The organism is Komagataeibacter melomenusus (assembly GCF_013155395.1).
Classification (GTDB): Bacteria; Pseudomonadota; Alphaproteobacteria; order Acetobacterales; family Acetobacteraceae; genus Komagataeibacter; species Komagataeibacter melomenusus.
Genome location: NZ_JABJWC010000004.1, coordinates 57,672 through 115,342, shown reverse-complemented (window position 1 = coordinate 115,342; position 57,671 = coordinate 57,672). Strand labels below are relative to the sequence as shown.

Here is a 57,671-nt window from a genome sequence, read left to right as displayed (position 1 = left end):
GCAGGTGGAACTGCCGCCCCGGCTGCCCGCCTTCCCCACCGGGTATGAAGGGCCGCGCCGCACGGTGCTGGTGGTCGATGACAATGCCGAGCACCGCCTGATCATGCGCGAGATCCTCGAGCGCTGCGGCTTTGCCTTTGAAGGCGCGGAAAGCGGGGCGGAATGCCTCGACCGCCTGCCGCTGGTGCAGCCCGACCTGCTGCTGCTCGACCTGTCCATGCCCGGCATGGACGGGCGCGACCTTGCCCTGCGCATCCGTCGCTCGCCCCACGCCCATGTGCCGATCATGTTCCTGACCGGCAACCTGGTGGAAAGCGCAAACCGCCATGTTCCCTCCCTTGAGGACTGCCCCGTGCTGGGCAAGCCGGTGAACCTGTCGGTTCTAATCACCAAGATGGGCCAGATGCTCGACCTTGAATGGATCTTCCCCATCCCCGAGCCGGACACCGCGCCCCTCGCGCCCCCGGGCGCACCCGCCACCCTGCCCGAGGCGGAGCGCGTGGCCCTGCTTGCCGTGCTTGATGGCGGCAACCTGCGCCACCTGCGCGCCCACCTGGCCACCCTGCGCGACCGGCATCCGGCCCTGGGCGATGCGATCGAACCGCTGCTGGCCCTTGCCGCCTCCTACCAGCTTGAAGCCCTGCGCCACCACCTGGAGCGACCCACGCCATGACCGTGCCCGATCCATCCCGCAAATCCGTCCTTGTCATTGATGATGACCCGGCCGTCCTGGGCCTGATGGACGAGAAACTGACCGATGGCGGCTATACGGTGCTGCTGGCGCAGTCCGGCATGGCAGCACTTGCAGTCGTCGCGCGCACCGTGCCCGACCTGATCATGGTCGATGCCCTCATGCCCGGCATGAACGGGTGGGAAGTCTGCGCGGCCCTGCATGATGACCCGCGCCTGAGCCTTGTGCCCATCATATTCATGACCGGCCTGACCGAGACCGAGCACGTAATCCGTGCCTTTGAGGCGGGTGCCGCCGATTACGTGACCAAGCCCCTGCGGCTGGAGGAAGTCATGGCCCGCATTGGCGTGCGCATGGAATCCGCCGCACGCATCCGTGCAGCCCACGGGGCGCTTGACCATGCAGGCCGCTTCCTGCTGGCCACCAGCCATGCGGGCGATGTACTGTGGGCCACGCCGCAGGCCGGGCTTGTGCTACGCGAACTGTCAGGCGCGGGCGATGCGGGCGCGGCCATCGCGTTGCCCACGCCCCTGCCAGCACCCGGCGGCGTGCTCCTGCGCCATAACGTGGGTGAAAACGAACTGGTGCTGAGCCTTGTGGGCGTGAGCGGGCCGGATGAACTGCTGCTGCGCATCAGTCGGCAGCCGCTTGTCCCCCAGCGCATATTGCAAGACAGGCTGGGCCTGAGCGCGCGTGAGGCGGAGGTGCTGCTGTGGATATCACGCGGCAAGACCAGCCGCGACATTGCCGATATCTTGCAGGTCAGCCCGCGCACGATCGACAAGCATATCGAGCAGATCTACAACAAGACCGGGCTGAGCACGCGGGCCGCCGCCGCTGCTACCGCATCGCGCCTGCTACAGGAGCGCTAGGCGCCAGGTGCCCGGAAAGCAATCCTGAGTTCCCGGACGCTACATTTTCCAAAAAGGTCAGGTTTTCTGAAGCTTTTATGCTTCAGGGCACAGCCCTTACCGCATCATCCGAAAGGCGGTCCTGCTGCATATCGGGCGCGCCGATTTCCGGGCACATCCTGCGCTGCTCATGGCCGCGTATGACAGCCAGTTTCTGGCGCACCTGATCCAGATTGCGCTCGGTCGCATCCTCCCGGATCGGGTGGCCCGCAGGCGCAAGCGTTGCCCCTTTCATGATGCCGAAGCCCGGCACGGGGTCGAATTTGACAAAGAAGCCTTTCTCCGCCGGGGCCTTGTCCTGCGCTTCGGCCTGGGCCTCGCTGTGGCTGAGGGCGGCAAGCCGGTCCGACAGGCGCACATCCTCGGCCAGCAGGTGGCGGCAATCCAGTTTTTCGGGCGCGGGCGCGGCATGAGCAAGGCCCATACCCATGATCCCGGCCAGCAGGACGAAGCCATACGTGGCGTTTTGCTTGAGGGTCAGCATTCCGATCTCTCCCGGCGGCGGGTCAGTCCTGCCGCCTGATAAAATGACATGAACAGGCCAGCCGTTTTCAGTACTGGAACTGCATGCCCAGCAAAAAAGCCCCCACCGCGCGCGTGCCCATGGGCTTGTAGCGCACATAGTCAAACGTAAAGCGCAGGTTGTGGCCATCCATGACGTAATTGCCGCCCAGATCGAGCTGGGTGGTCTTGGGGTGGCCGGGGCCGTACATGTCCTTCCTGAAGCAGAACTGCTGGTAGCGCACCAGCGGCTGGAGGCGCCCCCAGCCCAGCCGGTAGGGAATGAGGTAGGCCGTGCTGGCCAGGAAGGCCGTGCCGTCATTCACCCCGCCCACATTGCCGTAATCACCCGAGCGCTGCCCGTAACCGGCTGCGATGTCCTTCACGCCGCCGGTATAATACTGGTAATATGCGCCCTCGAGCGTATAGACGCCGTATTTCGCGCCCTCGCCGATGCGCTTTTCAAACAGGCCATCAACATTCCACGCCTTGTAGTCACCCTTGTCCTGCGCCGTGCCCACGCCATCGGTTTCGTACTGGCCCGCAAGGCCAATGGCCAGGATGTCGGCCTTGCCGTAATAGGTACTGGCCGTGTAATAGGCGGGCGACGGTTCGGGGTCGAGGAAGTTGTATTCCATGCGTGCTGCAAAGAGCGGGTGCTCGCCATAATTCGAGCCGCCGCGCACCCAGTTATGCCCGCGATAGACCCCCGCCACGTAGCGGAAGCGATCCTTGAGCAGTTTGCCCCATACCGAGATGCCATCATCACGCCCCGACCAGGCACCCGGATACTGCGACACTATGGGAAAGGCATAGGTGCTGAGAAAGTAAGGACCATCAAGGTTCGAGCGGTCGCTTGGCGTGAGCATGCGCCCGCCCCAGATATTGAACGCCTTCCACCGCTCGACCTGCAGCACGCCATCGAGCACGTTCCAGTTGCCATCGCGCAGGCGCTCGAGGTTGAGCGTGGACTTGACGTATTTGTGGAACTGCGCGCCCATGTAGATACGCAGGTCACTGGCACTGGCCGCATCCTTGTTGCCGGGCATGGTGGTATCATGGCTCAGATACTGCGCGCGCACGCCAAGGCCGAGTGTAAAGAACTGGTCCTTGCCAAAATTGACCGTGGTGGCCGCGCGGGCATGGGGCATGCTGGCGCCAAGCGCCACGCAGGCCGACAGGATACTGCCGCAACGCAGCAGCTTCTTCTTCCGGCTCATCCTGAACCGGGACACAAGCGCAATCATGAACATCCCCTTGTGGCTGCGGTCACCGACCGGCGACAGGGAAACATTACGCAATTGCACCATCGGGGCGGCATGCGTGAAATTACTTATAATGGTCGTTTATGAGCTTATTCATGCCATCATAGAAGCATCGGGCACACGCACCCGATGGGCGCTACAGCCACATGGATATAAAAAATGCCGCCTTTTTAAAAAAGGCGGCACCCAGGAAGTTTTATTATTTCAAAGCAATAGTTGTTACAGGCCGCCCTGCTCGATGATGAAGCGGGCGATGTCTTCCACCCCCTCGCCTGCGCGGATATTGGCGAACACAAAGGGCCGCTGCCCGCGCATGCGCCTGCTGTCGCGGTCCATGACCCCAAGGTCGGCACCCACATGCGGCGCAAGGTCGATCTTGTTGATGACCAGCAGGTCACTGCGCGTAATGCCGGGGCCACCCTTGCGGGGGATCTTGTCGCCTGCCGAGACATCAATGACATAGATGGTCAGGTCAGCCAGTTCGGGGCTGAAGGTGGCGGCCAGGTTGTCGCCCCCGCTTTCCACCAGCACCAGGTCCAGCCCGGCAAAGCGCTCCGTCATCTCCGCAATGCCGGCAAGATTGATGCTGGCATCCTCGCGTATGGCCGTGTGCGGGCAGCCGCCGGTCTCGATGCCCATGATGCGCTCGGGCGGGAGCGAGCCCGCGCGGGTCAGGAACTCCGCATCCTCACGCGTGTAGATGTCGTTGGTGATGGCGGCGATATTGTATTCATTACGAAAGCGGCGGCACAGCGCATCCATCAGTGCCGTCTTGCCCGTGCCCACCGGGCCGCCAATGCCCACGCGCAGCGGGCCGTGCTTTGCCTTTGTCATGTCCTGAACAACCTCGTTTCCTGGGTTTCGTGATGCATGGCGGCGAGGTCGGCGGCAAAACACGCCCCGCCCACATCGTCCAGCGTCTGGCGCGCAGCCTGCGTTGCCGCCTGCGCCAGCACGGATTCAAGCCGGGCCAGCGCGTGCAGCCCGTCGGTCTGGCCCAGCGGCACCAGCCGCACGGCAGCCGATACAAGGGCCGCCACCGCCGCATACCCGCCCGAGAGCACGGCCTGCGGGGCAGCAACGCCCCCACGGCGGAACACCAGCCCCTGCACCACCGGCAGCGGCCAGCGCGTGCCTGCCAGCGCTGCCCTGGGCGGCACGACATCCCACACTGCTGCCGCGCGCAAAAAGGCCTCGCCCTGATACACCGTCTCCTCATACCGCTCGCGTGAGGAGGCGGATGCGCAGGCGAAGCTTGCAATCTCGCGCAGGCGGGCCTCATCATGCCCCGCCTGCCATGCCGCATGCGCAATGATCAGGTCATTGCCAATACTGCCATGGCGCAGCAACGCGCCAACCCATGCGCACAGGCTGGCCACATCCTGCACGTCACCGCGCTCGACCGCCCATTCCAGCCCGTGGCTGTAGGCATAGCCGCCCGTGGGGAAAGCGGGCGACACCCATGAGAGCAGCCGCAGGAAGTCGTGCCCGGCCAGGCCCGCAGGTTCAGTCATGCGCGTGGGCGTGGCCGCCATGCGCATGCGGATGGGCATGGTCGTGATGGTGCTCATGGCCGTGCGCCGCGCCGCGTCCGGCATAGGCCCCGCTTTCGGGGTCGAAGGCCGCTCTGACACGACGCACATGCCCGCCCAGCCCCGTAATCATGTCGGCAATGACATGGTCATGGCGCACAAGGATGCGCCCGGCCCCAATGGCGGCAGGCAGGTGTCGGTTGCCCAGATGCCATGCCAGCCGCAGCAGGTGCAGCGCGTCATGGGCGGTGACTTCCATCAGGTCTTCAGGCAGGGCTTCCACGCGGATGATGCGGCCATCATCAAGCACCAGCCCATCGCCATCGGCCAGCAGGCGCGCGTGTTCAAGTTCAAGCCGCACGCGCGCGCCCGAGCGCAGGGTGAGCATCATGCGCCTGCGGTGGCGGCCTTCGTAATCGGCGGCGAACACATCGGCGGCCCTGGCCACGGGCCAGCTTCCCGCTGGCAGGATTTGGGTTACATGCGTCATCAGAACAGGAAATACCTCTGGGCCATGGGCAGGATATCGGCGGGTTCGCACGTCAGCAGCACGCCATCGGCCCGCACCTCATAGGTTTCGGGGTCTACCTCGATATGCGGCATGGCATCGTTATGGATCATGCTGCGCTTGCCAATGCCGCCGCGCGTGTCCGATACGGCGGAAAGGTTCTTGCACAAGCCCAGCCTGCGGCCGATGTCATCTTCCAACGCTGCCTTTGACACGAAGGTGAGGCTGGTATGGGTCCGCGCCCCGCCATAGCCGCCAAACATCATGCGGCCATGCACCGGCTGCGGCGTGGGGATGGAGGCGTTGGGGTCGCCCATCATGGCATAGGCAATGGCCCCGCCCTTGATGACCAGATCGGGCTTGACGCCAAAGAACGCAGGCTCCCACAACACCAGATCGGCCAGCTTGCCCACCGCGATCGACCCCACCTCATGCGACAGGCCATGGGCGATGGCGGGGTTGATGGTGTATTTGGCGATGTAGCGCCTGACGCGATTGTTGTCGGCTGCGCCATCACCGGGCAGGGGGCCGCGCTGCGCTTTCATTTTATGGGCCGTCTGCCATGTGCGCAGCGCCACCTCGCCCACCCGACCCATGGCCTGGCTGTCGGATGACATCATGGACAGCACGCCCATGTCGTGAAAAATGTCCTCCGCCGCAATGGTCTCGCGCCGGATGCGGCTTTCGGCAAAAGCAATGTCCTCGGGCACCCTGGGGTCGAGGTGATGGCAGACCATGAGCATGTCCAGATGCTCATCGAGCGTGTTGCGCGTATAGGGTCGCGTGGGGTTGGTGGAGGACGGCAGCACGTTGGGCAGCCCCGCCACCCGGATGATGTCGGGCGCATGCCCGCCGCCCGCGCCCTCGGTATGAAAGGCATGGATGGTGCGGCCTTCAAAGGCTGCGATCGTGTCCTCCACGAAGCCGCTTTCGTTAAGCGTGTCGGTATGGATCATGACCTGCACGTCCATCCGGTCGGCAACACCGAGGCAGCAATCGATGGCGGCCGGGGTCGAGCCCCAGTCCTCATGCAGTTTCAGGCAGCTTGCGCCTGCGCGCACCATTTCCTCCAGCGCCTCGGGGCACGCGGCATTGCCCTTGCCCGCGAAGGCGAGGTTGACTGGAAAGGCATCAGCCGCCTGCAGCATGCGCGCAAGGTGCCACGGCCCCGGCGTGCAGGTGGTGGCCGCCGTGCCCGTGGCAGGCCCGGTGCCGCCGCCAAGCATGGTGGTGATGCCCGAGGCCAGCGCCTCCTCGATCTGCTGGGGGCAGATGAAATGGATGTGGCTGTCAATGCCGCCCGCGGTCAGGATCTTGCCCTCGCCCGCGATGATTTCCGTGCCCGGCCCGATGACAATGTCCACGCCGGGCTGGATATCGGGGTTGCCTGCCTTGCCAATGGCGGCAATCCGCCCGTCACGCAGCGCCACATCCGCCTTGACGATGCCCCAGTGGTCGATGATCAGCGCATTGGTGATGACGGTATCCGCCGCTCCCTGCGCGCGCGTGGCCTGTGACTGGCCCATGCCATCACGGATGGTCTTGCCGCCGCCAAAGCGCACTTCCTCGCCGTAGATGGTGAAGTCCTTTTCCACCACCACAAGCAGGTTGGTATCGGCCAGCCGCACGCGGTCGCCGGTGGTGGGGCCGAACTGGCCTGCGTAATCATGCCGGGTCAGGCGCGTCATTGGTCCACACTCCCCATTACATCGCCCCGGAAGCCGATCACGCGACGCAGGCCGCGCAGCGGCACCAGCGTCACGTCACGCTCCTGCCCCGGCTCGAAGCGCACCGCCCCGCCCGATGGCACATCAAGCCGCCAGCCCAGCGCCTGCGCGCGGTCAAAATGCAAGGCCGGATTGACCTCGGCAAAATGATAATGGCTGCCCACCTGCACGGGGCGGTCGCCGGTATTGGTCACGCGCAGGGTGCGCCGGGGCTGGCCTGCGTTGAGGGTGATTTCGCCCTCATCGGTCAGGATTTCGCCCGGCACCGCGCCTTCGGGCAGGGGGTCAGCGTATCGGGTCATGGACTGTCACCAGTTTCGTGCCATCGGGAAAGGTCGCCTCGACCTGAACATCATGGATCATCTCGGCCACGCCGGGCATGACCTGCGCGCGGGTCAGCACATGGCCGCCACTGGCCATAAGCTCGGCCACACTCAGCCCGTCGCGCGCGCCTTCGACCACATGGTCGGTAATCAGGGCCACGGCCTCGGGGTAGTTCAGCCGCACGCCACGCTCCAGCCTGCGGCGGGCCACGATAGCGGCCATGGCAATGAGCAGCTTGTCCTTTTCCCTTGGTGTCAGCTTCATGTCGTGCTCCGCCTCCTTGCCTGCCTGTGCTGTATCATGACCGCCATGTAGAGGGCATGGGCCGCCCCGCCCGCAATGCCGGCAGGATATGCCGCAGCGCCCCCTCAAGCGCCCAGCCACCGGCACCCACGCCGCGCACCACCAGCATGCCGTTCCATGCCGAGGCGGCAAAGCCCGCGCATTGCGGTGCCGCCAGCAGGGTGCGCACCGGGGCCAGCAGGTCCATCGCCTGCGGGCTGGCCAGCACCAGTGTCGCCACTGCGCCCTGCCCTGCGGCCACGGCAGGCCGGGCCAACAGGGCGGTGACATCGGTGCTTTCCAGCCGCAGCATGTCTTCGAGCAGCAGGTCGCCCGCGCGCCTTATGGTCAGGCGGTCGCGCACATGCAGGCTGGCAAGTTGCTCGCCTGCGCCAATGCGGCCAAATATCCGGCTCTCGAGAAACAGGAAGGTGGAAGACTGCGCCATCTCCACCACCATGTGGCGGCGCAGGCGGCTGCCATCAAAAAAGATCGTGCCATGCGGCAGCCATTCCAGCCGCGCTCCGGCGCTAATATGGCAGGCAACCGTCATCTCCGCCGGACCATCTTCAGGGCGGGCGCGGTAGATCCGCTCGGCCGCCTGCGATGTGACCAGCAGGTCCGTGCCGGGGCCACAGGCCAGGCGCCCGGTTATGCGATCCCCCGCCGCAATGCCGCCGGATATATTGACCGTGGCGGCTTCCAGCCCATTGCCCTGCACGCGGGGAAACAGCAGACGGCAGCAGCCTGCCTGCACCAGGTCGGCCATGCGGGTGCGGGAGCCATCGGCTCTGACTTCCAGCCCGAACTGCCCCCTTGCGCGCTGGAGAAGGGTTGTTCCCGCGTTCATTTCCGTCCTGACAGCATCGGGGCCATCGTAGCAGCCGGGTGGGGCATGTCCATTGCGTAGAATTACGTAATCACCCCCATGCTACCATGAGCATGCATCAGGCGACCTGAACGGATCAGTGTCGCTGGTTGGCGCCTTAAGATTCCGGCCCCTACTGGCCAGCAGGCTGCGTGGCCTGCACCAGTTGGCCAAAGCGCGTCATGTCCACGTTCCCGCCTGATACCAGCACGCCAATGCGCCTGCCCTGCCACCGGGGCGCTGCGGCAAGGGCGGCTGCCACGCCAAGGCAGCCGGTCGGCTCGACAACAATTTTCATCCGCTCGGCGACAAGCCGCATCGTGGCGACAAGGGCCGCGTCATCGACCGTGACAATATCGCGCAGATATTTTTGCATGAGGGCAAAGGTCAGGGGTGAGAGGGCGGTTGTCTGCGCGCCATCGGCCAAGGTACGGGGCACCGGAATCTGCACGATATGCCCTGCCGCCAATGACTGGCGCGCATCATCGCCCGCTGCCGGTTCCACGCCAATCACCGCGCAGTCCGGTGCCACCGTACTGGCAACAAGCGCGCAGCCCGAGGCCAGCCCGCCGCCTCCAACGGGCACGAACAGCGCATCAAGCGGGCCGGTTTCCTCAAACAGTTCCAGTGCGGCGGTGCCCTGGCCGGCGATGATGTCGGGATGGTCGAAGGGTGGCAGCACCGTGGCGCCACGCTCATTGGCAATGGCGGTGGCGATGGCCTGCCGGTCCTGCGTGTAACGGTCATAGAGCACCACTTCAGCGCCATAGCCCCGTGTGGCGGCCAATTTCATGGCCGGGGCATCCTCGGGCATGACGATGGTGGCGGGTATGCCCGCATCCTGCGCGGCACTGGCCACGGCCTGGGCATGATTGCCCGATGAAAACGCCACCACCCCACGCTGCCTGACGGCCTGCGGCAGGGCTGCGATGGCATTTGTGGCCCCCCGGAACTTGAAAGCACCCACGCGCTGGAAATTCTCGGCCTTGAAGAACAGCGTCGTGCCGCTGGCACTATTGAAATACCGCGATGTCAGGACCGGCGTGCGGTGCGCCCGCCCCTTGATCCGCGCTGCCGCCGCGACCACATCTGCAAATACCGGTAATGCGTGCATCGCCCCTTTTCCCCCAACGTGGCAAGGCCATCAGCATGGCCCGGTTTTGTCGCGGCGGCTAGGGGCGATGTCAGAACGACCGCCCCCATCACATGACGGGAGCGATCTGTGCCTGAGGGCTCAGGGCGTGTGAACGAGTTTACGGTTGAGGAATTCCTCAATGCCGAATTCCGACAGTTCACGGCCATAGCCGGAGTTCTTGATGCCGCCAAACGGCAGGTCGGGCGCCGTGCCGGTCACGCTGTTGATGAAGACCATGCCCGTATCGATCCGGGCGGCCACGCGGCGGCCGCGTTCCACATCGCTGGTCTGGATGGAGCCACCAAGGCCGTAAGGCGAATCATTGGCCAGCGCCACGGCTTCATCCTCGCTGCCCACCGCGTAGATGATGGCGACAGGGCCAAAGATTTCCTGATAGAAGATGGGGTTGTCCCTGGTCACGTTGGTCAGGATCGCGGCCTTCATGAAGAAGCCCTCGCGCTCGATGCGCTTGCCGCCCACAACAAGGCTCGCCCCGTGCGCCACGGCCTTTTCCACCTGGGCTACGGCATGTTCCATCGCCACCTGGCTGCTCATCGGGCCGTGGGTCACGCCCTGCTCGAGCGGGTCGCCGTATTTGAAGTCATTGATCGCGACCTTCAGGCGCGCGGTGAATTCCTCAACGAGCGACTTGTGCACGATCATGCGCTTGGCTGCCGTGCAGACCTGGCCGTTATTGGACATGCGCGCCTGCACCGCAAGCGGGATGACCGTGTCGAGATCGGCATCATCAAGCACGATGAAGGCATCCGACCCGCCGAGTTCCATCGTGCTTTTCTTGAGCGCGCGGCCTGCCTGGCCCGCCACGGCGCTGCCGGCGCGTTCGCTGCCGGTCAGGGCGACGCCGCGGATTTCGGGGCGTTCGATCAGCTTTTCCGACTGGTCATTGGTGATGAACAGGTTGGTGTAGGCCCCTGCGGGCGCGCCTGCCTCACGGAACAGCGCCTCGAACGCCTCGGCGCATTGCGGCACGCCCGGCGCATGCTTGACCATGACGACATTGCCCGCCATCAGGTTGGGGGCGGCCACGCGGGCAAGCTGGTAGTAGGGGAAGTTCCACGGCTCCACGCAGTAGATGATGCCCAGCGGCTCGCTGGTGACACTGGCATGACCCTGCGACACCGGCAGTTCGCGCGGGGCAAGGAAAGTCTCGGCCTTCTCGGCATAATAGGCCAGGATGTCGGCCGAGAGCGAGACCTCGGCAATGGCCTCGGGCAGGATCTTGCCCATTTCGATGGAAATCAGGCGCGCATGCTTTTCCTTGTCGCGGCGCAGGATCTCGGCAGCCTTGAGCATGATGTCACGGCGCTGGGCAATGGTGCGGCGGCGCCAGTCGCTCTCCCAGAACTTATGGGCGGTTTCGAGCCGGGCCAGCATTTCCCTGTCATCATGCAGGTCAAAGACCTTTTCCGTCTGGCCGGTGGCAGGATTAATGGTGCGATAGGGACTCATCTCGTCATATCCTTAACAAGGGGCGGGCCGGATGGCGTTATGGGCAGGCAAGGTTGGTGTTGTGTAAACGTGCCAACGGATTGCCGCTCTCTGGTTGAAGATTGCGCCATGGCCTGCGTGTCGATGCAATACTCCCCGTATCGTGACTATATTCCGCCGTAGCGTGTCAATGTCCGCACCCGACAGGGCAGCCCTGCGCTCACGCTGCGGTGGGCCGGTCGGAATGGCTGGTTTCAGGGGGCCGGGCGGGCGCTTGCAGGCTGTGCGGCATGGGGCATGCATCACAAGAGTTTGAAGGTGGGGCCGGGAGCAGCGCCTCCCCCCCAACCCACATGATACGTGATTGCCGCGAAAGGATATTATGTACCGTCGTGCCTGATGGGTGCAGCCATGCAGGATGACACCGGCACGCAAACCCTGCCCTGCTGATGGATCAGACGAAGCATGGCCTCTGGTTGTCCTGCATCTGGCCCTGATGCGTGAGGATGCGGGACACAACGGCCTCACGTATTGACGATATCCCCGCCGGGCGCCGAGAGATCGGCATCCGGGGGCCAGATACGGCTTTGGCGTCTGCACGCTGCGTCCGCTACCTGGGCACATGCCAGAACATCTGCGCCCTATCGCCTGCTGGCGAACCGTATGACAGAAGCCGTATGCCTGAGGGGGTGCTCCCCCCGAACCGCATCGGTCAGACGTCTGTATTCGGCCTTGGGGCGGCGGCGATGGCGGCAGAGAGATTGATGCCAGCCTTGCGGCCCGCTTCCAATATCTCTGCATCCGGCAGGGTGCCGACCTGGGCCATCGCCCATAACTGCGCGGCCCGTGTGCCAGAACGGCAATATCCAAGCACAGGCCCGGGCATACGTCTGAGCGCCATGCGCATGCTGGCCACGGCATCGCCATCGGGCAGATGCCCCGCCTGCACTGGAATGGCTGTAAAATCGAGACCCAGGCAAAAGGCGGCCTGTTCAATCTCCTTGCCTGGCACATGATCCCCCTGCTCACCATCCGGGCGGGCACACAGGATACTTTTAAACCCGTCAGCAGCAGCCTTGTTGATATCGGATACAGTCAACTGCGGTGCAATAGAGAACATGGGCGTAAGGGCACGGGCCAAATCATTCACGGAACAGATCCTTATTTTTGCATGAAGAAATAGATACGCAGGCATTCACGCCATTTTTAATACATTTGCCTGTCGTTTATTTTCATTTCGGCTTTCGGATACCAGTTGCGTAGCCTGTAGCCAGGCCCCGTGGTCCGGACAGAAGGTTCATGGTGCACCTGCATGGCATTATCGGATATCACCTTTCAGTCTCGTTTTTTGTTACATAAATATATTAATCGTTTAAATGTTAGTTCCTGCATCACCCATCGTCAAGGATGCTATTGCGCGTTGATATCAGCGACACGCCCTGGATTTCAGCACCCTCCACCGGGCCAGGCATGCGCACATCCGATGGACCACGCAGCTCGCTGAAAGATACCCCCGCATCCCGCCTGCCTTACGCATATCTATATAATTAATAGACTGTTTTTATGATATAATTTTCGTTTCATGCATCATATCCAACGCGGATTATTCCACGACCAGAAGGCGTTCTCTGGCGCCCCCATCAGACAACGCCTCCCACCCGCCACCAAGATTGATCGGCCTGCCCGATGTCTTTTTTAAAGAAGACCGATCTTATCCTTCTTGACATCTAACAGTTACATAATTAACTTAATAATATATTCATAAATTATGTAAGTGTCTGCCGGGATACAGGCAGGCGCATGGTGTGAAAGTGGTTATGGTCTCTCCCGGCAACAGAACGCTCATGGGGTTTACGCGGCGTATCGGCCTCTGGCTTGGTGCGGCTGTCGTGCTTGGTGGGGCGGCAGCGGTCATGCTGGTGCTGCAACTGGCAGTTCTGGCGCGTATCGTGTCGGACCTTGCGTTCCATGGCCACGTCATTGCCGATGCATATGCCGGACTGGCAATGCTGCTTGCCCTGCTGGCCTTGCGCGCGCTGCTGCAATGGGCTGCCGACATGGTGGCGAATGAAGGCAGCCTGCGGCTGAGCGCGGCCATACGTGGCGAACTGCTGCGCCACCTGTTCCGTGTCGGCCCGGTTGGCCTGGCCGGGCAGGCGACGGGCCAGATGGTGACCGTGCTGGGCGACGGGATTGCAGCGCTGGAACCCTATTTTGCGCAGTACGTGCCGCGCGCCGCCATGATGGTGGTCCTGCCGCTGCTGGTGCTGGGCATGGTCTTGCACCTGGATGGGTGGAGCTTTGTCATCCTTGCCTGCACGGGGCCGCTTGTTCCCGTCTTCATGGCGCTGGTGGGGTATCGTGCGCAGGCGATCATGGACCAGCAGTGGATGCAGCTCCTGCTGCTGGGCGCGGCCTTTCTCGATACAGTGCAGGGGCTGACCACGCTGCGGCTGTTCGGTCGCGCGCGTGATGCGGTGACCGCCGTGGCGGGCATGGCCGATGAATACCGCACCACCACCATGTCGGTCATGAAAGTGGCGTTCCTGACATCCGCCGTGCTGGAATTCTTTGCCAGCCTGTCCATCGCGCTGGTGGCGGTCGTGTTTGGCGCGCGCCTGCTGGACGGGAAGGCCGATTTCCAGTCGGCCTTTCTGGTTTTGCTGCTGGCGCCAGAATATTTCATGCCGCTGCGTGCCTTCTCGGCCAGCTATCATGCCCGCCAGAATGCAACAGCGGCCATGGCGGGCATCAGCCAGCTTTTCTCCCTGCCCGAAACGGCTGAGCTGCCCGGTGCACAAGCGCGCACTGCCGGTGCACCGCTGGTGTCCATAAGCTGTGCGGATGTCACGGCTGGCTATCAGGCGGGTGCGCCCGTGCTGTCGCACGTGGGCTGCACGTTCACACGCAGTGCGCTGACGGTTGTAACGGGTGAAAGCGGCGTGGGCAAAACCACCCTGATCCGGCTGCTTCTGGGGCTGCTGCGCCCCATGCAGGGGCATGTCACGGCCACGGATGAGTGTGGCGTGTTGCATGGCCACTGGCAGGACAGGATTGGCTGGGTGCCCCAGCAGCCACGGCTGATCCATGGCACCATTGCCGAAAACCTGCGCCTGGCCAACCCGATGGCGGATCTGGACAGCCTGCGCGCCGCAGCGGCACAGGCTGATGCCCTGTCCTTTATCGAGGCGCTGCCGCAGGGGTTCGATACAATGGTGGGTGAGCGCGGTGCGGGCCTGTCGGGCGGGCAGGTGCAGCGCCTGGCATTGGCGCGCGTGCTGCTGCGCAACCCGCAGGTGCTGATTCTGGATGAACCCACCGCCAACCTCGACCCGCAGGGTGAACAGCGTGTCGTCGCGGCCATTGCGCGCGCGGCGGTGGGGCGGATCTGTATTGTGGTGGCCCACCGGCCAGCCATGATCGCACAGGCAGCACAGGTTGTATGCCTGCGCGACGGGCAGGTTTTTTGCAGCCCGCACACCGCGGAGCGCGCGGCATGAGCATGCTGGCCCGCATCATCGGCCTCATGCGGCCTGTGCGGTGGCAGATGGCGCTGGGGCTTGCCCTGTCGGTCGCGGCGTCGCTGGCCAATTTCGGGCTGCTGTTCCTGTCGGGCTGGCTGCTGGCGGCGGCTGCCGTGGCCGGGCTGGGCGGGATTGCCGCACGCAACGCCTTCAACCTGTTCCTGCCTGCTGTTGGCGTGCGGTTTTTTGCCACCATGCGTATTCTGGCCCGTTATCTGGAGCGGCTGGTCACGCATGATGCGACACTGCGCCTGATCGGGCGGGTGCGGGCGTGGAGTTTCGAACGCCTTGCCCCACAGGCCCCTGCCATACTGGCGCGGCAGCGCAGTGGCGACATGATGTTCCGCTTTGTGGCGGATACGGACCAGATGGGGCAGTTCTATCTGGAAGTGCTGCTGCCCATCGCCAGCGCCGCCATCTGCTGCGTGGTGATCGTGGCGGTCATGGGGGCGTTCTCCCTTCCCGCAGCCCTTGTGCTGGCCGGGGGGCTGGCAGTGTGCGGTGGCGTGCTGCCGGGCGTGGCCGGTGTATTATCCGCACGTGCCATGCGCCGCATCAGCCACCAGCAGGATGCCCTGCATGCGGACCTGACCGAGGTGCTTCAGGGCATGGGCGAGTTCATGTTCCTCGGTGCCGCACGGACCGTGCAGGCACGGATTGCCGGGCGCGAAGCCGATATCCGTCATGCACGCCGGCGCGTGGCCCTGATTGAAGGGGGCGCGCGGAGTGCGATGACCATCATCACCATGATGAGCGCGGCAGGCGTCCTGGCCATGGCGGACAGGGCCTATCGCACCGGCGCGCTGCCTGCCGCCTGCCTGCCCATGCTGGCGCTCGGTGGCCTGGCCGCGTTTGATGTGCTCACCCCCCTGCCCGCTGCATGGCAGTTGCTGGGCCAGGTGCGTGTGGCGGCAGGCCGGATCTTTGCCCTGTGCGATACACTGCCCTGCGTGCCTGCGCCCGCAAGGCCGCGCACTCCCGCAGCGCCATTTGACCTGTCGCTGCGCAATATTGGCCTGCGCTATACGGGGGCACGGCGCTGGGTGCTGCGTCATGCCGATCTGTCGGTAAGACAGGGGGAACGTGTGGCGATTGTCGGGCCGTCTGGCACGGGCAAGAGCACGCTGGTGAACCTGCTGTTCCGTTTTTATGATTATCAGGAAGGCACGGCCTGCTTTGGCGGCGTGGACCTGAAGGATGTCGATGCGGACATCATGGCCCGGCACATCGGCGTGGTGGCGCAGGACTTTCACCTGTTCGTGGGCAGTATCCGCCGCAACCTGGCCATTGCCTGCCCCTCCGCCACGGAGCAGGCGATGTGGCACGCCCTGCAGGTCGCGCAGCTCACGGCTTTCGTGCGCGCGGAACCCGCCGGTCTGGATACCCTGATCGGCGAAGGTGGCGTGCGCCTTTCCGGCGGCCAGGCGCGACGGCTGGCCATGGCCCAGGCCATCCTGCGCGCTCCGCAATGGCTTATCCTTGATGAGCCGACCGAGGGGCTGGATGCGGATACCGAGCGCAGCCTGATGGCCGCGCTGCTGCAGGTCCTGCCAGCACGGACAACCATCCTGTGCATTACCCATAATCCTGCCGTGGCGGCACGGATGGACCGGGTGGTGCGTGTCGAGGGGGGCCGGTTTCATGAGGCCGGGAGGGTGCAATGACCCGACGATGACCTGACACCCGGAAAATCCCCTCACGACCATACCGAAATCAGGAGACCTGACGGTGGAATTCATTAACCCCGATGTCGTCGATCTGTCGCGCTTCCAGTTTGCGCTGACGGCATTGTACCATTTCATGTTCGTGCCGCTTACGCTGGGCCTGACATTCATGCTGGCGGCCATGGAGACGGTGTACGTCGTCACCGGCCGGCAGATCTACAGGGACATGGCCCAGTTCTGGGGCAAGCTGTTCGGCATCAACTTCGCCATTGGTGTGGCCACCGGCATCACCATGGAGTTCGAATTCGGCACCAACTGGTCCATGTATTCCCACTTTTTTGGGGATATGTTCGGCACGCCGCTGGCGATTGAAGGGCTGATGGCCTTCTTCATGGAGTCCACCTTCGTCGGGCTCATGTTCTTTGGCTGGGACCGGCTGAGCAAACAGGCGCATCTGGCCATTACCTATCTGGTGGCCCTTGGCTCCAACCTGTCGGCGCTGTGGATCCTGATCGCCAATGCCGGGATGAACATGCCCGAGGGCGCGCATTTTGATCCCGAAACCATGCGCATGCAGTTCGAAAGCTTTGTCGATCTGGTCTTCAACCCCGATGCGCAGGCCAAGTTCGTGCATACTTCGGTTGCGGGCTATGTATCGGCTGCCATGTTTGTCATGGGCATCAGCGCCTTTTACCTGCTGCGCGGGCAGCACCGGCAGTTTGCCGCGCGTTCGTTCCGCATGGCCGCGCTGTTCGGCATTATTTCCACCGTGGCGGTCATCACGCTGGGCGATGTGCTGGGGCGGCTGGATTATGAGAAGCAGCCGACCAAGATCGCCGCGATCGAAGGCCTGTGGCACACCAGCAACCCGCCGTTCGAGCCGTGGATCGTCGCCGCCCTGCCCGATGACGCAAGGCAGGAAAATCACTACGAGATTGGCGTGCCGCTGGTCCTGACCCCGCTGATCACCCACACATTCAACCAGCCCATTACCGGCATGCATGAACTGGAGGACGAGGCAGGCCCGCGCATCCGTTCAGGGATCGATGCGGTGGCGGCACTGCGCCGCTATGGCGTGACCCACAGCAGCATGGACCTTGCGCAGTTCACCGCGCATGAGCAGGACATGGGCTACGGGCTGCTGGCCACCCGCCATGCCCCGGGTCAGGATGTAACGGCCATTCCGGCAGACCAGATCGATGATGTGGTCAGGGCGACACAGCCCGATATCCTGCCCAACGTGTTCGTCACGTTCTGGTCTTTCCGGCTGATGGTGTTCCTGTCGCTGTGGTTCTTCGCGCTGTTTGCCATTTCGGCCTATCTCAGCCTCAAGCGCAGGCTTGAGCGCAGCCGCCTGCTGCTGAAACTGTGCATGTGGTCGATCCCGCTACCGATCCTGGCGACCGAGTTCGGCTGGATCACCGCGGAAGCAGGCCGCCAGCCCTGGACCGTGTTTGGCTGGCTGCCCACCTTCCTTTCGGCCTCCAGCCATGGCGTGTCCTACATGGTGTTCTCGCTGATCGGCTTCGTGCTGCTCTACAGCGTGTTCATCGCGGCTGAACTGTACCTCATGTTCAAGTTTGCCCGCCTTGGCCCCGAGCATGACAGCATGGAACCGCACGCACCGGCTGCGCCCGGGGCATCCGCCTTTGACATGCGCCCCATGGCATCCTGACAGAGGAAACGGTGAAATGGAACTTTACGCGATACTGAAAGTCGTCTGGGCCGCAGTGCTGGGTGTGCTGTTCATCGGCCTGGGCACCATGGTTGGCATGGATATGGGCGTGGGCACGCTGCTGCGCTTTGTCGGCCGCAACGATGGGGAGCGGCGCACGGCGCTGAATATCATCGGCCCCCACTGGGATGGCAACCAGGTGTGGTTCATTCTGGGGGGCGGCGCGATTTTCGCGGCCTTCCCCACGCTGTACGGCACATCCTTCTCGGCCTTTTACGTGGTCATGATCACCCTGCTGTTCAGCATGATCCTGCGGCCGGTGGCGTTTGAATACCGCTCCAAGGCGGACAGCACGCTGTGGCGGGCAAGCTGGGACTGGGTCTTCCTGGTGTCAGGTTTCGTGCCGATGTTCATCTACGGCGCGGCGTTCGGCAACGTGCTGGAAGGAGTGGGCTACCATTTTGGCTGGACGGGGCAGTATTATCAGGATGAATCCTTCCTGTCCTACCTGCTCAACCCGTTTGCCATCCTGTGTGGCCTGATGTCCGTGGGGCTGAGCCTCTATCAGGGCGGGGCGATGCTCATGCTGCGGGCGGATGACCCGATCTGGTCGCGCGCCCGGCGTTATGCCATGGGCGGCGGCCTGGTTGCGGCCAGCCTGTTCGTAATGGGTGGCATATGGGTGCAGTTCCTGCCCGGTTTTGTCATGACCGCGCCCGTCAACCCCGCCATGCCCGCCAACCCGCTGCACGGGCAGTCGGTCGCAATGGTTGCAGGCGGCTGGATGCATAACTTCCACGCCCATCCCGCCCTGTGGCTGCTGCCGCTTGGGGGGCTGGGCTGCATGCTGGCGGGCGTGGGCATGCTGGCGACTGGCCGCGCGGTTGCGGGCTGGTGGCTGGGGCTGGGGGCATGGGCTGGCACCATCACCACGGTTGGCTGCGCCATGTTCCCCTTCCTGATGCCGTCCTCGACCGCGCCGGACCAGAGCCTGACGGTATGGAACAGCACCGCCAGTGAATATGGCCTGGGCTGCATGCTGGTGGTGGCGGGCCTCTTCGTGCCGATCATCCTGTCCTATACATCGTGGTGTTATTACGTCATGCGCGGGAAGGTCCATACCGCCGATGTCGTGAACGATACCCATAGCTACTGATTGCGAGGTCGTGATGACAAAACTTCTGCGCCTGGCCGGTCTAGCCGTCGTTCTGGTCGTGTCCCTGCTGTTTGCCGTGTTCGTGGGGGATCAGGGGCCGTGGTATTTCGCATGGGTGATCGGCACGGTCATGATCATCCTGATTTCCGGGGCTGGCGCGATCATGCTTGATGCCCAGTCCGGTGTTTCAGCCGATGGGGAGATCTGACCATGATGGGGGATCTTGAACGCATCATCTTCTTTATTCCGATGGTTTACATGGGGCTTTACCTGATTGCCTACCGCTGCGGACGGCGCTGGTTCCCATGACAGGAATGGCGGTGGGTCTTTCTTCATCTCACGCCCGCCGCCATATCACGGCATCACCCTGCCGATGATACGAAGCACGCCACCCGGATAGCCACGGGTGGCGTGTCTTGTTTTAGGGGCTGCGCAGGCAAGCATTGTTATAAAAACCTGCCAGGGCCGGACATGAGCGCACAGGGTACGGATCTGCGCGGGCTTGATATCGCCCAGCCGGTCCTTGATGATATGCGGAGGCCTGTCTGCCGTTTTGGCTTGATCTTGCATACCAGCGCGCATGCTCGACTGGCATTGCTTTGGCAACGTAATCACCATGAGGCAGGATTAAAGTCCGGCGGCCCAACGGACGGCCTGTTTCATGACCGAAACATGCGGGCAGACAATTCTGAAATACTTTTCAGCGTTTCTGATGCCTTACTGAATACCAGAAAAAACTGGCCGGAAACCAGCAATTATATGTTCCAAAATCGGAATCAACTTATCAGTGATAACTGATTTTGAAATTATTCCGATTTTTCCATATGGCTGCTTTTCAATTGGCATTATGGCTTGTATGCAAGATCGATACCAGAACGATCAAATCCTGATAGACCATTTTGTGTTCAAGAAAAGCCGCCAGCCCCGCAGGGACTGGCAGGCTGTAGAGTAGTAACGTGATGCTTTTCTGCCGATCGCTGTTTTTCCAGATTGTCGTGGCGAGCGTGCTGGGTGTCGCGCTGGGCGTTGCGGCACCCGACATGGCGGCATCGCTCAAACCCCTGAGCGACCTGTTCCTGAAGCTGATCACCATGCTGATGGCCCCGCTTGTCTTCTGCGTGGTGGTGCAGGGCATTGCCGGGGCGGGCAATCTGCGCACGGTCGGGCGGATTGGCCTGAAGGCCTTGGTCTATTTTGAAGCCATGACAGGCATTGCCCTGCTCCTTGGCGTGCTGGCGGCAGCGTTATGCCAGCCCGGCGCGGGCATGCATGTCAGCGCGGATGCGCAGATGCAGGGCCCGGCCAGCACGTTTGGCGAGAGTGCCGCGGCCCTGCGCCATGACGGGCTGGTGGGCTTCATGCTGCACCTCGTGCCTGCCAATCCGCTCGGCGCGTTCGTCCATAACGACGTGCTGCAGGTCCTGGTCTTTGCCATACTGTTTGGCTGCGGGCTGTCCATGGCCGGGCCGCAGGGAAAACCGGCAGCGGCGCTGATCAACTCTGTTGCCGCCGTTCTGTTCCGCATCATGGGTCTTGTCATCCGGGTCGCACCGATCGGGGTACTGGGGGCGATTGCCTATACGGTGGGGCATTTCGGCATACGCTCGCTGGGGCAACTCGGGGTGTTTGTCGGGCTGTATTTCGTGCTGGTCGCCCTGTTTGTCCTTGTCGTGCTGGGCGTCCTGCTGCGCCTGTGCGGGTTGGGCATCTTTTCCTTCATATGGTACCTGCGTGCGGAACTGGCAGTCGTGCTGGCCACCACGTCGTCAGATGCGGTGCTGCCGCAGATCATGGAAAAGCTCACTGCCATCGGCGTCCAGCGCGAGGTCGTGGGACTGGTCATCCCGGCAGGATATTCTTTCAATCTTGATGCGCTCTCCATCTATCTCGGCCTTGCGGTGCTGTTTGTGGCACAGGCATCTGGCGTTCACCTGACATGGGCGCAGATGGCGCTGGTTATAGGAACGGCCCTTGTCACGTCAAAGGGCGCGCATGGCGTGCCCGGGATCGCCATTGTCATCCTGGCCGCGACACTGGCTGTCGTGCCGGAAATTCCGCCCACAGGGCTGGTGCTGCTGGTTGCAGTGGACTGGTTCATCGGGATAGCCCGCGCGCTGGGCAATGTCATGGGCAACTGTGTCGCGACCATTGTTGTCGCGAAATGGGAAGGCCAGCTTGATGCCACTGCTGCACGACGCGCCATGCAGCGAGCCAGCATGCGCACATCTTAATAAATCAACAATACCAGACAGATATCCTTCTTTATGCTGTTCGTAAAATCACGACCGGGACTTGCAGCATCGGTTTCCTGTATTGCGATCATGCCGGTCTCGTCCCTGTCTGCCGCAATGCCGCTGGCGGTGCACAAAGCCGCCCGACCCCATGGTCGCCCCCATCCGGACCGGGTGCGCAGAAGGTCCATGCGGGGGGACGGAAGATATCGCAAGCTACGGGCGCAACCGCGTGGAAGGTTTCATATCCGGCCCGATATCACGTTCGGTAATAACGGAGATGGGGATCATCGGGCCGAGGACGGCGGCAGGGTCTTTGCGACGAGGCAGATGACGGGCATCCGGCAGGGCTGGCAGCAGGATGTGGGCACCTGATGATCGCCCGTCTGGCCCTCCGTCAGTAGCATGGCAATGGCGCGCCGTGTTTTTTCAAAAAGAAGGCTGGGCCAGATGCGCGCAGGCCAGTTCAGCCAGTTGCGCCTGCGGGGCATTGACATCCAGCACCATGACCACTTCTTCATGCATGTCCGGTTCTTCCAGCGTGGCGAACTGACTGTCGAGCATGGCGACCGGCATAAAGTGGCCGGTTCGCTGGGACAGGCGGGGCATGATGTCCTCCCTGCTGCCTTTAAGGTAGACAAAGCAGACATCCGCGCTGTCGCCGCCAATCTGCCTGCGGTAACTGCGCTTGAGCGACGAGCACGTCACGATGCCACACTGGCCTGCATCGCGCCATGACTGTATCCGCCCGGCAATAAGATCAAGCCATGGCGCGCGATCCGTATCGGTCAACGGAATGCCATTGCTCATGCGGGCAATATTGGCAGGGGGGTGCAGGTCGTCCCCTTCGATAAGGGACCAGCCCAGCCGTTCGGCCATGAGTTGGGCAAGTGTACTCTTGCCACAACCCGACACGCCCATAACAATCAGCACGCATGGTCGCCCCGCCTCACCAAATCTGTGCGAGAGTGAAACCATATCCTGTCCCATGTCATACATTGCATATCCTACCGAATATCATCATGAGAAAACGATCGGCCCGGGTCTGTCATGACCGGCAACGACACGACACATAGCCGCATCTGGCCCGACCGGTCTTCAAGGCACCCTATCCTGACAAAAATGGGGCGCATAAATCCAGTAAAATGGATAACATAATTTCATTGCCGCCTGATGAATTTCATTAACAAAACAATATTAAAATTTATATTCCTTATAGATGAATTTTATCCAGAACAGAGACGATCCTCTACCTGGCTATAGAATCTGTATCTGCGACTTGAACCCCACGAACTCCACGTTCCTCAGGTTTTTCTGTGCGTTAGGATGGAAATAGATCTGGAAGTCTGGCGCAAACACCACGCCGCGCATGACATGAATCTGGTAGTTCGTCTCAAATACGGTTTCGTGCCCCTGTACACCCGTAGCATGATTGGGCGCCGTTTTAACGGGGACCATGCTGAGGTCCAGCATATCCGTATCTGAAACGCCGGGGGCAATCTTTACATAGGTCATGACAACACCCAACGAATCATAGGGCCGACTTCTGATAAAACCACGGTCCACAAATGCCACATATGTTTCGTAATTGCGCAGCGATGTGCGCGGATCATTATAGATAACCCCGGTCATTGCCGTCAGCCCGCCTTCGGCATTGGAGTAGGAATGGCGAAGAAGCTTCTGGTCAATTTCAAACCATGTGCTCCATGTCTGCTGATGATTGCGGGCCGTTCTGCCAGAAAGGGCATAAGGTCGGCCTTGAACATCATAGTAATTGTCAGGATTGGGGGCGGAGATCACCTGGCCGCCAATCTTGTAATGTCCCGGCAGTTTATGCTGGCGGCCCAACAGGGGCTCCCAACCCAGTTCAATCGGCGCGAGTTGCCCTACAATATTGGATGAATTGAAATGAAACCCGGTCCTGTGCTGGCTGTTCGCATAAATTCCACGTTCGGCAAAATAGACACCGGCCTGTATGTAAATGTAGCGCGATGGACGGCCACGCACACGAAAGCCCCACTCTCCAGCCGGGTAGGACGTAATATACTGATTGTCGATCGCCGCCTTGGGCCGTCCGCAAAAACCGTTGTTCTGAAAATTGCAGAAAAGCGAACTGGCGCTGAATTCACTCATTTCGGTCAACCTTCCCCCGGCAATACTGACGCGGCCACCAAGCAGGTTTTCTTCCCCATAGGCCGTAACCAGATGAACGACAACATTGCCCCCTCCCCCATATATTTCCGATGAGTGTGCAAGCCAGTCTCCCATCATGCGGTTGGCAGTCGTACCATAGCGACTGGTAAAAAGCGTATGGGTGGCAAACCCTTTAAGGCCGATCATTTTTTCCCAATTGATATGAAGGGCGGTATTCATCTGCCCCGCGTTACTTGACCCCTGCCTGTAATTCGGATGGCCGGGCGTTGGGGCTGAAATGGCGGCCGTGTATTCATTTGTGTTATCCATAGTCAATGCAATGCCACGCGTGCGCAGCCATGACGTCATGCCGAATGGGTCCGTAAACAGGGCTTCCGGCCGGGAAAATGGCGGGACCACAGGCCCGTTTGACGGATGGGCCATGAGTGGGGTCGCCACACGGAGCCTGGCGTCACTGTTGGAGTTATCCTGAAAAGTCTGCGCTGCTGCCTGACCGCACAGAAGCATACCCGCGATGATAACGATGATCCGGGCTTTTGTTCCGGAAACCTGTTTTGGACGACAGAATGTTATAATAACTGTCAAGAACGCACGCATCCATCCTGTTCCCGCTGGATTTATTTTTCCCTGAACAAATATTCATTTCCTGAATAGTTGTTCAGGATATTTCGGAAATGAGAGATGCCTGAATCCGCCCTGCTAGCAGGGATGTCTTCAGTATGTGGTGGATACGCCCGGTTGCGGGCGTATCTCACACCAGCAGTACGTCGGTTCAGATCACGGCGGTCAGCAATGACTCATCCGCAAAATGGGCCGCAAGATTTTTGACAACCAGTTCTCCCATGGCCAGCCGCGTTTCCACGGTTGCGCTGGCACGATGGGGCTGCAGCACCGCACGCTCACAATGGCGCAGCGCCGCGGGCACGTCGGGTTCATGCTCGAACACATCCAGCGCCGCGCCCCCCAGTTTTCCCGCATCGAGCACCTGTACCAGCGCCTGTTCATCCACCACCGATCCGCGCGCGACATTGACCAGAAAACCATCAGGCCCCAGTGCTTCCATCACCTCCCGGTTGACCAGATGCCGTGATCCCGCACCACCCGATGCCGCGATGACCAGAATGTCGCTCTTCCGCGCCAACGCCGGCAGATCTGGCACGAAAGCATAATCCTCCAGTTCGAAATCCCGCAGGTCGGTATAGGATACAGGCATGGCAAAAGCCTGGGCGCGATGCGCAATCGCCCGCCCCACCCGGCCCATACCTATGATCCCGAGCTTTTTGCCGGTAACCTTGCGCCCGAGCGGCAGGGCGGGTTTATGCCCCCATGCTCCGTCGCGAACATACCGGTCCCCTGCGGGCAGCCCGCGCAGAAGCGACAGGACAAGCCCCATGGCCATATCCGCCACATCATCGGTCAGGACACCCGGCGTGGTGGTGACATGGATATTGCGCTGCCGGGCTTTCTTCAGGTCCACGGCATCCGTACCGATGCCGTTTATGGCAATGATCTCAAGGGCGGGCAGGCTGTCCATGACGGCTTCAGGCACGCCGGTCGCGCCCCCTGTTGCAATGGCGCGTATCCTGCCCGCGCTCTCCTTCAACTGTGCAACCGAGGTGAAACGATGCACGGTATAAGCAGCATCGAGCTGTTTCTCGATTTCGGGCATCATGGGTTCAATCAGCAGGATTTCGGGTTTCATGATTTCATGTTTCCAGTTCAGGCAAAATGGGCACTTACGCTGCCGATAGCGGGAATTCGGGCGGGTGGACCGGCTTTTCCATCCCGCACGGACCGCAGCAGGTGCGTGACCTCAGGCCGGGCCAGGGTTTTCATACCTGCACCGTCCATAATGAAATAAAACACAACTATAGAATGTCGTTCTGCTCAACGAGGTCACGGTTGCGGCATTCCGGTATGAAACAGGTTGTGCCAATGGTGATGCCCGCAAGAAAAATGACATAGCCCGCAATGGGCAGCCACGACATCTGGCCGGGATGCGCCGCGGATGGTGAAAAGGTTGCAACCCACCTGATGATGCACGATCCGATAAGGGGCGTGATGCCCCCTGCAATCACGGCCGAGACTTCACGCGCCAGCGATACGGCCATGTACCGGTGCCGGGCGCCAAACATTTCCGGCAGCATGGCCGCCTGTGTGCCGAACATGCCCCAGGTGGTTACCCCAAGTGCGATGGACAGCGCGATCATGGCAGGCAGCGGGCGACCGGTACTGAAGGCATACCAGACTGGCAGCGCCGTGACGGCCTGCAGGATGGCAAAGGTGCGATAGACCCTGATCCGCCCGAAACGGTCACTCAGCCGGCCGGCAATCGGCACGGTAAAGCCGCCGATCACCGCAGCCGTTATCAGGGATGTCGTGCCCAGCAATCCGCCCAGACCCATGGTGTTGACAAGATAGCTGATCGCCAGGACCTGATAGATGGAGGAACCGCCATTTTCGGCCATTCTCACGCCAATCCCGGCCAAGATCGTGCGCCATGACCCCTGGATGAGGGAAAAAAGCGTTTCACGCTCCTCCGCCACCTTGCGCTGGATCATCTCGAAAGTAGGCGATTCCCGAAGTTTGAGGCGCATATAAAGCGCAACCACAAGAATTATGGCACTGACCAGAAACGGCAGCCGCCATATCCATGAATGCGTGATGTCGCTCACCCCGAACAGGAGGCTGCAATACACCACGGCTGCGATAATGGTGCCGATCTGGATGCCAAGGAAGGGCAGCGAGGCATAAAACCCGCGCTGGCCCACGGGGGCGTATTCCGTCATCATCACGGCGGCACCGGCCTGCTCCGCCCCAGCACCCAGCCCCTGCAGCATCCGGGCCGTAATGAGCAGGATGGGGGCCCATATCCCTATTGTCTGGTAGGTCGGGATCAGGCCGATACCCGTGCTGGCCAGGCCCATAAGGGTTATGGTCATCAGCAGGACCTTCTTGCGCCCGATATGGTCGCCCAGCCGACCAAAAACGATTCCGCCAATGGGGCGCACGGCAAAGCCTACAAAATAGGTTGCAAAACTGGCGATCAGGCTCGTGACCGGCGTGGCGGAAGGAAAGAAAAGCGGCCCGAAAACCAGTGCCGATGCCAGGCTATAGAGTGCGAAATCGTAATATTCCAGCGCACTGCCCAAGGAACATGTCCATGCCGCGCGACGCAGTTCGCTTACCGTCAGGGCAAGGCGAACCGGGGGAGACACGATCCGGCCATCTGCGCCGACGGCCCCGAATGCTGCTTGTGTCATGGGATTTCCACTTCGACCTGACGGCCCGTAAGGGCCGATTCACGAATGGCCAGCGCTATGGCCAGTGCAGCAAGGCCATCTTCGCCGGTCGCGGCGGGTTGCCCCGTGCCACGCACCGCATTGCTGAATGCGGCAAGGGCGTAGTGATAGAGATTGTGGTGGTGAACCGGTATTTCCCTTTCACCCCCGGCATTGCGCATGAACAACCGCCCCGCGGCCCGCTGGCTCATGCAGTCGCGTCCGATCAGGACACCATCACTACCGTAGAACGCGACCCCGCCTTCAGAGTAGGGAACGGTATAGGAACCATGGATCTGGACCAGGACATCGCCCGGAAAGCGCATGACCACCATGATACCGTCCTCCACGCCATCATGGGCCAGGCGCCCGCTCTGGGTCATGGCCATGACATGCGTTGGATTACGGCCGATCAGGAAACGCAGCGTGTCGATGTCATGAATCGTGCTGTCGAGTATCAGTCCGCCCCCGTTGGGGTCGTTGATACGCCATCCCTGCAGGGCCTGGGGCAGGAAATTGGCATGGAAGACCCGCACGGCATTGAGCCGGCCTATTTCTCCCGCTTCCAGCATCTGCCGCAGTTTCTGGTGCATGGCATTGCAGCGCAGATGGTGGTTGACCCCCAGCACCACGCCTGCGTCACGGCAGGCAGCGATCATTTTGCGGGCATCATCCACGCTGAGCGCAACCGGTTTTTCGCACAGGACATGTTTCCCGGCGCGGGCTGCGGCAAGTGCCTGGCTACAATGAAACTGGTTGGCGGTGCTGATATAGACGGCATCCACGTTCGCGTCCGTCAGGATCGTGTCGATATCCGTCGTATGGGCGGGAATGCCGTTTTCAGTGGCAAATCGCGCACCGCGCTCTTCGCTCGAACTCAGCACGTTCCGGATCTGACTGTCTGGCTGCGCATGAATGGCATCGACAATCCACTGCCGGGCAACATTACTTGCGCCAATCAGACCCCAACCGATAGGGCTGTTCATGGGATAATCAGGGACAATTGCAGGCCCTCTCCATAACGGGCACGCTTCCCCAACAGGGGGCGTGTCTTGTGGCATTGGCATGGGGAAACAACAAAAGTTTTGAATTTTTATTTATTTTTTATTTCAAGACATCAGTAACAGGCGATGCCAGACTGAAAACGCAGCCCTACCGCACCAGTTTTGTCAGGTAGAAAACAAAATCGTGAACGTGCAGCACCCCGGTCAGGTATTCTGGGGCTGAAGGCCATCACCGGGGGCCGTAATGGTGCTGCCTTTTGCCAGCACGCTGATCACAAGCGCGGTCTGCCCCGCATTCCATGCCATGTTAAGGAGGCTGTAAGGAATTTCTTCATTGCCCCGTGGCGCCAGCATCTCCATTGCGTAGCGGGCCAGGCGATTGTACTGCCCCACCGTATATGTCATGCCGCGTTGCCGCCCCGACCGGTGCGATGGATAAAGAAGAAACAGCGGATCATCCGCAAACATGACCGCAGGTGGAAAATCAGGCTCGTACCAGTCCACAACGGCATCATAAAGATGGTCGCGGCCCGGTTTCATCAGCACATCCGCCCCGGCGGGGGCTGCGACCAGAACCGTCTGCACCCGGCAACGCGAACCGGCAATGGCCAGCGCACTGTCCAGCCTGGACTTTGACGGGGCAGATTCCTGGCCGCCGGTTCCATGGCCTGTCAGAACCACAACGGCGCCACATTGCACCAGATGTTCGGCAAGGGCGGGAACATCAGACACGCCAGCCAGCACGACATGCACCGCACCGATACGGATACAGGCCAGGACTGCGACAATACTTTCCATCATCAGCGGCATATGGATCGCAACCCTGTCGCCACGCTGCACACCCTGGTCCAGCAGGGCGTTTGCAAGACGGCAGACATGCTCATGCAACGCCTGATAGGAAACCCGTTCCTCCGGCCGCGCGCCTGTTCCGGGCCAGATGATCGCGGCCCTGTCCGCATGATCGCCCAGGTGCCGGTCAATGCACAGGGCAGAGACATTCAGCATGGGCAAGGCATATTGCGGCAGCGGATCGACAGGCGGCGAGAGCGCATCATCGGCCGGTTGAGTAGCGTGCTGCCGCGCATGGATGGCAGGCAGAACGAACACGTTATCATAAGTCCTGCTGATCATGGACCGGTTCCCCATTGTTCAACTGCTCCGTCACGGCTCACGCGCGATGCAGTCATGAATTAAAAGAGAGGTGACGTGTGCCCTACACGAAAAAACGCGAGGATGGACGAACGCCTGCCAGGCGGACACGCGCCCCCTGCCACAACCGGGAGCCGAAGCGGATGGCCTTCACCCGCGCGGTCCGGTGCCACAAAAAGCTGTTGTCGGTATGGGGGTGTGCCCCGTCATGGCATTGCATAATGCTGTGCTCTTGTTTGCTTTTGTTACCACGGACTGTGACAAATCCCGGTTGCGGACGGAAGATGTTTTGCCGTTTAAAGGGGCGAACGCCGCGCCGCGAATTGCAAAGGTTGCGAAGATGAGAAAAGCCGCCACCAAAATCTTCACCGGGTCACGCATCCGTCATCAGCGCGACCGCGCGGGCATGACACAGAGCGCGCTGGCGCTGCGGCTTGGCATATCCGCCAGTTACCTCAACCAGATCGAACATGACATACGCCCCCTGCCCCTGCCCTTGCTCGGCACCCTGTGCGACATCTTTGCAGTAGGGGCGGATTATTTCAGTGATACTGAAGAAACACGGGGCATACAGGCATTACGTGAAATACTGGCCGACCCCGTATTCGACACGGATGCCATCAGGCTCGACAGCATCCAGGCCGCCATGCGCGCGGCACCTGATCTGTGCGCCCAGTTTGTCCGGCTCTATCGCGCCTATCTGCTACGGCAGGAACACACGGCGGCCCCGCTGGTCGGCGCAGCCGCGTCATCACACGCCAGACATGATGATGCCCCGGACCGGGTCGAGCCGTATGAGGCCGTCAATGACTGGGTGCAGCTCCAGCGCAACTATTTTGATGAAGTCGACCGCACGGCGGAACGTCAGTTCGAGATGATGCGACTGGATGAAGGAAGTCCCCGGGAGCAGTTGACCCGCTACCTTCTGGACCATCATGGCATACGCACGCAAACCGATCTCGGCCTGGGACAGCGGGGAATAATGTGGCGGATGGACCGGCGCGCACGCACCATCTTCCTTTCCCGCATCCTCCCGGCGGAGAGCAGTACGTTCTGGATGGCGCAGGCGCTGGGGCAGATCGAGCATCAGGCCGTGTTTGCCCGCACCATCCGCCGTTCCCGCCTGCGCGAAAGCGAGGCACGGGGACTGGCGCGCGTCTATCTGACCAATTACTTTGCCGGGGCACTGCTGCTGCCTTATGAACGTTTTCGGGTCACCGCACGCGAGGTCCGCCATGACCTGGAACGGTTGCAACGCCATTTCGGGGTCAGTTTTGAACAGGCATGCCATCGGCTCAGCACCATGCAACGCCCGGGAAGCGAGGGCATACCCTTTTACTTTCTCAAGACGGATATCGCAGGCAACATCCTCAAAAGTTTCAGTGCGAACCGCTTTACCCAGTCCCGCTTCGGCGGTCCGTGCCCATTATGGAATATTTTTCGCGCATTCAGCACGCCCCAGCAGGTACAGGTCCAACTGTCACAGACGACTGATGGTGCCCTCTATCTCAACATAGCCCGCACTGTGGGGCGCAGCAGCATATCCTACCTTGACCGCCCGCGCCTGACCGCCGTGGTTCTGGGCTGCTCCATTGCTGATGCCGAACACCTTGTCTATTCCGCCGGACTGGACCTGAATGACCCGCGGATGATCATTCCCATCGGGCCGGGGTGCCGTGCATGCACCCGTGAAGACTGTCACCACCGTGCCCTGCCCATGGTCGGCCACCGGGTTGATATCAACAATGAGGGGCGCGGTATCGCGCCCTATCGCACGGCATTATGAAAACCGGCTTTTCATGGCGGAAACCAGACTGTCTGCTGTCTCGTTAGAGCGAAGGACCATTCCCTTTTGCCATGCCCTGTCAAGGCTGCCATGCTGGCGCGACCTGTTCCGGCAAAGCGGCGGCCCTGTTACAGGCGGGGAGCATTCTGAACGTGTGTACTGAAGCAAGCCATCCAGACATCGGTTCTTCCCTCACCGAGGCACTGGTGATCCACGCACCGCATGACCTGCGGCTTGATCCCGCGCCCCTCCTCCCGCCCGGCCCTGATGAAGTGCGGGTGAATATGGCCTGGGGCGGCCTGTGCGGCTCGGACCTGCATTATTTTGCGCATGGGGGCGTTGGCGCATCCATTCTGCATGCCCCCATGGTGCTGGGGCATGAAGTCTCGGGCCGCGTTGATGCACTGGGCCGCGATGTGACAGGTTTTGCCGTCGGTGAAGCGGTCGCCATTCATCCCGCCCAGCCATGTGATCACTGCCCCGAATGTGCGCGCCAACAGCGCAACCTGTGTCGCAACATGCGTTTTCTGGGCAGTGCCGCCCGTGATCCCCATACCGACGGTGGCTTTCGGCGGGCGATGACTGTCAAGGCGACACAACTCCATCACCTTCCCCCCGGCCTGACGCTCCGTGCCGCCTGCCTGGCCGAACCATTATCCGTCGCCCTGCATGCCATTGCGCGCGCGGACGATGTGCGCGGCCGCAGCGTGATGGTGCAGGGAGCAGGGCCGATCGGGCTGTTAATCGTGGCGGGGCTGGTCCATCACGGCGCAAGACGGATTGTGGTAACCGACCTGGAGGATTTTCCACTCCAGTGCGCAACCCGGCTGGGGGCCAGCAGGTGCTACAACACCCGCCATGCCGCAATGGAGGAAGAATTCGATATCCTGTTCGAAGCCACGGGCGTGCCATCTGCCCTGCCCGCGGCCATAGCCCGCACCCGGCGGGGCGGCATACTGGTGCAGGTTGGCATGTTCCCGCCAGGCGACATACCGGTGCCGATTACCCAGATCATCAACCGTGAACTCGATTTCAGGGGCTCTTTCCGTTTTGATATGGAATTCGATGCCGCACTGGCGCTGCTGGCTGAACGGCCCGAAATTGCCGATATTCTGGTAACCCGGCAGTTTCCCCTGAGCGACTTTGCCGCAGCCTTCGCCCTGGCGCCAGACCGCAGGCAGGCTGCCAAGATCCTGCTATCCCTGGGCACGTGACACGACGCGACCCGTTCGTGCCCGGACATGGCGGCGGAAACGGGCGGGAAGTCCGCTTTTTGCCTATACGGAAGCGGTTATGCCACCATCAACCATGAGCACGTGCCCGTTGACGAAACTGGAGGCATCGGAAGACAGAAAAACCGCCGCCCCGACAAGTTCCTCAACATTCCCCCACCTTCCGGCAGGCGTGCGCTGGCACAGCCATTGGGTAAATGCCGGGTCGGCCACCAGCTTTTCATTCATTTCCGTTTTAAAATAACCCGGTGCAAGCCCGTTGACCTGCAGGCCATGACGCGCCCAGTCCGTTGCCATGCCCTTGGTCAGGTTTTTGACCGCCCCCTTGGTTGCGGTATAGGGTGCTATGCCCGGGCGGGCCAGTTCGCTCTGTACTGAGCAGATATTGACGATTTTCCCCCGCCCACGCGGCAGCATATGCCTTGCTACGGCCTGCCCCACAAAGAAAACCGCGTTAAGGTTCGTGGCGATCAGGGCATCCCAGTCCGCCCGGCTGAACTGGTCCAGCGGGGCACGGCGCTGGATACCCGCATTGTTGATCAGGATATCAACTGGCCCGTATTCGGCCTCTATCTTTTCAACCCCGGCAATGACAGCGTCCTGATCCGTCACGTCAAAGGGGGCAATCGCGGCCTCCACCCCTTCGCGCTCCAGCATGGAGCGGGCCGCCTCCAGTGGCTCGGGATGGCGGCCATTCAGCACGATTTTCGCCCCATGGCGGCCAAGACCCCGGGCCAGGGTCAGGCCGATGCCGCGGGAGGCTCCGGTCACAAGCGCCCGTCTTCCGGCAAGTGAAAAAAGGGTATCGTCCTGCATGGCAATGTCCACCCGTGTTATCAGGACCCTGATCATAGCAGGACCATACGCCACTGCCCGCACACGTCTGCGCGTGCGAGAGGGCAATCGTGCCGCAGCCGCGCGCTATTGGCCAGCATGCTCCGCAAGGCCGATATGCCCGGATCAGTCAAGACAGGGTTACCGGGCCATAAGGTGCTTCAGGCCATCCCTGCCTGCTACGATCACTTCGGACGTGCGGCCAATGAACAACCCGCTTTCGATCACGCCCACAATGGCGCGGATTTTGCGTGCCAGGGCCACGGAATCCCCTATTTCCCCAAAATTGCAGTCCAGTATCAGATTGCCGCCATCGGTATTGAAAGGTACGCCATGCGGGTCCAGCCGCAGGGTGGGGCTTGCGCCCAGATCGTGCAGCCGGGCGGCCGTGAGTTCCCAGCCGAACGTCGTGACTTCCACCGGCACGGGCATGTGGTGGCCCAGCCGTGGCACCAGCTTGCTTTCATCCACCACCACCACGAAGCGGCGTGAAGCGGCAGCCACGATCTTTTCACGAAACAGCGCCCCGCCCCGTCCTTTTATCAGGTTGAGCGTGCCCATTTCCACTTCATCCGCTCCGTCAATATCAAGATCGATCTGCGGGTGGGTGGCAAACGTGACCAGTTTGATCCCGTGCGCGCGCGCCTGCTCGGCCGAATGCTCGGATGTGGGAATGGCGGCAAACCGCAGCCCCTCCGCCCAGCGGCGACCGAGTTCGTCAATCATGTAGGCCGAGGTGGTGCCCGAGCCGAGGCCTACCACCATCCCTTCCCTGACCATGGAGGCGGCTTCAATCGCGGCAAGGCGCTTGTGTTCCTCACGCGGGTCGCTTGTCTGGGCTGTCATGTCCGGGCTCCTGCTATCCTTCTGGCTGGCTGTCTCCACCGCGCTCATTGCCCTGCCGCCGCCTTGTCCATAAGCCAGATGAGTTCACCCTCGGTGGTGATATGGCTGGCAGGTTCCGCCGGGTCGCCCGCGCGCACCCTGGCAAAGGCTTCGTGCTTGCCAGCGCCTGCCAGCATGAACACCACGTGGCGGCTGGAATGGATGGCGGGATAGGTGAGCGTGAGCCGGGTATGGGGCGCATCATCAGGCACGCAGGTCGAGACCCACAGCTTTTTCTCCTCCAGCACGGGCTGGCGTGGAAAAAGCGAGGCGGTATGCCCGTTATCGCCCAGCCCCAGCATCACCACATCAAACAGCGGGCGACCAGGCTCGAGCGTCTTGCCGCCATAAACCGCCGCGAGTTCCGCCTGGTACTGCGCCGCCGCCTGCACCGGGTCGCCCGAGGTGGGCATGGGGTGCACATTGCCGGGCGGCACCTTTACGTGCGCCAGCATCTCGGTCTCGACCATGTTGTAGTTGCTGGCTGCATCGCTCTCGGGCACGAAGCGCTCATCGCCAAAGAAGAACTGCGTCTTCGCCCACGGGAAGCGGTCGCGATATTCAGCGGAGGCCAGGATCTGGTACAGCCGCCTGGGCGTTGACCCGCCAGACAGGGCGAGCACGAACGGGCCGTCCTTTTTGGCCAGCGCCTGTGCGGTCAGCCATTTCGCCATATGTTGGGCAACGGCCTCGGCATCGGGCAGCACCACCATGGCCCCGGTTTTCACGTCGTGTCCTGCGGTCATGTCAGGCTTCTCCCAGCACGAATTTCTCGATTCCATTGGCGAATCCTTCCGCCTCGCACGAGGTGGAAACATAAGTCGCCTGCTTCTGCACCTCGGGGCTGGCCTGCCCCATGGCGATCGACATGCCGCTCTTGCGGAACATCAGCACATCATTGGGCTGGTCGCCCAGGGTCACCATCTGGCTGGCGGGAATGCCCAGCAGGCGTTCGAGCGCCATCACCACGCCGCCCTTGTTGGCGTCCTTGTTGGTCACATCAACATAATAGGGCTGCGACAGGGCAGCGGACGCCGTATCGCCCAGCGCCTGCTGCAGGTCGTGCTCGAGGCGCTTCATCAGATCAAGGTCGTCGCTCACACCCGTGATCTTGACCACCTGGTCCAGCTTCGCCTCGACATCACCCACCACGGGCGGGAATTTGACCGTCCACTGCTCGCGCGCCACGTGCGGGGCATCAAGTCTGGAGACGATCCAGTCATTGCCGTCATACACCCACGGATCAGCCCTGTGGTCGCGGATGATGCCGATGACCTTGCGCGCGGTCTCTGCTGGCAGGGTGCGGGCCTCGATCACGGTAAAATCGGGCCGGACCATCATGCCGCCATTGAAGCCTGCGATCGGCTCCGAAATTTTCAGCGGGTCGATCACCATCTTCATGCCCTTGGGCGGGCGGCCGCTGGTAATGGTAAAAAGGATGCCCCGCGCGCGCAGGCGCTCGACCGCGCGGATGGCCCGTGGGGTCAGGATCTTGTCCTTCGTGACCAGTGTGCCATCCACATCGGCCAGTACAAGGCGTATCTTGGATTCAGGCAAAGGCGTGTTCTCCTGTCAATATCATGTCAGTCAGGTTGAAGTGCGCGTCAGGTGCCGTCAGGACCCGATTTTCAGCCAGTGCCGGTGGTCGCGGGCCAGCAGGTCATCGGCAGCCTTTGGCCCCTCGCTGCCAGCGGCATAGAAATCCAGTCCCGCGGGGGCGTGCATCCAGTCCAGCACGGGCTGGACCACGCGCCATCCGGCCTCGATATTGTCCGCGCGCTGGAACAGGGTCGCATCGCCTATCATGCAGTCATACAGCAGCGTCTCGTAGCCGGTGCTTGGCCCCTCATGGAACCATTCGGAATAGTCGAACTTCATGCGCACCCCACCCAGATGCACCGTAGGGCCGGGAATCTTGGCGGAAAACTGCAGTGTCACCCCTTCGGTCGGCTGGATATGCAAAAGCATGATATTGGGGGTCAGCCTGTCCACCGGCGTATCACGGAACAGCGCGTAGGGTGCTGACTTGAAATGCACTGCGATTTCCGTCTTGCGCGCGGCCAGTCGCTTGCCGGTGCGCACATAGAACGGCACCCCCGCCCAGCGCCAGTTATCGATCATGAGCTTCATCGCAACATAGGTTTCGGTATGGGAATGCGGGTCCACGCCCGGTTCGTCACGATAGCCTGCAACGGGCTGCCCCTTGATGGTGCCTGCCGCGTACTGGCCGCGCACCACGTCATGATGCTGCACGGCATGGATGGCCTTGAGCACCTTGGTCTTTTCATCCCGCACCGCATCGGCATCGAACGAAATGGGCGCTTCCATCGCCGTCATGGCCAGGAGCTGCATGACATGGTTGGGCACCATGTCGCGCACGGCTCCCGTGCTTTCATAAAACCGGGCGCGCTGTTCCACGCCTACCGTCTCGGCAGCCGTGATCTGTATATGGTCGATATTGTCGCGGTTCCACAAAGGCTCGAAAAACCCGTTGGAGAAGCGCAGGGCCAGGATGTTCTGCACCGTCTCCTTGCCCAGATAATGGTCGATGCGGTAAATCTGGCTTTCATCCAGCGTGCGCAGCAGCCGCCCGTTCAGCGCAATGGCGGAAGCAAGGTCGCTGCCGAAGGGCTTTTCGATGATGACCCGGCGGAAGTTCTTCCCGCTTTCCTGCGCAAGGCCCGATACGCCAAGCTGGTCCACGATCGTGCCAAAGAAACGGGCGGCCACCGCAAGGTAGAAAATGCAGTTCTGGTTACCGATTTTCCGGGCAAGGGTATCGTATGTGGCCGTCTCCTCAAACGAGCCGCGCACATAGTCGATGCTGGAGGCCAGGCGCTTCCACACATCATCATGCAGGCTGACGGCCTCGGTCCCGCGACTGGTTACGAAATTTTCCAGCGATGCATGAAAGCTCTGGCGCAGTTCGGCTGCCGGGACATCGGCCCGGTCCACCACAATGATGGAGAAATGGCTGTCCAGCAGCCCCGCGCTGGCCAGGTTGTAGAGTGCCGGGACCAAAAGGCGATGCGTCAGGTCCCCGCCCCCGCCAAATATGACAAATACCCCCGGTGGCCCGCGACGCGGCACGTTTTCATGCTGCGTGTCATCAATCTGCGAGGATGCGGATGCGACAATGCTCTCCATCTTGCTTCTCCCTGGACTTCTTGGCGTTAAAACCCGACAAGGCCGCCCGTGGTCGTTATGCTGCCACCGTGGTCTGGCCTGCCGGGTGGGTTATCAGGCGCGCGCCATCAGGTGTTCGTGCCCTCGATATGGCCACCAAAGCCGAAACGCATGGCAGACAGCATCTTCTCGGCAAAGTTGTTGCCGGTGCGCGAGCGGAAACGCGTGAACAGGGCTTCCGTCATCACCGGAACGGGTACGGCTTCCTCGATCGCGGCCTCGATGGTCCAGCGGCCTTCGCCGGAATCCGCCACGTCGCCCTTGTAATTGGACAGGTCCGGGTTGGCCGCCAGCGCGCGCGCCGAGAGGTCGAGCAGCCACGACGAGACCACGCTGCCGCGTCGCCAGACCTCGGCAATATCGGCCATGTTCAGGTCGAAGCGCTGGTTTTCCGGCAGGTCGGGCGCGTTCTTGGACTTCATGACATGGAAGCCCTCGGCAAAGGCCTGCATGATGCCGTATTCGATGCCGTTATGGACCATTTTGACAAAATGGCCGGACCCCGCAGGCCCGCAATGCAGGTAGCCCTGTTCGGCGCGCGGGTCGAAACCGGGTCTGTCACGGTTCGGCGTGCGGGGGATATCGCCAATTCCGGGTGCAAGGGCGGACAGGATGGGGTCGATATGGTCGGTGGCATCCTTCGTGCCGCCGTACATCATGCAATAGCCGCGCTCCAGCCCCCACACGCCGCCCGAGGTACCGACATCAATGTAGTGAATGCCCTTTTTCGCCAGTTCGGCGGCACGGCGGATATCGTCCTTGTAGAAGGAATTGCCGCCATCGATCAGGATATCCCCCTTGCCCAACAGGCCGCCGAGTTCCGTGACGGCTGCTTCGGTAACCTCGCCTGCGGGCAGCATGAGCCAGATGATCCGCCGCGCGGCGGTCAGCTTCGCCACCATGTCCTTCAACCCGGATGACGCGATGGTCTTTCCGGCCTCGGCCCGTTCCGCGACCCTGGAGATCACGGCGGGCGTGCGATCATAAAGCACCACATCGTGCCCGTGACGTGTCAGGCGGATGGCAATGTTGCCCCCCATCTTGCCCAGGCCCACTATACCGATCTGCATGATTCTACTGCTCCCATGGCAGGGACATGCCCTGCGCTTCAGCCCCTGTTCGGACGGATGAAAAAAAGAGACCCCGCCATTTCTACTGTTCATGGCGGGGCTGTTTCGCCGCGCGATCAGACGGCGGCCCTGATGGCCTGTGCCAGTTTTTCAAGCCCGGATTTCAGGTCACCGTGGATATGCACGCGCAGGGCGCGACGGCCGCGTTCGCCCAGTACTTCAAGGTCCCCACGGGCCTGTGCTTCCTTCACGATGCTGAAGGTATATTTCTCCCCCGGCACCGGCAGGTTTACGGCGTCATCACACGTGATCTGCACGAACACGCCCGTGTTGGGGCCACCCTTGTAGGCCTGCCCGGTGGAATGCTGGAAACGCGGCCCGAATTCGGCAGCCGTGGCCAGTTTCAGCCCATCACGCACCGACAGCCGTACCTGCTGCAGCCATTCACGCGTGGCGGTGTCACGGTCGATATAGGCCAGCAGGGCGACATAATCGCCTGCCCTGCCCCGGGCGAAATGGGCCTTCAGGATCGCTTCCGCCGTGTCGCCCTTGAGGGCGGCTGCATTTTTGGGGTCGGCGTAGAAGGCAAACGTGCCATCCTTGGCAAACGGCTCGTAGGGCGGCAGCCTGCCGGTTTCGTTATAGGCGGTCGTGATCTTTTTGGTCTCGATCTTCGAGGCCTCGACATCAGGCTGGTTGAAGGCGTTGATGCCGATGATCGAACCGGCGACGGCGGTGGCGAATTCCCAGCGGAAGAATTCCTCGGCAATCTGGTAGCGGTCATGCAGTTCGATGGTGACGACCGGCTCACCCGCAGCAGACAGTGCCTTGAACGCGGCATCCTGCTTCTCGCACGGTTTTTCGCTCAGGCGCAGGTAGATGAACACGCGGTCCTTGCCATAAACGGATGCGGGGCCAGCGGTTTCGCCATCAATGGGGATCAGGCCACGGCCATCCTTGCCCGTTGATTCCGCCAAAAGCTGTTCCAGCCAGGCACCCATGTCGTATATGCCGGGCGAGGCGATGATGGTGACCTTGTCGCGGCCAAAGTCGCGCGCCGCCACGCCAAGCACGGCACCCAGCACCACGCCGGGATTCTGCGCGGGCGGCACGGAGGCGGCGCAGGATTTTTCACCCCGCAGGGCAGAGTCCAGCAGCCGCTTCAGCGGCAGGCCCGCGATGGCCGCAGGCACCATGCCGAAATCGGACAGCACGGAATAGCGGCCACCGATCTGTTTGTTACCATAGAAGATTTTCCAGAACTGATCCTTCTTCGCCACGTCCTCCATGTGCGAACCCGGGTCGGTCACGGTGATGAAGTGCGCGCCCGCCCTGTCACCCAGCACCTTTTTCGCCTGATCGAAGAAATAGGCCTTGAGGATGTTGGGCTCCAGCGTGCCCCCGGACTTGGACGAGACGATGAACAGCGTCCTGCTGATGTCGATCCTGTCCTGAAAATCCCTGATCTGCTGCGGGTCAGTGCTGTCGAGCACATACAGGCGCGGGAAGCCTTCATGTTTGCCGAACGTTACCGACAGGACTTCCGGCCCGAGGCTCGATCCACCCATGCCCAGCAGCAACGCGTCACGGAAGCCGCGCGCCTTCACTTCGGCCTGGAATTCCTCGAACTTTGCCAGATCCAGCAACTGGTCATCGACAATGCTGAGCCATTTCAGCCAGCCTGCCTCGTCACGGCCTGTCCACAGCGTGGCGTCCCGGCTCCACAGGCGGCGGACGTTACCCTGCATGCGCCATGTTTCCAATTCGGTCCTGACCGCCGTATCAAGCCCGGCAGGCAGGTTGAGCGTGGTGGTGGTGAGCTTGTGGCCCAGGAACGCCGCCTGCTTGGCGGCAATCGCGCCTAGCAGGGCATCGAAGGCCTCCTCAAAGCCGCGCACCCCTTCCTCCACAAGGCTCCGGGTCACCCCATCCAGATCAAGGCCAAGGCGCCGGGCTTCGCTGATCACCGCGTGGGCGCCCGCGAGGTTCTGTGTCAGTGTCGGTGCAACCTTGCCGTGATCGCGGAAGTCATCAAAGGTGGCAGGCGGGATGGTGTTGACGGTTTCCGGGCCGATCAGGCCGTCCACATACAGCACATCACTGAAAGACTTGTCCTTCGTGCTGGTGCTGGCCCATAGCAGGCGCTGGGGCATGGCACCGGCCTGCGCCAGTTTCTGCCAGCGCGGGCTTTTTACCACGCCCTGCCAGTATTCATAGGCCAGCTTGGCGTTGGCGATGGCGACCTTGCCGCGCAGGGCCTTCAGGGCCGTGGCATCCGTGTCGCCTGCCGCGATACGGTCATCGATTTCCTTATCGATCTTCACGTCGATGCGGCTGACGAAGAAGGAGGCGACACTTGCGATCCCCGCAACACTTTCGCCACGGCTCAGGCGCGCCTCCAGCCCGGCGATATGGGCTTCCACCACTTTCCTGTATGCATTGAGCGAGAACAGCAATGTGACGTTGACATTGATCCCTGCGGCAATGGCGGCCTGTACGGCGGGCGCGCCTTCATCCGTGCCGGGTATCTTGATCATGAGGTTGGGCGCCCCTACCGCAAGCCACAGCCGCCGTGCTTCGGCGATGGTGGCATCGGTATCACGCGCCAGATAGGGCGAGACCTCGAGGCTGACATAGCCATCCACCTTCGCGGTCTGTTCATAGACCGGGTGCAGCACCTTTGCCGCCGCACGGATGTCATGGATCGCCAGGGTTTCATACAGCGTTCCGGCATCCACGATCTGGTGCGCAAGGATCTGGCGGATCTGCGGATCATAATCGGTGCCATGGCCCATGGCTTTCTGGAAGATCGAGGGGTTGGAGGTAACGCCCTTCAGCCCGTCTTCCTCCACCAGCTTCTTCAGCCTGCCGCTTTCGGTATAGGCGCGCTGGATGAAGTCCAGCCAGGGAGACTGACCCAGCCGGGCCATCTGTTTCAGCGGATTGGCGGCATCGCTGCTGCCAGCGTCATACGCGGTCATGGTATGTTTCCTTCATGTGTTGCTGGCAGCCACCCGGCGCGTGGTGGCTGTGCTGTCGCAATTATGGTTGGGCGGGCGGTCAGCGCCGGGCGGCAAGCTGCTGGCGGGCTTCGGTCAGGACGGCGTCCACCGTGAACCCGAATTTGACCTCCAGTTCACCCGCCGGGGCGGACGCGCCAAAGCCATGCATGACGATGGTCGCCCCCTGCAGGCCGACATAGCGTTCCCACCCTAGGCGGGCGGCCTGTTCCACTGCCACGCGGGCGGTGACATCGGGCGGCAGCACGCTGTCGCGGTAGGACTGGGGCTGGGCCTCGAACAGATCCCATGACGGCATGGAGACGATACGGACCCGGACCCCTTCGGCCTTGAGTTGCCCGAAAGCTTTCACGATCAGCCCGACTTCGCTGCCCGTTGCCATGAGGATGACATCAGGCGTGCCGGGGCTGCTGTCGGCCAGCACGTAGGCGCCCTTTGCCAGGCCGGTGGCCGGGGCATAGGTCTTGCGGCAGATGGTGGGCAGGTTCTGGCGGGTCAGCACCAGGACGGTGGGGCGATCAACCAGCGGAACAAGGGTGCGCCAGGCTTCGGCCACCTCATTGGCGTCTGCCGGGCGGATCAGGGTTACGCCCGGCGTGGCGCGAATCTGGGCCAGTTGTTCGACCGGCTGGTGGGTCGGCCCGTCCTCCCCCACCCCGATGGAATCATGGGTGAAGATATACAGCACCGGCAGTTTCATGAGTGCTGCAAGGCGGATGGGTGGCTTCATGTAATCGGAAAAGATGAAGAAGCCGGAGCAGTAGGGCCGCAGGCAGGACAGCGCCAGTCCGTTGCAGATCGACCCCATGGCATGTTCGCGCACGCCGAAATGCAGGTTACGCCCGCCATAGGTGCCGCCCCATTGCGGCGGCTGGAAATCACCGGCGCCATCAAATGTCAGGTGGGTCTTGGTAGAAGGCGAAAGGTCGGCTGATCCGCCGATCATCCACGGGTAGCAGGCAGCCACCTGATTGAGCACGGTCGCGGAACTGGCGCGGGAGGCAAGCCCCTTCTCATCGGTCGGAAAATCGCTGATCTGGCGGTCCCAGCCTTCAGGCAGCTTTCCGGCCAGGATCAGGTCAAGTTCGGCCGCAAGGTCGGGGTGGGCCGTGCGGTAACGGGCCAGCAGGTCGTACCAGGCCTTGCTCGCCGCGGCCCCGCGCGTGGCGATGCCTTGCCGGAAGTGCTCCGGCACGCCTTCGGGCACATAGAAGCTTCTGTCTTCCGGCCAGCCGTAGAATTTCTTGGTTTCGCGTATTTCTTCCACACCCAGGGGCGCGCCATGCGCTGCTGCCGTGCCCGCCTTGTGCGGCGAACCCCAGCCGATGATGGAATGCACGATGATCAGCGTCGGGCGGGATGTTTCCGCCTTCGCCTGGGCGAGCAGGCGGCGGAAATCACCCGTATCGTTCGCATCCTTGAGTTCCAGCACATGCCAGCCATAGGCCTCGAAGCGTTTATGCACGCTTTCGGTAAAGGCGATGCGGGTATTGCCCTCGATGGAAATATGATTGCTGTCATAGATCCATGTCAGGTTACCCAGCTTGAGGTGGCCCGCGATGGATGCGGCCTCGCTCGACACACCTTCCATGTTGTCGCCATCACCGCAGAATGTGTAGGTGTGATAGGTGAACAGGTCGAAACCGGGCTTGTTGAAATGCGCGGCCAGCCATTTCTGGGCAATGGCCATGCCGACGGAATTGCCACACCCCTGCCCCAGCGGGCCGGTCGTGGTCTCGACACCTGCGGTGTGGCCGTATTCCGGGTGGCCCGGCGTGCGGGAATTGAGCTGGCGGAACTGCTCGATATCCGCAAGGCGCAGCGATGGCTGGTCCGCCAGAACGCGCCCGTCTTTCACATCACGGATACCGGCAAGGTAGATCAGCGCATACAGCAACATGGAGGCATGACCGATCGACAGCACGAAGCGGTCGCGGTTGGGCCACAGGGGGTTGGCGGGATCATAGTCCAGGACCTCGCGCCACAATGCATAGGCTGGCGGGGCCAGCGCCATGGGCGTGCCCGGGTGGCCGGAATTGGCTTTCTGCACCGCATCCATAGCCAGTGTGCGGATTGTATTGATGCACAGGGTATCAATATCCACCGGTGCAGTGCCAGCACCATCAGGTGCCCATACGGGACAGGGAAATAATGAACGCATGAAAACCGTCCTCCATTGTCACGGCCAGCCCTGTGAGTTCCGGGCGTTACATGAAACTGCATGAAGGGACGGCTTTCATCCTGTCATGCCCGCATGTCACGTACGTCACATATCTGTGCCGAGATCCATTACCCTGCTGCCATCCGTGACAGTCCAGGGACTGATGCGCTGACATCTTTCCAATATAACCCGGGGGCTGGATGTAATTGATTCAGTCCTGCGGTTCATTCACATGGAACAGGCCGTCATGTCCGGCGCGGCAGTTCCTGCATTGAAGTCCCAATCCTGCCCTAATGCCAGCCTTGCTCATTCACGAGTTCTTGATACGCATTTATTCTTTCCGCGCATGGTCATACATTTTTTATATGCTGTTATGGGAATGTGACAATATGCGTCAATCCGTAAAAATTAGCTGTTTCCGGCCATTTCCAGCAAGAAGCCGAAGGGGAAAACACAGGCGCGTACAGGCTGGGCCGGACACCATGGAACAGGCCCGGATATCGCTCCTGTACACAAAAATATGTGCAAGATCGCATAATTTAAGAAATAACCGGGAGCCAGATTCGAATGTTTTTTAGAATTTACGGATATAACATATGTAAACATAAAATATGCTCATGGAGTCGATTCAATCAGGCGCGCCGTTCTTATGACATGACGAATCTGGTTACTTATATCTGCAATACGGATTGCACATATAATGTTCGACACACCCTTAAATAAGGAATTTTCCCATCCAGAGCACTGAAAGTGACGGATATTGGGCCGATAAATAGCCCTTTGTCGCCATTATCAGGTTTTTCTTCGATTTATATAAAAATTCTAGATATCCGGGTCACAGAAAAATGTTGGCGACCGGGTTCATATCTGTTGTTCAGCAGGGGGCAAACCATGCATTGATGCATGGATATCAGCGTCTGTACTGACCCGACCGTTTACGCTGGCCGGGCCGGACCTTTCCCATCATGTAGCGGAACCGCCGCATTCCAATAAATAAAAAGAAAAGGTGTCACGCATGCCCGAAGAAGACCTGCTCTCCCGCGCCACGATCCATGCCAGCCCACCGGGGCAGGCACCCGCCCCTGCCACGCCCGCTACGGGACATGCCATTGTGGTAGGGGTGCTGGCGGCCCTTGCCGGCCTCATGTTCGGGCTCGATACCGGGGTGATCGCGGGCGCGCTGCGCTTTATCGGCACGGATTTCAATGCATCGCCCCGCACGCAGGAATGGATCGTCTCCTCCATGATGGCGGCGGCGGCCGTGGGGTCACTGATTGCCGGGACAATCTCGTTCCGTTTTGGGCGCAGGCGCGCTTTGCTGGGGTCATCCATTCTTTTTCTGGTCGGCTCCCTGATCAGCGCGTTGGCGCCATCCGTCACCGTTCTCATCATCGGCCGGATTTTCCTGGGCTTCGCGGTGGGGATCGCAGCCTTTACGGCGCCGCTCTACATATCCGAAGTCTCGGCCGTGGCGCAGCGCGGGTCGATGATCGCGTGTTACCAGTTGATGATGACGGGCGGCATCTTCCTGTCCTACGTGACCGATGGGGTGCTGGCCAATGGCGCGCACTGGCGGTGGATGCTCGGGCTCATGACGGTGCCCGCGACCGTCTTCCTCATTGGCTGCCTGTTCCTGCCGGACAGCCCGCGCTGGCTCATGATGCGGGGGGAAAAGCTGCGTGCACGCACGGTGATGCGGTACCTGCGGCCCAGCCCGCAGCAGGCTGACCGGGAAATTTCCGATATCGCCACGGAACTGACCCGGGGCAAGTCGGAAGGGTTTTCGTTTTTCCGCAACAACGCCAACTTCCGCCGCTCGGTCGGGTTGGGCATCGTGCTGCAGATCATGCAGCAGCTTACCGGCATCAACGTGCTGATGTATTATGCGCCCAAAGTCTTTCAGGCCGCCGATTTCGGCGCATCCGCCGCAGGCTGGGCCACGGCGCTGATCGGCCTGATCAACCTTGTCGCCACCTGTGTCGCGATCGTGACGGTTGACCGCTGGGGCCGTCGGCCGCTGCTGCTGCTCAGCTGCGCCATCATGACAGGCAGCATGCTGCTGGCAGGCGGGCTGGTTGAATATGGCGGGCATGACACCACGGCCCAGATCGCCATGGTCGGGTCGTTGCTGGTGTTTGTGCTGGGGTTCGCCATTGGCGCCGGGCCACTGGTCTGGACGTTATGTGCTGAAATCCAGCCCCTGCGCGGTCGCGACTTTGGCATTGTGTGCTCCACCTTTACCAACTGGGCAACCAACTGGGCGGTCAGCAACACATTTCTCAGCGTGCTCGACACATTGGGCGAGGCCCATACCTTCTGGCTGTTTGCTGGCATGAATGCCCTGTTTATCGCCATCACGCTGTTTTACGTGCCGGAAACCAAAGGGGTTTCGCTGGAAAATATTGAATCGCACCTGCTTGCGGGCTGGCCCCTGCGTGACCTGGGCGCGCGTTCCATGCCGCAGGATGGAAAGGTCTCCCCACGTCCATCTGCCTGAAAGAGAGCGGCGGGCAGATAAAAAAACGGCTTCCGTTTCGTTCCGGAAGCCGTTTTTTGTTTGAGATGAAGAACTCAGGCCTTCTGCGTCGAAGCCTTGAAGATCTGGTCGATGGATTTTGCAAGAGCCGCATCGAACTGCGCATCTGTCATGCCGTAGCGCAGGTCTTCAAGCAGCGCACGCGAGAAGCTGGCGATCATGCCATGGTTCTTTGCCAGAAGCTGGCAGGCTTCATCACGCGGGTACCCACCGGACAGCGCCACGACACGCTGCACGCGGGGGTGCTTGATCAGGTCAAGGTAAAGATCAGCCTTTTCAGGGATCGAGACCTTGATCATCACCTGATAGTCACCCGGCAGCGCATCCAGCCCACGGTGGAGTTCATCATGCAGCAGCGTTTCCGCGCCTGCCTTGTTCGGGCTTTTGATCAGGACTTCGGGTTCCATGATGGGCACAAGGCCGCGCGCTGCAATCTGTTCGGCCAGGGTGAACTGCTGCTTCACGATGGCGGCAATGCCCTCGCGTTCGGCCAGGCGGATGACCGAGCGCGCCTTCGTGCCATAAATGCCCTTGCCGAGCGCCTGGTCCAGCATGGCCTCAAGGGTGGGAATGGGCTTCATCACCTGCACGCCGCCCGCTTCGGGCTCCAGCCCCTTGTCCACCTTCAGGAACGGGACAACCCCCTTTTCCTTCCACAGATAGGTGGGAACGGGCGTGTCATTGACCACTCCGTTCATGGTCTGCTCGAACAGGATGGCGGCGAGGATCTTCCTGCCCGTAAAGGCCGGGGCAGTCATGACCCGGACCCGCATTGCATGCATGAGGGCAAACATCTGGGCATCGGTGCTGTAGGCGCTGTCAGCTATGCCGTAATGCCGCAGCGCGCCCGGCGTGGACCCTCCGCTCTGATCCAGGGCCGCGATAAAGCCCGCATTTTCCGACATGTTCTTGCGCATCTGCTCAACAGGCATTTTTATTTGTCCCATGCTTTGTATTCATATGTGACCGTGGCGATAAGTGCTTAGCATATATGATTCCAGGCACCCTAATTGATTAATAATATAAAATATAGGTGAATAAAAATAAATACAAAAAACGCATACAAGCATATTGCTCCATGAAACAATACGCCCGCATGAGCCCCTCCCGGACCCATAAGCCTGAATTCCCTGAATAACACTTTCTGTTCAATCAGTTGGACGTGATGATGCTTCTGCCCCGATGCCTTCTATCGTGAGGATAACGATAACGCGGAGAAACTGTCATGCCTCACAATCCCGTCGCTCCGGAATTTCGCGCGGCCCTGAAAGTCCTGCCCTCCTTTGACGGTCTTTCAGATGAGACCCTGGGCGCGACACGCAAGGCATTCATTTCCGCAATCCGCAGCGTCAAGGTGCCGGAATATCCTGACGTCAGGGTTGAGCAGTGCCACGTGCCCGGGCCTGCAGGCGCACCTGCTGTTCCGGTTGTAACCTACAGGCCCGTGGCCCATCACCCGAATGCCCCTGCGCTGGTCTATATCCATAGCGGCGGTATTGTAAGTGGCACACCGGAGGTCGATGATGCACGCTGCCGGCAGATGGCCAGCGAACTGGGTCTGGTCATTTTCTCGGTTGATTACCGCCTGGCGCCGGAAGCCCCCTACCCTGCGGCAATCGAGGATTGTTACGCCGTCCTGAAATGGGCACATGACCATGCAAGTGACCTGGGAATTGACCAGAACCGCCTGGTTATCGGGGGAGATAGCGCAGGTGGCGGCCTGACGGCCTGCCTTGCCCTGCTTGCACGCGACCGGGCGGAAATCAGGGTTCTTTTCCAGCTACTGATCTATCCCATGCTGGATGACCGGACCGGAACAACGCTCATGCCATCGCCCGCCCTGGGCGAATATATCTGGACGCGTTCCGCCAATCATTACGCATGGAACGCCTATCTTGGTAAAACGCCCGGAAGCCCAGGCATTGCCGGATATGCGGCGGCCTTTCGTGCAACGGACCTGACGGGACTGCCGCCTGCCTATATTGGCGTAGGGTCCCTGGACCTGTTTTTGGACGAGGACCTGGAATATGCCCGGCGCCTGATGGCCGCTGGCGTGCCGACGGAGGTCTGTGTCATTCCCGGTGCCTATCACGTCTTTGACGTATTCATTCCCGACGCCCCCATGAGCAGGCAATTCAGAAACTCTTATTTCACCGCCCTGAAACGCGCCATTTCCCCAGACTCTTTTTGAAAATCCGGCCTCACGCGCTTGTATGCCGCCGGAGAAGCAGGATGCGGCTGCCTTCTCCGTCAGCCCGCCATTCCTTGCGCCCTGCCTACAGGTTTCCGGGCAGATTCCGGTGCCTGTACACCCCTCCGGGACAGGCGACTGCTCTTTGCGCCGTGGTGGCATGAGGGGGCGAAATCCCCGCTTCCAGTCACGCAATTTATGCGTGGCATCCCCGCGATCACGGACGATATGGATCGATGGGTATGGCAGGCCATCAAGCAGGACGTCGGCACACGGCCATTCGTGTGCCTGTCCGGACAAAAAGTGTCCTGCCATGACCATCCGCGGCGACGCAGACCCTGGTGCCTCAGCCACCTCCGTAGGCGGCCAGGCGTTTCACGAGCCTTGCCGCGTTCCCCGTGCCCCCTTTTTGAGCCGCCTTGGCCGCTGGGGGAAGGCCATGCGGCATCAGGCCATGCCCATCACAAGCAGAACCGGTCAGGGGGCCGGGTTGCAATGCACCTGATGGATCGCGTTGATCCTGGCCTCGAGTTCCGGCGTAATCACCAGATCAACCGAACCCAGAATGGTCTTGAGCTGGTCAATGCTGGTCGCGCCAATGATGTTTGAGGTCACGAACGGGCGGGACGTGACAAAGGCGATGGCCATCTGCACCGGGTCGATCCCCTCCGCTTTTGCCAGCGCGATATAGGCGCTGACCGCCTCCTCCACGCCCGGCTTCTCGTAGCGCTGGCCGCGATTGAACAGCGTGGTGCGTGCGCCGGCAGGCCGCGCGCCGCCCAGGTATTTGCCCGTAAGGTAGCCCTGCGCCAGGGGCGAATAGGCCAGCAGGCCCACCTTCTCGCGCAGGGCGATCTCGGCCAGGCCGATCTCGAAGGTGCGGTTGATCAGGTTGTAGGCATTCTGGATCGACACCACGCGCGGCGCGCCGTGGCGGGATTCGGCCAGATATTGCGAAACGCCCCACGCCGTCTCGTTAGAGAGGCCGACATGGCGGATCTTGCCCTCGCGCACCAGGTCACCCAACACGCCCAGCGTCTCGGCAATGGGTACCTCATCCGTCTCGGGCAGGGAAGTGAATGTGTTGCCGCCGCCGCCAAACAGCCCGATCTCACGGTCCGGCCAGTGCAGCTGGTACAGATCGATGTAATCCGTGCCGAGGCGACGCAGCGAGCCATCCAGCGCGTAACGGATCTGCCTTGGCGTCAGCCGGGTTTCTTCCCCGCCGGGGCGGAACCATGGCGATGTGCCGCGCCCCACCACCTTGCTGGCGATGACCAGCCTGTCACGCCCGCCACGCGCCTTGAGCCAGGTGCCGATGATGGTTTCCGTCGCACCCTGGGTCTCGGCACGGGGCGGGATGGAATAGAGTTCGGCGGTATCAATGAAGTTGATGCCGTGATCCAGCGCCAGATCAAGCTGGGCATGGCCTTCGGCTTCCGTATTCTGCTGGCCGAAGGTCATGGTGCCGAGACAGATCTCACTGACCATGATGCCAGTGCGACCGAGTTCACGTTGCTGCATGTAAAAACCTGCCTGGTTGATGGGAGCGCGGCACGGGCCGCCCGTCAGGAGCAAGTGTTGCAAAAGACGGACGGCAACGCAATCGCGCCCGGCCAGGCAGGGGTCAGGCGGCGGCTTCAGTCAAACGTGCCGCCACGGGGGCGGATGATGGGCAGGATGTTGCCGGTGACGGAGTAATAGACGCGCTCGGAAATATTGGTGGCGTGGTCGCCAATGCGTTCAAGGTTCTTGGCAATGAACAGCAGATGGGTGCATGGACCGATATTGCGCGGGTCTTCCATCATGTAGGTTACAAGTTCGCGGAACAGCGAGACATAAAGCTCATCCACCGCCGTATCGGACTGCCAGACAATGCGCGCGAGTTCGGGGTCGCGCTGGTCCATCGCATCGATGGTGCGGCGCAGGTTTTCCTGCACCAGCCGGCCCATGCTGTGCAGGCCCGTGAGCGATATGGGGCACGAGAGCAGTTCGTTGCGCATGGCCCGGCGCGCGATCGAGGCCGCGCAGTCGCCGATCCGCTCCAGGTCGCCCGACATCTTCAGCGCCGCCACCACCTCGCGCAGGTCGCCTGCCATGGGCGCGCGCAGGGCGAGCAGGCGGATGACCAGCGCCTCGGTCTGGCGCTCGAGTTCATCGACCTGGGGGTCCATTTCAGGCGCATCGAGGGCTGCGACCTCATCATGCTCGACCACCGCCGTAATGGCCTGCGCCACCTGGCGCTCGACCATGCCGCCCATCTTGTTGATGAGCGAACGGAGCTGTTCAAGTTCCTGTTCGTAACTCTGGACAGTGTGCATCGATTCCTGGGGCATCATCACGTCTTTCGTCATCAACCGAAGCGGCCGGTAATGTAATCCTGGGTGCGTTTTTCATGCGGGGCGGTGAACATCTTGTCTGCCGTGTCCACCTCAACGAGTTCGCCCATGTAGAAAAAGGCCACGCGATCCGCGCAGCGGGCCGCCTGCTGGAGGTTGTGGGTGACGATGGCGATCGAGAATTCCTGCTTGAGTTCATCCAGCAGTTCCTCGATCCGCGCGGTCGAGATCGGGTCGAGCGCGCTGGTCGGTTCATCAAGCAGGATGATTTCAGGCCGGGTGGCAATCGTGCGCGCAATGCACAGGCGCTGCTGCTGCCCGCCAGAAAGGGCGGCGGCGGAGGCATTGAGCCGGTCCTTGACCTCGCCCCACAGGGCCACGCGGCGCAGCACGTTTTCCACGCGCTGGTCCATCTCGGTGCGTGAGAGGCGCTCATGCAGGCGCACGCCAAAGGCAATGTTGTCATAGATCGACATGGGGAACGGCGTAGGCTTCTGGAACACCATGCCGATGCGCGAGCGCAGCACGTTCACGTCGATGCCGGGCGAGAGGATGTTGCGGCCATCAAACAGCACCTCGCCCATGGCGCGCTGGCCGGGGTAGAGGTCATACATCCGGTTGAGGATGCGCAGCAGCGTTGACTTGCCACAGCCCGAAGGCCCGATCATGCCGGTCACCTGCCGGGTAGGGAAATCAAGCGAGATGCCGCGCAGCGCGTGGTTCTCCCCATACCAGAAATCGAGGTTGCGAATGGCGATGGCCGGAGCCAGCCGGGCCTGGGCGGGCCTGTTATCCATGGTGAGGGTATTCATGATGATGCAGTTCCATTACGCGAGAGCCACCAGCGGGCGAAGATGTTGGTTGCCAGCACCGCAACCGTAATCAGCAGCGCGCCGGTCCAGGCCATCTGCACCCAGTCATCATAGGCCGAACCGGCATACTGGTAGATGGTGACAGGCAGGCTGGCCATCGGCGCGTTGAGGTTGGTGGACCAGTTCAGGTTGCCAAGCGAGGTAAAGAGCAGCGGCGCCGTCTCGCCCGAGATGCGGGCCAGCGCCAGCAGGATGCCGGTCATGATGCCGCCACGCGCCGCGCGCAGGCAGATGCTCACGATCACCCGCCACCCCGGCGCGCCCAGCGCGTAGGCGGCCTCGCGCATGGCGCGGGGCACGAGGTGCAGCATGTCTTCGGTCGTGCGCACCACGATGGGAATGAACAGGATGGCCAGCGCCAGCGTGCCCGCAATGCCCGAGAAATGCCCCGCAGGCTCCACCACCACCAGATAGACGAACAGGCCGACAAGGATGGAGGGCACGGACAGCATCATGTCCGAAACAAAGCGCACGAACGAGACGATCTTCCCGTCATGGCTGAATTCGGAAAGGTAGATGCCGGTCAGCATGCCAACGGGCGTGCCAAGCAGCGCGGCCAGCAGGGTCTGCTCGCAACTGCCCACGATGGCGTTGGCAAGCCCGCCCCCGCTGCCGGGTGCGGCCGTGCTGTGCAGGAAGGTTGCAAGCGACAGCCCTGCCGCCCCGCGCGTGACCAGTGTCCATAAAATGGAGAACAGCAGGAACAGGACAACCACGGTGGCGATAGCGCACAGCACGTTGACCAGCCGCTCGACAATCCTGCGGCGCACGGCCTGCGCGCCACCACGCTGCCACCCGTCAGGGGCCCCGGCCTGTACTTTCTGGGCTGACATGTAAGGCTACTTTCCTAGTTCTTGAGGCCGCGCTGGAGGAACATGCGCGAGCAGGCCAAGGTAATGAATGAAATGACCATCAGGATCGCACCCAGCGCCAGCAGCGCCGAGAGCTTGAGGCTGCCGGCCGAACTTTCGGGGAACTCAAGCGCGATCAGCGAGGCGATGGTGTTGCCCGGCGCAAACAGCGACCAGCCCAGCCGGTTGCTGTTGCCAATAACGAAGGTCACGGCCATCGTCTCGCCCAGGGCACGGCCTGTGCCCAGCATGATGCCGCCCATCACCGCCTGGCGCGACCACGGCAGCACCACCTTGCGCATCACCTCCCACCGGGTTGCGCCCAGGCCAAAGGCACTTTCCTTCAGCACGGCGGGGATGGAGACAAATACATCAGCCATGACCGAACAGATGAAGGGCGTGACCATGATGGCCAGGATGAGGCCGCCCGTCAGCAGCCCCGTGCCATAGGGCGCGCCACGGAACAAAAGGCCGATGCCCGGCACATGGCCCAGGTAGCGCGTGGCCACGGGCTCGACATAATGCGCCATGAACGGCACCACGATGAAGAACCCCCACATGCCGAAGATGATGGAGGGCACGGCGGCCAGAAGCTGCACGGCCGTCTCGATCACGCGCGCCAGGGCTGGCGGCGCCATTTCAACCAGCCAGAAGGCCACGCCAAAGGCGAAGGGCACGGCAAACACAAGGGCCACGACCGTGGTGACCAGCGTGCCGAAAATCGATGTCGCCGCGCCAAAATTGTGTGAAATGGGGTTCCATGCCGTGCTGGTGATAAACCCCGGCCCGAAGGCGGCAAAAGCCTGCCACCCGCCACTGACCAGCACGATGATGATGCCCGCCATGACCAGCAGGATGGACCACCCGGCCAGCCGGGCCAGCACGCCAAAGGCGATATCGCCCGCATTGCCCCCTGTGCTGCGCCCGGACACGGCCGCCCCCTGGCCTGCGGTGGTGGATGGCATTTCCATCATGGAGTTCCTGATATGCATGACATGAATGCAGCACTAAGCGAATTGACTGACTCGTGACAATAATAACGTGCGACATTTTTCATGAAGTTTTTATGACACCTGCCATTACATGCATGTATGCCTGATATCTACTTGCGGCACGTCATATAAAGTTCACATATTTCGGGTTGAAGCCACGCGGAAAAATGCGGCATAGCACCCGCAACGGGCAGGCTGGCAAGACGGTCCGCCCAGCAAAAGACAGGCAGGAACGAGCCTCATGTTTGAATCCAGCGTTATTGAAATCGATGGCGTGTTCATTGGCATCGTGTTTCAGGATGGCCCCGATGAACCCTATACCTTCCGCGCCATGCATGAACGCGTGACGCAGATGGATGGCGATATCCTCCCCACCTATGAAGATGCGGTGGCCCGCGCGCGCACCCGCTTCCGCCTCGGGCGCGGCAGGCCCGCTCGCGGCATGGACACCACCCGGCGCTATGCCTGAAACAGTATTCCATATTCAGGAATATGAACATTATATTAAATAAGAATGAGTATTATTTATTTTAAGGAAATTTTTATTTAAATAGGCATGAAAATAACTTTTGGTGTTGTTTCATGCTTCATTTCGCACCCTATTCAACCGGTTCCATCCTGGCGCTGGTCCTGTGCTTCGCGCTGGTCTGCATATTTGAATTCGTCAACGGTTTTCATGATACGGCCAACGCGGTTGCCACCGTCATCTATACCAGATCGCTCAAGCCACGCACCGCCGTAATCTGGTCGGGGCTAATGAACTTCATGGGCGTGGTGCTTGGCGGCATCAGCGTGGCCTACGGTCTTGTTGAACTGCTGCCTGCCGATGTGCTCTCGCCCCCCAATGGCGACCCGGCGGTGCCCATGCTCATTGCCCTGTTTGGCACGGCGCTGGCGTGGAACCTGTTTACCTGGTGGTTCGGCATCCCCAATTCCAGTTCGCACTGCGTCATTGGTGCGCTGATCGGCATTGCCATTGGCGATGCGCTGCTGCACACGCGCGCCATCGGCAACAGCGTTGACTGGTCACAGATCTGGAAGATTTTACGCGCGCTGGCCATCTCCCCCCTGCTGGGGCTGATTGGCGCGGGCGGGCTGTATTTCATCATCAGGCACCTGGTGCATGACCCCGAACTCTACCAGCCGCCGCAGGGCGACAAGCCGACCCGCGGCTGGGTGCGCGGCCTGCTGATCCTGACCTGCACCGGCGTGAGCTTCTCGCACGGCAGCAATGACGGGCAGAAAAGCATCGGCCTGATCATGCTGACCATCATCGGCATCCTGCCCGCAACCTTTGCCCTTGCCCCTGACAGCACGCCCCAGATCAGCCATATCGCCCAATACGCCACCGATGCGGCCCCCCTGATCACGCAATACGACCATGACGGCCTGCGCGAGGAAGCCATTGCCTCGGTCAACCGCCTGACCCAGACCACACCCGATGCGCTCGTGCCCTCGCAACTGCGCGCCGACCTGTATGAGGTAGTGGCCGGGCTGAAGGCCGTCTCGCTCAACGCCGAAGCCTCGGCCCATGACCGCGCCACCGCCAAGACCCTGAGCAACCAGTTGCGCCCGGTGGTGGAATATGCGCCGTGGTGGGTGCGCCTGCTCAGCGCGCTGTGCCTGGGCATTGGCACCATGATCGGCTACAGGCGCATCGTGCATACGCTGGGCGAGAAGATCGGCAATACGCACCTCACCCCCGCGCAGGGTGCCTCGGCCGAACTGGTGGGTGCGGGGCTGATCGCAACGGCGGGCTATACCGGCCTGCCGGTCAGCACCACGCACATCATTACCGCCGGCATCGCGGGCACCATGCTCGGCTCGGGCTCGGGCATCAACCGGGGCATGCTGGTCAGGATCGCGCTGGCATGGATCTTTACCCTGCCTGTCACCATCACCATCGCCGCCAGCCTGTTCTACATGCTGAGCTGGTAAGGCGCGCACAGAAAATGGGAACGACCCCTGACATGACCAACACCAGCAAAGCCCCGTCAGACCGCGACCGCCTGCGTGAGGAGGTGCTTGATGACATTGACGAGGAAATTGAACTTGAACTCGACGATGCCCGCCTCGGCGCGGAAAATGGCGCGGACAGCACCGATTTCAGGAAATCCTATTTCCGCGAGCTGCTGCGCCTGCAGGGCGAACTCGTCACGCTGCAGGACTGGGTGAAGGAGACCGGCCACCGGCTTGTCGTGATCTGCGAGGGGCGTGACGCGGCGGGCAAGGGGGGCGTGATCAAGCGCATTACCCAGCGCCTCAACCCGCGCATCTGCCGCGTGGCCGCCCTGCCCGCCCCCAACGACCGCGAGCGCACGCAGTGGTATTTCCAGCGTTATGTCGCCCACCTGCCCGCAGCGGGCGAGATCGTGCTGTTTGACCGCAGCTGGTACAACCGCGCGGGTGTCGAGCGCGTGATGAATTTCTGCACCGATGAAGAATATGACGAGTTCTTCCGCGCCGTGCCGGAATTCGAGCGCATGCTGGTGCGCAGCGGCATCCAGATTGTCAAATACTGGTTTTCCATTTCCGATGACGAGCAGGAACTGCGCTTCCGCGCCCGCATGGAAGACCCGCTGAAGCAGTGGAAACTCAGCCCGATGGACCTTGAAAGCCGCCGCCGCTGGGAATCCTACACCCTGGCCAAGGAAATCATGCTTGAGCGCTCGAACATTGATGAAGCGCCGTGGTGGATCGTGCGGGCGGACAACAAGAAGAAGGCCCGCCTCAACTGCATCAGCCACCTGCTCTCGCAGGTGCCATACCATGAGGTTCACAAACCCGAAGTGCGCCTGCCCGAACGGGTCTACAGCCCGGACTACATTCGCCAGCCCGTGCCCGAGAGCATGTTCGTGCCGGAGAAATACTGAAAGTTTTTGGGTGCTGCCTTTTTTCAAAAAGGCGGCGTTCTTTGAAGCTTTTTGAAAAAAGCTTCACCAAAAACTTCTTTATGATTTCTGGATATTTTTTGGGCCGACTTTTCAAATAGTCTATAAAAATGCAGCCTTTCAATAAATAAGGGCTGCATTTTTATTGTGCTGGTTTTACAGGATACCGCCTGCAATCGGCAGGTTCACGCCGGTCATGTAGCTGGAATCATCCCCAAGCAGGAATTCCACCACGCCGGGAATTTCCTTTATGTCTCCATAACGGCGCATCGGCACGGAATTGATCATCTGCTCGGCCACGACCTTGGGGTCGGTCGAGAAATACTGGCTGCCCACCCTGGCCTGCAGTTCCACCTGCCGGTCCCACATGAAGCCGGGGCCCATGAAGGCCGGGCTGATGGCATTGACGCGGATATTGTAGGGCGCCAGGTCCTTCGATGCCGTCTGGGTCAGGCCGACAATGGCGAATTTCGAGGCCCCATAAGCCGCCATGTTCGGCGGGCCACCCACGCCCGCCATGCTGGCCGTGTTCACGATGCGGCCGAACCGGCGCGCCACCATATGGCGCGAGACCGCACGCAGCACATGAAACGCACCACAGACATTGATGCTCATGACGCGGGCGAAATCTTCCACCGGGTAATCCTGCACCGGCGCGAAAGCGCCCTGATAGCCCGCATTGTTGAACAGAAAGTCGATCTGGCCAAAATCCGCCACCACCTGATCCACTATGGTCTGCACATTGGCCGCATCCGTTACGTCGCAGCCATAGCCGCGTGCCGTCACACCGGCAGCGGCCACGGTGTGCACGGCTGCGTCAAGCTTCTCGCCCGCAAGGTCGAGCAGGGCGATGGCCGAGCCCGATGCCGCCAGGCGCCGGGCCGTGGCCAGGCCGATATTGCCCGCGGCCCCTGTTACGAGCGTCACTTTTCCGCCAAACCGTTTGCTGTCCGTCATGTGCCGTGCTTTCTCCGTTCATGCCCCTGGCAATACGGCATGAGCCTGCTGGCCCGTGCGCCCTGCCCTGTTACCTTCATCATATCGCTTTGGCTTCGCACGGGTTCAACAGCTTTTTCAATGCTGACCTGCCGGGATGGCAACAGGCAGGTCCAGACATGGATCACGTTTTTTACAGGTCGGCGCTGATGGAGAATTTGAAGGTCTGCGGGTCCCCCATCACCAGGTACCCCTGATAGACCGAGGCCCAGTAGCGCTGGTTGCCCACGTTATCGACCTCAAAACGGGCCGTAAGCGGCTTTTGGGCGGCCAGGAACGTATAACGCGCCCCAAGGTCGAAGCGTGACCAGACCGGCAGGTGCGCCGTATTGGCATTGTTGAACTGCTGCTTGCCGGTATTGATGACGCGGCCAACCAGCGTCAGCCCTTTTACGAACGGCACGTCATATTCAAGGTTGCCGTTGATGCTGTAGTTGGGCACGCCGATAACCGTCTTGCCATCATACTGACCGCTGGCCGTATGCATCTGCCTGGCATCGATCAGCGTCAGGCCGCCATTGAAGCGCAGCCCGCGCAGGATTTCGCCATTGAAGGTGAGTTCCATGCCCCGGTTCCGCTGCCTGCCATCCTGCGTATAGATGGACTGGCCGGTCGTGCCATAGGCCTCGGTCATGCCATAGGGCATGGAGGTCTGGAAAAAAGCCACGCCAGCGGCAAAGCGGCCCACGTCATACTTGGCGCCGACTTCGTACTGCGTGGTCTGGTAGGGCGTAAAGACCTGGCCCTGGTTGACATAGCCCGATCCCACCGTCGTGCCCGCCGAAAGGCCCTGGATGC

Annotated in this window: 50 protein-coding genes (2 of these 50 cut by a window edge); 16 read left to right on the top strand and 34 right to left on the bottom strand. The window is 61.4% G+C overall.

Features of this window, described 5'->3' with window-relative positions:
• Together HNW77_RS03025 and HNW77_RS03020 are read left to right on the top strand one after the other, a co-directional pair.
• Positions 1–673: the final stretch of a hybrid sensor histidine kinase/response regulator gene (locus HNW77_RS03025; RefSeq protein ID WP_172155253.1), read on the top strand. The gene continues 2,639 nt to the left of window position 1, outside the view; the window shows 673 of its 3,312 coding nt (coding positions 2,640–3,312); its start codon lies beyond the left edge, outside the window; its stop codon occupies positions 671–673.
• Complete coding sequence (locus HNW77_RS03020) at positions 670–1,563, top strand: response regulator transcription factor (RefSeq protein WP_172155251.1); 894 nt, start codon at positions 670–672, stop codon at positions 1,561–1,563. Before HNW77_RS03025 ends, HNW77_RS03020 begins: the two co-directional genes overlap by 4 nt.
• A gap of 82 nt (positions 1,564–1,645) precedes the next feature.
• On the opposite strand, the gene HNW77_RS03015 is transcribed toward HNW77_RS03020, so the two are convergent.
• The 12 genes from HNW77_RS03015 to HNW77_RS02960 form a co-directional block, all read right to left on the bottom strand.
• Positions 1,646–2,086: a hypothetical protein gene (locus tag HNW77_RS03015; RefSeq protein ID WP_172155249.1), complete on the bottom strand. Its 441-nt coding sequence runs from the start codon at positions 2,084–2,086 to the stop codon at positions 1,646–1,648.
• Between the two features lie 67 nt (positions 2,087–2,153).
• The gene (locus HNW77_RS03010; RefSeq protein WP_172155319.1) at positions 2,154–3,104 is read right to left on the bottom strand and encodes a porin; all 951 of its coding nucleotides are present in this window, start codon (positions 3,102–3,104) and stop codon (positions 2,154–2,156) included.
• 483 nt (positions 3,105–3,587) lie between these two features.
• Positions 3,588–4,202 (bottom strand): urease accessory protein UreG, encoded by a 615-nt coding sequence (gene ureG, locus HNW77_RS03005; protein ID WP_172155247.1) that lies wholly within the window; start codon positions 4,200–4,202, stop codon positions 3,588–3,590.
• Positions 4,199–4,864, bottom strand: a complete 666-nt coding sequence (locus tag HNW77_RS03000; protein ID WP_241694260.1) for an urease accessory protein UreF — start codon at positions 4,862–4,864, stop codon at positions 4,199–4,201. The genes ureG and HNW77_RS03000 overlap by 4 nt, the downstream gene beginning before the upstream one ends.
• Before the next feature lie 10 nt (positions 4,865–4,874).
• Positions 4,875–5,390: an urease accessory protein UreE gene (locus tag HNW77_RS02995; protein ID WP_172155245.1), complete on the bottom strand. Its 516-nt coding sequence runs from the start codon at positions 5,388–5,390 to the stop codon at positions 4,875–4,877.
• Positions 5,390–7,096, bottom strand: coding sequence for an urease subunit alpha (gene ureC / locus HNW77_RS02990; protein ID WP_172155243.1), 1,707 nt, complete (start codon positions 7,094–7,096; stop codon positions 5,390–5,392). Before ureC ends, HNW77_RS02995 begins: the two co-directional genes overlap by 1 nt.
• Entirely contained in the window at positions 7,093–7,437 is a 345-nt protein-coding gene (locus HNW77_RS02985) for an urease subunit beta (protein ID WP_172155241.1), read from the bottom strand. The genes ureC and HNW77_RS02985 overlap by 4 nt, the downstream gene beginning before the upstream one ends.
• Positions 7,421–7,723: an urease subunit gamma gene (locus tag HNW77_RS02980; RefSeq protein WP_078527481.1), complete on the bottom strand. Its 303-nt coding sequence runs from the start codon at positions 7,721–7,723 to the stop codon at positions 7,421–7,423. The genes HNW77_RS02985 and HNW77_RS02980 overlap by 17 nt, the downstream gene beginning before the upstream one ends.
• 34 nt (positions 7,724–7,757) lie before the next feature.
• On the bottom strand, positions 7,758–8,591 hold the full coding sequence (locus tag HNW77_RS02975) for an urease accessory protein UreD (RefSeq protein ID WP_172155232.1): 834 nt from the start codon (positions 8,589–8,591) through the stop codon (positions 7,758–7,760).
• A 151-nt stretch (positions 8,592–8,742) separates the two neighbouring features.
• Positions 8,743–9,723 (bottom strand): threo-3-hydroxy-L-aspartate ammonia-lyase, encoded by a 981-nt coding sequence (locus HNW77_RS02970; RefSeq protein ID WP_172155230.1) that lies wholly within the window; start codon positions 9,721–9,723, stop codon positions 8,743–8,745.
• A 120-nt stretch (positions 9,724–9,843) separates the two neighbouring features.
• Positions 9,844–11,214, bottom strand: a complete 1,371-nt coding sequence (locus tag HNW77_RS02965) for an NAD-dependent succinate-semialdehyde dehydrogenase (protein WP_172155228.1) — start codon at positions 11,212–11,214, stop codon at positions 9,844–9,846.
• 691 nt (positions 11,215–11,905) lie between these two features.
• On the bottom strand, positions 11,906–12,343 hold the full coding sequence (locus HNW77_RS02960) for a TIGR01244 family sulfur transferase (RefSeq protein ID WP_276592060.1): 438 nt from the start codon (positions 12,341–12,343) through the stop codon (positions 11,906–11,908).
• Between the two features lie 655 nt (positions 12,344–12,998).
• On the opposite strand from HNW77_RS02960, the gene cydD reads away from it, so the two are divergent.
• From cydD to HNW77_RS02925, 7 genes are all read left to right on the top strand, one after another.
• On the top strand, positions 12,999–14,693 hold the full coding sequence (gene cydD / locus HNW77_RS02955; RefSeq protein WP_172155224.1) for a thiol reductant ABC exporter subunit CydD: 1,695 nt from the start codon (positions 12,999–13,001) through the stop codon (positions 14,691–14,693).
• Complete coding sequence (gene cydC, locus HNW77_RS02950; protein WP_172155222.1) at positions 14,690–16,381, top strand: thiol reductant ABC exporter subunit CydC; 1,692 nt, start codon at positions 14,690–14,692, stop codon at positions 16,379–16,381. The genes cydD and cydC overlap by 4 nt, the downstream gene beginning before the upstream one ends.
• Before the next feature lie 64 nt (positions 16,382–16,445).
• Positions 16,446–18,056, top strand: coding sequence for a cytochrome ubiquinol oxidase subunit I (locus HNW77_RS02945; protein ID WP_172155220.1), 1,611 nt, complete (start codon positions 16,446–16,448; stop codon positions 18,054–18,056).
• 16 nt (positions 18,057–18,072) lie between these two features.
• Entirely contained in the window at positions 18,073–19,212 is a 1,140-nt protein-coding gene (cydB, locus tag HNW77_RS02940; RefSeq protein ID WP_172155218.1) for a cytochrome d ubiquinol oxidase subunit II, read from the top strand.
• Positions 19,213–19,225: 13 nt separating this feature from the next.
• Entirely contained in the window at positions 19,226–19,420 is a 195-nt protein-coding gene (locus HNW77_RS02935) for a hypothetical protein (protein ID WP_172155315.1), read from the top strand.
• Between the two features lie 263 nt (positions 19,421–19,683).
• On the top strand, positions 19,684–20,010 hold the full coding sequence (locus HNW77_RS02930; protein WP_172155216.1) for a hypothetical protein: 327 nt from the start codon (positions 19,684–19,686) through the stop codon (positions 20,008–20,010).
• A 161-nt stretch (positions 20,011–20,171) separates the two neighbouring features.
• Complete coding sequence (locus HNW77_RS02925; RefSeq protein ID WP_172155313.1) at positions 20,172–21,443, top strand: cation:dicarboxylate symporter family transporter; 1,272 nt, start codon at positions 20,172–20,174, stop codon at positions 21,441–21,443.
• Between the two features lie 429 nt (positions 21,444–21,872).
• Here the strand turns inward: HNW77_RS02925 and HNW77_RS02920 are convergent, their stop codons facing one another.
• The 6 genes from HNW77_RS02920 to HNW77_RS02895 all read right to left on the bottom strand — a co-directional run bounded on the left by HNW77_RS02920 (position 21,873) and on the right by HNW77_RS02895 (position 29,013).
• Positions 21,873–22,442: a gluconokinase gene (locus HNW77_RS02920; RefSeq protein WP_172155214.1), complete on the bottom strand. Its 570-nt coding sequence runs from the start codon at positions 22,440–22,442 to the stop codon at positions 21,873–21,875.
• Positions 22,443–22,700: 258 nt separating this feature from the next.
• Entirely contained in the window at positions 22,701–24,104 is a 1,404-nt protein-coding gene (locus HNW77_RS02915) for a carbohydrate porin (RefSeq protein WP_456306032.1), read from the bottom strand.
• Positions 24,105–24,369: 265 nt separating this feature from the next.
• Positions 24,370–25,299 carry a 2-hydroxyacid dehydrogenase gene (locus tag HNW77_RS02910; RefSeq protein ID WP_172155212.1) on the bottom strand — a complete coding sequence of 310 codons (930 nt, stop codon included), beginning with the start codon at positions 25,297–25,299 and terminating at the stop codon, positions 24,370–24,372.
• Positions 25,300–25,465: 166 nt separating this feature from the next.
• On the bottom strand, positions 25,466–26,860 hold the full coding sequence (locus HNW77_RS02905) for an MFS transporter (protein WP_172155210.1): 1,395 nt from the start codon (positions 26,858–26,860) through the stop codon (positions 25,466–25,468).
• A complete protein-coding gene (locus HNW77_RS02900) occupies positions 26,857–27,864 on the bottom strand; it encodes a Gfo/Idh/MocA family protein (protein WP_172155208.1) in 1,008 nt (335 codons plus the stop codon). The genes HNW77_RS02905 and HNW77_RS02900 overlap by 4 nt, the downstream gene beginning before the upstream one ends.
• 222 nt (positions 27,865–28,086) lie before the next feature.
• Positions 28,087–29,013 carry an AMP-binding protein gene (locus HNW77_RS02895; protein WP_241694254.1) on the bottom strand — a complete coding sequence of 309 codons (927 nt, stop codon included), beginning with the start codon at positions 29,011–29,013 and terminating at the stop codon, positions 28,087–28,089.
• Between the two features lie 358 nt (positions 29,014–29,371).
• Here HNW77_RS02895 and HNW77_RS02890 point away from each other — a divergent pair, with 358 nt between their 5' ends.
• Together HNW77_RS02890 and HNW77_RS02885 are read left to right on the top strand one after the other, a co-directional pair.
• A complete protein-coding gene (locus HNW77_RS02890) occupies positions 29,372–30,817 on the top strand; it encodes a helix-turn-helix transcriptional regulator (protein WP_172155204.1) in 1,446 nt (481 codons plus the stop codon).
• 152 nt (positions 30,818–30,969) lie between these two features.
• Positions 30,970–32,031 carry an alcohol dehydrogenase catalytic domain-containing protein gene (locus HNW77_RS02885; RefSeq protein WP_172155202.1) on the top strand — a complete coding sequence of 354 codons (1,062 nt, stop codon included), beginning with the start codon at positions 30,970–30,972 and terminating at the stop codon, positions 32,029–32,031.
• Positions 32,032–32,094: 63 nt separating this feature from the next.
• On the opposite strand, the gene HNW77_RS02880 is transcribed toward HNW77_RS02885, so the two are convergent.
• The 8 genes from HNW77_RS02880 to tkt all read right to left on the bottom strand — a co-directional run bounded on the left by HNW77_RS02880 (position 32,095) and on the right by tkt (position 43,205).
• Positions 32,095–32,901, bottom strand: coding sequence for an SDR family oxidoreductase (locus HNW77_RS02880; protein ID WP_172155200.1), 807 nt, complete (start codon positions 32,899–32,901; stop codon positions 32,095–32,097).
• A 123-nt stretch (positions 32,902–33,024) separates the two neighbouring features.
• Positions 33,025–33,729, bottom strand: coding sequence for a ribose-5-phosphate isomerase RpiA (gene rpiA, locus HNW77_RS02875; RefSeq protein WP_172155198.1), 705 nt, complete (start codon positions 33,727–33,729; stop codon positions 33,025–33,027).
• A 44-nt stretch (positions 33,730–33,773) separates the two neighbouring features.
• A complete protein-coding gene (gene pgl / locus HNW77_RS02870; protein ID WP_172155196.1) occupies positions 33,774–34,514 on the bottom strand; it encodes a 6-phosphogluconolactonase in 741 nt (246 codons plus the stop codon).
• Position 34,515: 1 nt separating this feature from the next.
• Entirely contained in the window at positions 34,516–35,325 is an 810-nt protein-coding gene (locus tag HNW77_RS02865; protein WP_172155194.1) for a Cof-type HAD-IIB family hydrolase, read from the bottom strand.
• A gap of 57 nt (positions 35,326–35,382) precedes the next feature.
• On the bottom strand, positions 35,383–36,915 hold the full coding sequence (gene zwf / locus HNW77_RS02860; protein WP_172155192.1) for a glucose-6-phosphate dehydrogenase: 1,533 nt from the start codon (positions 36,913–36,915) through the stop codon (positions 35,383–35,385).
• 107 nt (positions 36,916–37,022) lie between these two features.
• On the bottom strand, positions 37,023–38,024 hold the full coding sequence (gene gnd, locus HNW77_RS02855; RefSeq protein ID WP_172155190.1) for a phosphogluconate dehydrogenase (NAD(+)-dependent, decarboxylating): 1,002 nt from the start codon (positions 38,022–38,024) through the stop codon (positions 37,023–37,025).
• A gap of 116 nt (positions 38,025–38,140) precedes the next feature.
• Positions 38,141–41,005 (bottom strand): bifunctional transaldolase/phosoglucose isomerase, encoded by a 2,865-nt coding sequence (locus HNW77_RS02850; protein ID WP_172155188.1) that lies wholly within the window; start codon positions 41,003–41,005, stop codon positions 38,141–38,143.
• Positions 41,006–41,084: 79 nt separating this feature from the next.
• Positions 41,085–43,205 carry a transketolase gene (tkt, locus tag HNW77_RS02845; RefSeq protein WP_172155186.1) on the bottom strand — a complete coding sequence of 707 codons (2,121 nt, stop codon included), beginning with the start codon at positions 43,203–43,205 and terminating at the stop codon, positions 41,085–41,087.
• Between the two features lie 1,015 nt (positions 43,206–44,220).
• On the opposite strand from tkt, the gene HNW77_RS02840 reads away from it, so the two are divergent.
• A complete protein-coding gene (locus HNW77_RS02840) occupies positions 44,221–45,702 on the top strand; it encodes a sugar porter family MFS transporter (RefSeq protein WP_172155184.1) in 1,482 nt (493 codons plus the stop codon).
• A 74-nt stretch (positions 45,703–45,776) separates the two neighbouring features.
• Here HNW77_RS02840 and HNW77_RS02835 read toward each other — a convergent pair whose 3' ends face one another.
• Positions 45,777–46,673 carry a fructose bisphosphate aldolase gene (locus tag HNW77_RS02835; RefSeq protein WP_172155182.1) on the bottom strand — a complete coding sequence of 299 codons (897 nt, stop codon included), beginning with the start codon at positions 46,671–46,673 and terminating at the stop codon, positions 45,777–45,779.
• Positions 46,674–46,966: 293 nt separating this feature from the next.
• Between HNW77_RS02835 and HNW77_RS02830 the strand changes: the two genes are divergently transcribed.
• Positions 46,967–47,932 carry an alpha/beta hydrolase gene (locus HNW77_RS02830; RefSeq protein WP_172155180.1) on the top strand — a complete coding sequence of 322 codons (966 nt, stop codon included), beginning with the start codon at positions 46,967–46,969 and terminating at the stop codon, positions 47,930–47,932.
• Between the two features lie 477 nt (positions 47,933–48,409).
• Here the strand turns inward: HNW77_RS02830 and HNW77_RS02825 are convergent, their stop codons facing one another.
• The 5 genes from HNW77_RS02825 to pstC all read right to left on the bottom strand — a co-directional run bounded on the left by HNW77_RS02825 (position 48,410) and on the right by pstC (position 52,968).
• Entirely contained in the window at positions 48,410–49,456 is a 1,047-nt protein-coding gene (locus HNW77_RS02825; RefSeq protein ID WP_172155178.1) for an aldo/keto reductase, read from the bottom strand.
• 116 nt (positions 49,457–49,572) lie between these two features.
• Positions 49,573–50,268 (bottom strand): phosphate signaling complex protein PhoU, encoded by a 696-nt coding sequence (phoU, locus tag HNW77_RS02820; RefSeq protein WP_172155309.1) that lies wholly within the window; start codon positions 50,266–50,268, stop codon positions 49,573–49,575.
• Positions 50,269–50,285: 17 nt separating this feature from the next.
• The gene (pstB, locus tag HNW77_RS02815) at positions 50,286–51,083 is read right to left on the bottom strand and encodes a phosphate ABC transporter ATP-binding protein PstB (RefSeq protein ID WP_172155176.1); all 798 of its coding nucleotides are present in this window, start codon (positions 51,081–51,083) and stop codon (positions 50,286–50,288) included.
• Positions 51,080–51,976: a phosphate ABC transporter permease PstA gene (pstA, locus tag HNW77_RS02810; RefSeq protein WP_172155174.1), complete on the bottom strand. Its 897-nt coding sequence runs from the start codon at positions 51,974–51,976 to the stop codon at positions 51,080–51,082. Before pstA ends, pstB begins: the two co-directional genes overlap by 4 nt.
• Positions 51,977–51,990: 14 nt before the next feature.
• Positions 51,991–52,968, bottom strand: a complete 978-nt coding sequence (gene pstC / locus HNW77_RS02805) for a phosphate ABC transporter permease subunit PstC (protein WP_172155172.1) — start codon at positions 52,966–52,968, stop codon at positions 51,991–51,993.
• A 259-nt stretch (positions 52,969–53,227) separates the two neighbouring features.
• Between pstC and HNW77_RS02800 the strand changes: the two genes are divergently transcribed.
• From HNW77_RS02800 to ppk2, 3 genes are all read left to right on the top strand, one after another.
• Positions 53,228–53,455, top strand: a complete 228-nt coding sequence (locus HNW77_RS02800; protein ID WP_172155170.1) for a hypothetical protein — start codon at positions 53,228–53,230, stop codon at positions 53,453–53,455.
• Between the two features lie 113 nt (positions 53,456–53,568).
• Positions 53,569–54,924, top strand: coding sequence for an inorganic phosphate transporter (locus HNW77_RS02795; protein ID WP_172155168.1), 1,356 nt, complete (start codon positions 53,569–53,571; stop codon positions 54,922–54,924).
• A 14-nt stretch (positions 54,925–54,938) separates the two neighbouring features.
• Positions 54,939–55,859 carry a polyphosphate kinase 2 gene (gene ppk2, locus HNW77_RS02790; protein WP_196781809.1) on the top strand — a complete coding sequence of 307 codons (921 nt, stop codon included), beginning with the start codon at positions 54,939–54,941 and terminating at the stop codon, positions 55,857–55,859.
• 174 nt (positions 55,860–56,033) lie between these two features.
• On the opposite strand, the gene HNW77_RS02785 is transcribed toward ppk2, so the two are convergent.
• Together HNW77_RS02785 and HNW77_RS02780 are read right to left on the bottom strand one after the other, a co-directional pair.
• Positions 56,034–56,834: an SDR family NAD(P)-dependent oxidoreductase gene (locus HNW77_RS02785; protein WP_172155166.1), complete on the bottom strand. Its 801-nt coding sequence runs from the start codon at positions 56,832–56,834 to the stop codon at positions 56,034–56,036.
• 172 nt (positions 56,835–57,006) lie between these two features.
• Positions 57,007–57,671, bottom strand: the 3' portion of a protein-coding gene (locus HNW77_RS02780; protein ID WP_172155164.1) for a TonB-dependent receptor. Its footprint extends 1,609 nt past the window's final position; 665 of the gene's 2,274 nt are visible here — the last part of the coding sequence; its start codon lies off the right edge, out of view — the gene reads right to left on this strand; its stop codon occupies positions 57,007–57,009.

Bases quoted from the DNA above. Each gene is read 5' to 3' on its own strand.
- HNW77_RS03020 (WP_172155251.1), top strand. From the start codon at position 670: ATGACCGTGCCCGATCCATCCCGCAAATCCGTCCTTGTCATTGATGAT.
- HNW77_RS03015 (WP_172155249.1), bottom strand. From the start codon at position 2,086: ATGCTGACCCTCAAGCAAAACGCCACGTATGGCTTCGTCCTGCTGGCC.
- HNW77_RS03010 (WP_172155319.1), bottom strand. From the start codon at position 3,104: ATGGGCGCGCAGTTCCACAAATACGTCAAGTCCACGCTCAACCTCGAG.
- ureG (WP_172155247.1), bottom strand. From the start codon at position 4,202: ATGACAAAGGCAAAGCACGGCCCGCTGCGCGTGGGCATTGGCGGCCCG.
- HNW77_RS02995 (WP_172155245.1), bottom strand. From the start codon at position 5,390: ATGACGCATGTAACCCAAATCCTGCCAGCGGGAAGCTGGCCCGTGGCC.
- ureC (WP_172155243.1), bottom strand. From the start codon at position 7,096: ATGACGCGCCTGACCCGGCATGATTACGCAGGCCAGTTCGGCCCCACC.
- HNW77_RS02985 (WP_172155241.1), bottom strand. From the start codon at position 7,437: ATGACCCGATACGCTGACCCCCTGCCCGAAGGCGCGGTGCCGGGCGAA.
- HNW77_RS02980 (WP_078527481.1), bottom strand. From the start codon at position 7,723: ATGAAGCTGACACCAAGGGAAAAGGACAAGCTGCTCATTGCCATGGCC.
- HNW77_RS02975 (WP_172155232.1), bottom strand. From the start codon at position 8,591: ATGAACGCGGGAACAACCCTTCTCCAGCGCGCAAGGGGGCAGTTCGGG.
- HNW77_RS02970 (WP_172155230.1), bottom strand. From the start codon at position 9,723: ATGCACGCATTACCGGTATTTGCAGATGTGGTCGCGGCGGCAGCGCGG.
- HNW77_RS02965 (WP_172155228.1), bottom strand. From the start codon at position 11,214: ATGAGTCCCTATCGCACCATTAATCCTGCCACCGGCCAGACGGAAAAG.
- cydC (WP_172155222.1), top strand. From the start codon at position 14,690: ATGAGCATGCTGGCCCGCATCATCGGCCTCATGCGGCCTGTGCGGTGG.
- cydB (WP_172155218.1), top strand. From the start codon at position 18,073: ATGGAACTTTACGCGATACTGAAAGTCGTCTGGGCCGCAGTGCTGGGT.
- HNW77_RS02935 (WP_172155315.1), top strand. From the start codon at position 19,226: ATGACAAAACTTCTGCGCCTGGCCGGTCTAGCCGTCGTTCTGGTCGTG.
- HNW77_RS02930 (WP_172155216.1), top strand. From the start codon at position 19,684: ATGAGCGCACAGGGTACGGATCTGCGCGGGCTTGATATCGCCCAGCCG.
- HNW77_RS02925 (WP_172155313.1), top strand. From the start codon at position 20,172: ATGCTTTTCTGCCGATCGCTGTTTTTCCAGATTGTCGTGGCGAGCGTG.
- HNW77_RS02920 (WP_172155214.1), bottom strand. From the start codon at position 22,442: ATGTATGACATGGGACAGGATATGGTTTCACTCTCGCACAGATTTGGT.
- HNW77_RS02915 (WP_456306032.1), bottom strand. From the start codon at position 24,104: ATGCTTCTGTGCGGTCAGGCAGCAGCGCAGACTTTTCAGGATAACTCC.
- HNW77_RS02910 (WP_172155212.1), bottom strand. From the start codon at position 25,299: ATGAAACCCGAAATCCTGCTGATTGAACCCATGATGCCCGAAATCGAG.
- HNW77_RS02905 (WP_172155210.1), bottom strand. From the start codon at position 26,860: ATGACACAAGCAGCATTCGGGGCCGTCGGCGCAGATGGCCGGATCGTG.
- HNW77_RS02900 (WP_172155208.1), bottom strand. From the start codon at position 27,864: ATGAACAGCCCTATCGGTTGGGGTCTGATTGGCGCAAGTAATGTTGCC.
- HNW77_RS02895 (WP_241694254.1), bottom strand. From the start codon at position 29,013: ATGATCAGCAGGACTTATGATAACGTGTTCGTTCTGCCTGCCATCCAT.
- HNW77_RS02890 (WP_172155204.1), top strand. From the start codon at position 29,372: ATGAGAAAAGCCGCCACCAAAATCTTCACCGGGTCACGCATCCGTCAT.
- HNW77_RS02880 (WP_172155200.1), bottom strand. From the start codon at position 32,901: ATGATCAGGGTCCTGATAACACGGGTGGACATTGCCATGCAGGACGAT.
- rpiA (WP_172155198.1), bottom strand. From the start codon at position 33,729: ATGACAGCCCAGACAAGCGACCCGCGTGAGGAACACAAGCGCCTTGCC.
- pgl (WP_172155196.1), bottom strand. From the start codon at position 34,514: ATGACCGCAGGACACGACGTGAAAACCGGGGCCATGGTGGTGCTGCCC.
- zwf (WP_172155192.1), bottom strand. From the start codon at position 36,915: ATGGAGAGCATTGTCGCATCCGCATCCTCGCAGATTGATGACACGCAG.
- gnd (WP_172155190.1), bottom strand. From the start codon at position 38,024: ATGCAGATCGGTATAGTGGGCCTGGGCAAGATGGGGGGCAACATTGCC.
- HNW77_RS02850 (WP_172155188.1), bottom strand. From the start codon at position 41,005: ATGACCGCGTATGACGCTGGCAGCAGCGATGCCGCCAATCCGCTGAAA.
- tkt (WP_172155186.1), bottom strand. From the start codon at position 43,205: ATGCGTTCATTATTTCCCTGTCCCGTATGGGCACCTGATGGTGCTGGC.
- HNW77_RS02840 (WP_172155184.1), top strand. From the start codon at position 44,221: ATGCCCGAAGAAGACCTGCTCTCCCGCGCCACGATCCATGCCAGCCCA.
- HNW77_RS02835 (WP_172155182.1), bottom strand. From the start codon at position 46,673: ATGCCTGTTGAGCAGATGCGCAAGAACATGTCGGAAAATGCGGGCTTT.
- HNW77_RS02830 (WP_172155180.1), top strand. From the start codon at position 46,967: ATGCCTCACAATCCCGTCGCTCCGGAATTTCGCGCGGCCCTGAAAGTC.
- HNW77_RS02825 (WP_172155178.1), bottom strand. From the start codon at position 49,456: ATGCAGCAACGTGAACTCGGTCGCACTGGCATCATGGTCAGTGAGATC.
- phoU (WP_172155309.1), bottom strand. From the start codon at position 50,268: ATGCCCCAGGAATCGATGCACACTGTCCAGAGTTACGAACAGGAACTT.
- pstB (WP_172155176.1), bottom strand. From the start codon at position 51,083: ATGAATACCCTCACCATGGATAACAGGCCCGCCCAGGCCCGGCTGGCT.
- pstA (WP_172155174.1), bottom strand. From the start codon at position 51,976: ATGTCAGCCCAGAAAGTACAGGCCGGGGCCCCTGACGGGTGGCAGCGT.
- pstC (WP_172155172.1), bottom strand. From the start codon at position 52,968: ATGATGGAAATGCCATCCACCACCGCAGGCCAGGGGGCGGCCGTGTCC.
- HNW77_RS02800 (WP_172155170.1), top strand. From the start codon at position 53,228: ATGTTTGAATCCAGCGTTATTGAAATCGATGGCGTGTTCATTGGCATC.
- HNW77_RS02795 (WP_172155168.1), top strand. From the start codon at position 53,569: ATGCTTCATTTCGCACCCTATTCAACCGGTTCCATCCTGGCGCTGGTC.
- ppk2 (WP_196781809.1), top strand. From the start codon at position 54,939: ATGGGAACGACCCCTGACATGACCAACACCAGCAAAGCCCCGTCAGAC.
- HNW77_RS02785 (WP_172155166.1), bottom strand. From the start codon at position 56,834: ATGACGGACAGCAAACGGTTTGGCGGAAAAGTGACGCTCGTAACAGGG.